Here is a 57,671-nt window from a genome sequence, read left to right on the forward strand (position 1 = left end):
ATTTACCTATTTTAAAGGAAATGCCGTTGCAGACGAGGCTGTTTGTTTTGCGATCAGTACCGATGGCTATACGTTCAGAGCGCTAAACAATAATCAGCCGATATTGGATTCTAAGATCATTAGTAGTACAGGTGGGGTCAGGGATCCTCATATTCTACGTGCGCAAGATGGAAAATCATTTTATATGGTATTAACGGACATGACTTCATCAAAAGGGTGGGATTCTAACCGAGGCATAGTTATGTTAAAGTCTACGGATTTGATCCATTGGGATCATCATGTTATTAACATGCAGGAACGTTATCAGGGGCAAAAAGACTTAAAAAGAGTCTGGGCACCGCAGACTATATTTGATCCGAGCGCAAGTAAATATATGATTTACTGGTCCATGAAATACGGAAATAAGCCTGATGTGATTTATTATGCGTATGCTAACCGCGATTTTACAGATTTGGAGGGCGAACCTAAGGTGTTGTTCTTGCCAAAAAATGGTCAATCCTGTATTGATGGGGATATTATTGTTAAAAATGGATTATTTCATTTGTTTTATAAAACGGAGGGCGAAGGAAAGGGTATAAAACAAGCCATTACAGATTCCTTGACCTCAGGGAAATGGGTTGAACAGCCAGGGTACAAACAGGCTACCTCAGAAGATGTGGAAGGGTCGGGTATTTTTAAGCGCAATCAATCTGATACTTATGTCCTCATGTATGATGTTTATAAAAAAGGGAAATATCAGTTTTGCGAATCGCATGATCTAGATCATTTTAAAGCGATAGATCAACAGATTGATATGGATTTTCATCCGCGACATGGCACTGTTTTGCCTATTTCAAAAAATGAATTAAACAGAGTAGTGCAACGTTGGGGCAAACCGGCAGATATTGTTTTAAATACGGCGAAGAATCCTGTATTGGAAGGTTTTTACGCAGATCCGGATGTATTGTATTCCAATAAGACAAAGAAATATTATATCTATCCAACGAGTGATGGTTTTGACGGCTGGGGCGGATATTACTTCAAAACTTTTTCCTCTACGGACCTAAAAGAATGGAAAGATGAGGGTGTAATATTAGATTTAAAAAAAGATGTTCCTTGGGGTACGCACCATGCTTGGGCACCGACAATCATAGAAAAGAAAGTTAAAGGCGGGTATAAGTATTATTTTTATTTTACAGCAGCCCAGAAAATCGGTGTTGCCGTAGCAGATTCGCCGACAGGACCATTTAAAGATTCAGGTAAACCGTTAATAGACTTTAAACCGAATGGTGTGAAAGGTGGCCAAGAAATCGACCCTGCGGTTTTTACTGATCCCAAAACAGGTAAAAGCTATCTGTATTGGGGGAATGGACATCTTGCTGTGGCCGAGCTTAATAAGGATATGATCACGATTAAGGAAAATTCGATTAAACTAATAACACCGGATCGCACCTTTCGCGAAGGTACTTACGTTTTCTTCCGAAAGGGAACTTATTACTTTCTATGGTCTGAAAACGATACCCGTAGTGAAAATTATCGGGTTCGATACGGTACTTCAACATCTCCTTTGGGACCAATTCAAGTTCCTGATGATAACCTCATTTTGCAGAAAGATGCAGCGCTTGGAATTTTTGGTACTGGGCACAATTCCATACTACAGGTACCGGGAAAAGATGAGTGGCATATTATTTACCATCGATTTAATTACCCTAAGGGAATTACAATGGGGGATGCAGCCGGTTATCACCGGGAGGTTTGCATGGATGAATTGCACTTCGGCCCAGATGGAACGATCCTACCTGTGATTCCTAGTCATTAATACAATGTACTAACCAAAAAGGTTATTGGTGAATTTCACTTTGATGCCCAATTGGAAGTTATTGATGGTTTTAAAAATTTCTTTAATGGTTGCTTTTTCAATATTTGTCAAACTGTCCATAGGTACATAATTGTTTGGACTTAGTTTAGCTATCCGAATTTGATTCGCTTGGTTTTTCAGGCGAATAGACATCAGATAGTAGTAAGATTGATGTAATTCCTCATATTGTTCCTGCGTAAAAACACCTAAATCAAGCAGTTGTTTGAGCCTACCACCGGTGTTCTCTTCATAAATACGGTTTTTCAGGGCATAAACACGAACTAAGTCTACGATAGGTGTCATTGCTTTTTTTATATTGAAGACTTCCGATGAACCGATGGTTTGTGTTTTGATTGCTTTAAAAAATGTTAACGGCGGCTCATATTGTAAGGCATTTTTGGCGATAAATGCAAAAAAGCGATCATTAGGACGCTGTAACTCAATATTGAGAAATTCTTTAAGTTGATCAATTATACCCTGGTCGCCATATAGCCGCCGGCAATCAAAGAACGTTGAAAACTTAATGGCATTTTCAGGAATACTTTCTTCAATCCATTTTTTGTAGTTGTTTTTCCAATGGGAAAGGGAGTGTGTCCACTCAGGATTGCTGGCCATGTACCCGCCTGTGCAGTAGCTAAAACCTATTGTATTCAAATGATCGGATACTTGAGTGGCGAAACGCAGAAAATAATCACGTACCAATTCACGATGTTCGTTGGCTTTATCTTCATAGATAATTGCGTTGTCTTGGTCCGTCATCAATGTTTGCTCTTTTCGACCTTCACTGCCCGTGACCATAAAGACAAATTTTGCCGGTGGTTCACCAATTTCCCCAATTACTTTTTCGATTACTTTGAGCGCAATACTATCTGCTACCGTCGTGATCACCTGATTGGCAATTTCGGCGTTTACACCTCTACCAAGCAATTGGTGGATGATTTCCGGAACATTGTTCCACTTCTCGCGCAATTCATCCAGCGTCTCTGCTAGTTTTACCGATTGAATGAATACAAGTGGCGATTGCCCTTGTTCGCTCAACAAGCGATTCCGGCTTAGAAAGCCGACATAGTTTCCTTCTTTTTCCACGAGCAGGTACCTTGATTTTGTACGGAACATTTTTAATACAGCCTCATAAAGATAAGACTGATCAGAAATACTAACAATAGGATTGTCCATGACTTCCGCAATCGGATGGTCGACCGGTATTTGTTGAGCAACTACATTATCCCGTAAAGTCATATCGGTTACATAACCAATAATGTTATTGTCATCTTTGATAAATAAGCAGCTTACCTTTTGGTTTGCCATTGTCTTTGCAACCTCATAGATGGGCGTTTCAGGGGCAGAGGCAACAATATCTTTGTAGGTGATATGTTCAATTTTTCTTGAGTATAATTGATCTGCTGCAAAATAGCTTTCTTCGAAAGACGCTGGGGATTTGACAAAATGAGAAAATTCTTCATCCAGCATTCTCCTGCCAAAAGAATTGGTAAAAAAATGGAAAAACTCTTCATTTGCGTTACAAAGCTCAATAAAGTTTTTTCGAGGTAATCGATAAATGATGGTGCCTTTCTTAGCAATTACAGATTTTAATGCTTTTGTTCGATTCAAAAGGACGGATATTCCGCCAAAACAATAGGGTTTATGGTGAATTTCCGTCAATCTTTTGTTGTCTAAGTCGTCCAAGAAAAACGTTTCGTATTCACCTTCGACGATTAAGTCGACTCCATCCATGTCTGTAATGTTCTGGCGATAGACAAGCGTGTCTTTGGAGAAGCGGTATTCATTGAATATATCTACAATACTGAGCTGTAGGGAATCGGGCAGTGCCTGAAATGGAGGGGTAGATTTCAGTATGGAAAGAATAACCTCGGGATTTTTCATGAGGACAGCATTAGAAGATGTTAGCAAACTCTGTTTGTTGATTTAGGATATCTTGATGGGTCAGGTCTTTTCGTTGAATCATTTCAAAATAGCATTTTGCCGTAATCTCAGCATCCTTTTCTGCATTGTGCATATATTCTGGCGGTGCCGAGAACAGGGATTCATGTAATAGCGAAAGCGGAAGATGTACCATATTTGGATTTCTGACATACCTTTTGCTATACAACAGTGTGCAAAAATAATTTAAGTCACCAAATGGGAGAGCTAGGTTCGATCGGTAGAATTCTGCTGATAATACCTGTAGGTCAAATGAAAGAAAATGCCCGACAATTTGTGGCTTATATTTTTTAATGTCATGACTTAGCTTGCGCAAAACTTCTTTTTTCTTCTCCCCATATTTCATTAAAAAAGGCGGCGTCAACCCATGTATTTGCTCTGATGCCGGACTGATCGGAATTAGTGGCTCATAGATATATTTGTTTGTACGTTTTATCTCATTTTGGTTTTCGTCAAAAATGATCCAAGCCAATTGTAATACATGTGGCCAATTGTCGCTTTCTGTGTACCTTTTACTCCATTTTTTCGGCAGGCCAGATGTTTCTGTATCTAAGAATAGCAAGTATTTTTTCAATGGATTTATAGTTGAATATGCTCTAAAATACTAAAATATTCTAGTTAATAATAGGTAAATCTGTATTTGTAAAAGGATAGCCTTTGTAAAAAACGAGATACGTATTTCAATGTCTGGAATTTTATATGTAAAATTGACATTTATTAGTAAGTTAAAAATGACCAATTATGTACAGAAGGCTACTATGCATGGTATTTTGTGTCTGTTCTCTCCTCGGTGAGCTTCAAGCAGGAAATAAAAAAGGTACTGTTTTTTATACCTTGGAACGTATCGTAAATCGAGAGCGATTTCAATATGCAATTGATCTGCTACAGGAAGAACTGTCCAAATCTATTGCCATCAACGCTGCAGGTATTGAGGTGAGTACGCTGGTACAAAAGAAGTCTTTACCAGATTCAATTAAAGCTAAGTTGATCGAGAAGGAACATTTTGTTTTATATCGAAAGACCGAAAAGGGGCCCCTCTCATTAATAGGCGCTGATGAGTCAGGGGTGTTATATGGTTGTATGGCATTGCTTGCACATAAACAATGGTTGAACGGTGAACCATTCTTTTTCGCCGATGGTCCAAAAATGGTTATGCGTGGCACAAGCATCGGCCTCCAGAAAACGACTTACTTGCCAGGGCATGACATTTACGAATATCCTTATACACCCGAATCTTTTCCCTGGTTTTATGATAAAAAATTATGGTTGAAATATTTAGATATGATGGTCGAAAATAGGTATAACGCCTTGTATTTATGGAATGGACACCCTTTTTCTTCTTTAGTAAAATTAAAGGATTATCCTTATGCGCTTGAAGTGGATGAGACAACATTTCAAAAAAACGAGGAGATGTACACATTTTTAACAAAAGAAGCCAACAAGAGAGGAATTTGGATTATCCAGATGTTTTACAACATTATCCTGCCTAAGCCTTTTGCCGATCGTCATGGTTTAAAGACCCAGGAGCGCAATCGGATTATTACACCTTTAATTTCAGATTATACACGTAAAAGCATCGCTGCTTTTGTAGCCAGATATCCAAATGTAGGACTCTTGATTACCTTGGGTGAAGCAATGGAAGGGGTGGGACAAGATGATATCAACTGGTTTACGAAGACGATTATACCCGGAGTACAGGACGGATTACATGCATCAAGTACTAAGGGTGAGCCCCCTATCATTCTAAGGGCGCATGATACCGACGCTCCGGCGGTGATGCAAGCTGCACTACCGATTTATAAAAATCTGTATACCATGGCTAAATATAATGGCGAGGCACTGACGACCTATACTCCTCGTGGTAAATGGGCCGAATTGCATCGCTCGCTGAGTAATATCGGAACTGTTCATATCCAAAATGTACATATATTGGCCAATCTAGAGCCTTTCCGTTATGGTTCTCCTGATTTTATCCAAAAATCGGTCAAGGCGATGCACGAAGTCCATCATTCGAATGGCATTCATATTTACCCACAGGCTTCGTATTGGGATTGGCCATATGCAGCTGATAAGGTCTATAATAGGCTGCTTCAAGTGGACCGGGACTGGATGTGGTACAAAGCGTGGGCGCGGTACGCATGGAATGAAAATCGAGATTTGTCACAGGAGCAATCTTATTGGTCGGAAGAGCTTGTACAATATTATGGTATTTCTGGGCAGGATGCCCAAAAATTGCTGTTGGCCATTGAAGAAATTGGTGAGATATCACCTAAAATCCTACGACGATTTGGTATTACAGACGGCAACAGACAGACCTCTTCTTTGGGCATGTTGATGACGCAATTGATTAATCCTTATCGTTATGGCTTATTTACCCTACTTTATGAATCCGAGGCTCCAGAAGGAGAGATGATTATTGATTATGTAGAGAAGGATTACCACCATGAAGGCCACATCGGAGAAACACCTGCCCAGGTAGCAAGAGAAATTGTGCAGCATGGAGAACGTGCAGCAACGCTGATTAAAGGATTGGGAAAGCCAACTAAAAATGTGGCTGAATTTAATCGGTGGGTCAATGATATTCGGATCCACCAATTGTTAGCGAATCATTATAGTTATAAAGTCAAGGCAGCCATTCAACTGCTGCGGTACAAATATAAACCGGATCTAAGCGCTCTTCGGGAGGCTTTACCAAATTTGGAAAAAAGTGTGGAGGAATACCGTAAGCTCACGGACCTTACTACTGCATCTTATTTATATGCAAACAGCATGCAGACCAAACAACGTAAAATACCGATGCGTGGTGCAGATGCGACATTCATTCACTGGAAAGAGATGCTTCCTGTCTTTGAAACTGAATTGAGCAACTTTAAACATGCGATAGATTCCTTATCAACGATGAACGGTAACCCTAAGCATTCAAAAGTGGGACTAATGTCCCAACAGATCACCTTTTTTGATCGTCAGCAGTTGATCCCTTTAAAAAAAGGAGCAAAGTTGTATGCGGACCAGGAACTTGTGGTTACACATTTAGCCCAGGAATTAGAGGGGCTGATGGCAGTACAGATAGACGCAGGCAAACAAAAGTTAACTGGTACACAGCTCCGGTTTAAAACCCAGAAGCCTGTAAAAATATTAGTTGGCTATTTCAATAGCACAGATAAGGTGTTTGCTCCTAAGCCCGTCTTGGAAATTGATGCGAGTGCCAACGATTTTGGGCAGGCAGAGGCGAAAGTTCGTAATGCGATTCGCATTCAATACATGCCTATGTTGGATATTCACACGTATTCCTTCCCCGCAGGGCAACATGAACTAAAGCTTCCTAAAGGGGAGGCTCTAATTTTAGGTGTTGTGGACGACAGGCAACTCGTATATCCCTATAATGCTGATGTGGATAATCAAGGAGATGATCTTGATGACCTATTTGGCTATTTTAAGGGCACAAAATTGTAAATGAGCATAGATGCTCAGGATAGTACAGGATAAATAACTTAAATGAAGTGGGTATTTTACGGCAAACTCAATCAAAATCTAAGATCCACTTTTTGATAATAACCAGGGAAAATGAAAATTAATATCGTTGCGCTTGCTTTTCTATTGTACTCGCTACATGTAAATGCGCAAGAAAAGTTAGCGGAAAAACTTCAAATTTACGTTCAGAAATTCAATGCCAATGATAACGAGGCTGTTATCAATAATATTCCCAATAAGGCTGCTTATGAATGGATGCAGACAAATATTCCCTTATTGGACTGTCCCGATAAGGAGATTGAGCAAACGTATTATTTCCGATGGTGGTCTTATCGAAAGCATATCAAGTCGAGCCCAGAGGGTACCTTGGTGACAGAATTTATTGAACCAGTAAAGCATGCCGGAAAATACAATTCGATCAGCTGCGCACTCGGCCACCATTTATATGAGGGACGATGGTTGAAGAACAATGCATTTTTAAAAGAATATATTGATTTTTGGCTTTATCATGCCGATAAGGGACAATCCAAGCCTAGATTCCATCAGTTTAGTTCATGGCTACCCGATGCTTTATTAGCTTATTATAAAGTCAATCCCGACACGCAATATTTAAAAGATCGACTATCGGACCTGGATCTAGACTTTGAAAAGTGGGAGAAAGAAAGGAAAAGCAAAAATGGTCTCTTTTGGCAATATGATGTTCAAGATGGCATGGAGGAATCTGTCTCCGGTGGCCGTAAAGTGCATAATATGCGGCCATCGATCAATAGTTATATGTATGGAAACGCTGTAGCGATAGCAGCAATTGCCAAATTGGTGTCTAATCCAGGATTGGAGAAAAAGTACAGCACCTATGCACAATCGCTGCGTCAATTGGTATTGGATTCACTTTGGGACAAAGAGGATCAGTTTTTTAAAACAAAACTGGAAAAAGGACCACTACATCCCACACGTGAAGCAATCGGTTTTATCCCTTGGTACTTTCATTTACCACCGGACAAAAAGGCTTATGGAAAAGCCTGGCTCCAGTTGCCTGATACGGCAGGATTTAATGCTCCTTGGGGAACAACGACAGCAGAGCGACGAGAACCGACCTTTAGAACGCGTGGCACCGGGCATAGTTGTGAATGGGATGGCGCCATTTGGCCTTTTACAAGTTCGCAGACGATTCGGGGAATGGCTAATTACTTAAGTGACTATAAAAAGAATAAGGGAATAGATGCTCAAGATTTCTACGAACAAGTCCACAAATATGCTAAATCGCATGTGATGAATGGTAAGCCTTATATAGGTGAATACCAAGATGAAAAGACGGGAGAATGGTTGAAAGGCGACAATCCGAGAAGTAAATTTTATAACCACTCTACATTTGCGGATATCATTATCCAGGATTTAATCGGAATAAAACCGCAAACTAATTCTGTACTCGAGATAAAACCATTGATTTCGAAAGATAAGTGGGACTATTTCGCGCTAACTCAATTGACGTATCACAATAGGAACATCGCTGTTTATTGGGATGCTACCGGTGAAAGATACCACAAAGGAAAGGGACTGACCATCTATGTGGATGGGATGATGTCCTTGCAACAAAAGGATTTAAAAAATTGTAAGATTAACTTAAAATAATATGATCAAAAAGCACTATCATCGCGGAATAATAACTGTTTTGCTTTGTTTATCCATGTTGGGTTTGCAGGCACAAACTTGGCTAAATGTTATGGATTTTGGTGCACGGAAAGACAGTACCGGAAGTAATACATTGGTTATCAAAAAAGCTATTGCAGCTGCTGCAAATAAAGGCGGCGGTACGGTCTATTTCCCGGCTGGAAAATACGTGACTGGACCAATTCATCTGAAAAGTAATATTACGATTCATATCGATGCTGGTGCTGAGTTGCATTTTAGCGATAATTTTGATGATTATTTACCCATGGTAGAATCCCGTTGGGAAGGAACTGCTGTAACCAATTTTTCGCCATTATTCTATGGCAATAACCTCGAAAATATTAGTATTCAAGGCCGTGGTACGATCGACGGACACGGTAAAAAGTGGTGGGGCTATTCGGAGGTCGAAGTTAAAAAACAGACTGAAGACAGTAAATGGCAAAAGGAGTTTAAACGCCTCAATAAGGATGTTTTGGCTCCGGATCTTCCGGGATGGATCGAAAGAGGATTTTTACGCCCGCCTTTTATACAGTTCTTAAATTGTAAAAATGTACAGATCAAAGATATTAAAATTCAAAATTCGCCATTTTGGACAATTAACCCACAATATTGTGATAATGTCACCGTGGATGGTGTGACGATCGATAACCCGCCCTCGCCTAATACCGATGGCATTAACCCAGAATCATGTTCCAATGTTCGTATCGCCAATTGCCACATTAGTGTGGGGGATGATTGTATTACCATAAAATCTGGCAAGGATCGTTCAGGAAGAAAGATCAATATTCCGGCAGAGAATTATACGATTACAAACTGTACAATGCTTCGGGGACATGGTGGTGTAGTTATTGGAAGCGAGATGTCGGGTGGCGTGAAAAATATTGTGATTTCCAACTGTATTTTCGATGGAACAGATCGCGGTATACGTTTAAAGACGGCAAGGGGTAGAGGGGGGATCGTGGAAAATATTCAAGTATCCAATATTGTCATGCGGGATATTAGAGATCAAGCAATCGTCATGGATATGGAATATGCCAAAAGTGAACCGGGGCCTATTAGTGAACGCACGCCTAAGTTCAGAAATATCTATATTAACAATTTATCTGGGACAACAAACCGTATTGGCTATATGCGCGGCTTGGAAGAGATGCCCATAGAGAATGTGGTGTTTTCGGATATTAATATGCAGGGAAGTACCGGTTTTTCAGCGCTTAATGTTACTGGGTTGACATTGAATAACGTAAACGTAGCAATCAAACAAGGTCCATTATTGTCTGTCAATAACGGGAAAGAACTGAATATATTAAATGTAAAAAACACGACACCGGTGGTAGATAAATCGCTCATCGAGCTGGAAAACTGTAAATCAGTCGATGTGCAGAGCTGTTTTCCTACAATAGGCACAGCGTTATTTTTAGACTTGGTTGGCTCCGCGAATGAGTCTATTTATGTTCATGGCAATAATCTGGCTAGCGTAAAGCAAATTCTCCGCGGTACCTACAAAAGTGGTCAGTTCTCATCAAATATAAACCCTTTGGAAATAAAATAATGCGTTTATACCTGTATCTCATAGTGTCGGTTTTATCGATATGCCCCCTGGGTTCCGTTTTGGCACAAGCACGTGTGTGGTTTGATCGTCCTGCCCAACAGTGGGAGGAGGCCTTACCTATTGGTAATGGACGGCTAGGAGCCATGGTTTATGGGGGAGTTGGGAATGAAGAGTTACAGTTTAATGAAGAGACATTATGGACAGATGGACCACGGAATTACAATAAAAAAGGCGCATCAAAGTATCTTCAAAACATTAGAGACCTACTTGATCGCGGCCATCAGAAAGAAGCAGAATCTTTGGCAATGCAGGAGTTTATGGGGCTTAAAAGTGAATCGGAGGACCCTGTTGTTTGGTTGGAAAAGATCGGAAGCATCCGTAAGCAGAGACATGGCCCTTTTGAATTCGCTTTTGACGATAGCAAATGGCCGCGTATAGCGGTTCCACACTATGAAGGTTGGGAGAGTAAGGGGCTGGAAGGATTGGACGGGGCGGTTTGGTTTCGTTATGAGTTTAACCTTTCAAAAAATGAGCTCGCAGCGCACTGGTCGTTGGATTTAAATAAAATCCGAACCATCGATTATACCTACGTCAATGGTAAGCTCGTCGGTCAGTCAACGGGCGATGATACCAGAAGATTGTATCAAATTCCTGCAGGTTTATTGCGGGAAGGGAGAAATAGTATTGCGATTCAGGTTATCAATCTAGAAGGAAAGGGTGGTGTAGCTGGGTATAAAGACCCCAAACAATCAATAGGGCTAAAAAGTAACAGCGGGAAATGTGTCTCGCTAAATGGACAGTGGAAATACGATATTCAAGATCAAAATAGTCCTAAAATAGGCAGTTATCAAGCATCTTATCAGCCTTTCGGTTCGTTACATTTACAGTTCGATCACCACGTCGCGGAAAACTATAGTCGGATACTCGATTTGGATAAGGGCGAAGTCCGTGTCAATTACGGCTCAAATGGGGTGCATTATAGGAGAACCTATTTTGCGAGCAATCCCAACAACTTTATTGGCCTGTGGTTGCAAGCCGATAAAAAAAACAAAATATCCTTCCGTCTCGCTTTGAAGACCAAACATCAGCAGGCTAAAGTTCTTCAGCTCGATGACTCGTCAATTCGTCTTGAGGTAGGGGTGAAAAATGGCGCGATGCGCGGGACGGCGCTCGTACACATCAAATTGAAAAGGGGAAAGGTGTCTTTTGAAGGAGATGAACTCGTTGTGAAACAGGCGGATGAAGCTCAAATTCTGCTGACTGCGGCAACTAATTTTAAAACTTATCAACAGTTGAATGAGCAGTATGCTACTATGGCATTGGAGCGGTTCAAGAATTTATGTCAGCTAAACTTTGATCAATTGTATCAAAGCCATCAAAAAGATTATCAACGGTTGTATCATCGTTTTGCAATCGATCTTGGTGCTGGAAACCAGCTTGATACAATCCCGATAGATAGAAGATTAAAACGCGCTGTAGAGCATGCTGATCCTGGGCTAGTAGCGCTTTATGTACAATTTGCCCGTTATTTACAGATTGCTGCGTCAAGGGAAGGAAGCCAACCTATGAATCTTCAAGGGATATGGAATCCGGCTTTGGAACCTTCCTGGGGGAGTAAATATACAACCAATATTAATCTAGAAATGAACTATTGGCCGACGGAAGCTCTCAATCTTTCAGCACTACAACAACCCTTATTTGGAAAGATTAGGGATCTTAGTATAGCAGGTCGGGAAACTGCCAAGGAATATTACGCGGCACGCGGATGGGTATTGCATCATAACACGGATATTTGGTGTGGAACTGCACCCATAAACAACTCCAATCATGGTATATGGCCCACAGGCGGTGCCTGGTTGGTACGTCACCTTTGGGAACATTATCAATTTACACAAGACCTAAATTTTTTAAAGGAATATTATCCAATTATCAAGGATGCAACCTTATTTTTTAAAGATTTTCTAGTTATAGACATCACAACAGGATGGTGGGTTAGCTCTCCCTCAAACTCTCCGGAAAATGGAGGTTTAGTCAAAGGGCCTACCATGGATCATCAGATTATTCGTTCGTTGTTTGATATTTTCAGTAAAAGTTCTAAGTTATTGGATAGAGATATTCCCTTGCGGGATTCAATTATGAAGATGCGTGATGGGATAGCACCTAATCAAATTGGTCAATATGGGCAACTCCAGGAGTGGTTGACAGATTTGGACGATCCAGAGAACAAACATCGACATGTATCCCATTTGTGGGGGTTATTTCCAGGAGATGAAATCAATATGACGCATGCACCACAATTGGTTGAAGCGGCAAAACGTTCGTTGGTACTACGTGGAGATGAAGGAACAGGCTGGAGCCTGGCCTGGAAAATTAATTTTTGGGCTAGATTAAAAGACGCCCCGCATGCTTATCACATGGTAAAAATGCTATTGCGGCCGGCTGGTAGCGGTGGTGGTTCTTACCCCAATTTATTTGATGCCCATCCACCATTTCAGATCGACGGAAATTTCGGCGGAGCATCTGGAATTATCGAGATGTTGCTTCAAAGTCATATCAATGGGATTGAATTATTACCAGCATTGCCAGCAGAAATGAGCAGGGGTAAAGTAAATGGACTTAGAGCGCGTGAAGCTTTTCAGGTTGATATGGAATGGAAAGACAATCAATTATTGGAGGTGACAGTTGCATCGCTTTCTGGAAAAGAACTCCATTTGCGTTATGCCGGTCGTGAAGTAAAGATGAAAACAGAGAAAGGCAAATCTTATGTCTTCGATCAAGAATTGAAGTTAAAGAAATAATGATGACCAGATGGATGCTGTTGAGTAGGCTGTTTTGCTGTGCCTGTATGTTATTGTACGGAGTGTTTTCCTATGGTCAAAAAATTCGTAAAACGATTGCACTGGATACAGGGTGGCTGACGATAATGGACCAAAAAGATTCTGCGAGGTACAGCGGATTTCACCGTTTGTCTTTTAATACAGACAAAGATTGGAGGAAAGTAAATGTTCCTCATAACTGGGATAGTTACGAAGGATACCGCAGATTGCTGCATGGCAATTTACACGGTTACTCGTGGTATCGAAAAACTTTCTGCCTAAAACAGCAAAGGGATAAAAATAGGTTCTATTTATTTTTTGAGGGAGTAGGATCCTATGCAACAGTTTGGTTAAACGGCATACGGGTAGGATATCATGCAGGGGGAAGAACCACATTTACATTGGATGTGACTGATGCAATCAAATTAGATGGGAGTCCCAACCTTTTAGCTGTTCGAGCCGACCACCCGGCACATATCATGGACCTTCCCTGGGTAGACGGGGGCTGTTCGACAGAAAGAGGATTTTCCGAAGGATCGCAGCCGATGGGAATCTTTAGGCCGGTGAGTCTATTGATTAAAAATGAAGTGTCTATTACGCCTTTTGGCGAGCATTATTGGAACGACGAAACAGTTGATCATAAAAAGGCTGTTGTGCATCAGATCGTCGAGGTAAGTAATAAAAGCCGAGAAAGTAAAGACGTGGAGGTTGTGACGGAAGTGTTGGATCAGAAAGGGAAAGTAGTTCTTCGATCCACCTCAGAAGATCAGATAAAAGGAAACATTACGAAGCAAGTTCGCTTGAAAGATCTTGTATTGACAAATCCGCAATTATGGTCTTCGGAGTCACCCTATTTGTATCGTATGAAAATGCAGCTCAAAATTGGGCGAAGGATTATCGACGAAATAGAAACACCTTATGGAATTCGTACTGTACGATGGTCAAAAGGTTTGATGCCTTCAGGTGATCCACGTCTATTAATCAATGGAGACCCCATATTTATTAACGGTATCGCTGAATATGAGCATAAATTAGGTCAATCGCATGCTTTTGATAAGGAGGAGATTGATGCTCGAATCAGGCAAATTAGGACACTCGGATTTAACTCCTTCCGTGATGCCCACCAGCCGCATAACCTGCATTATCAACAAGCATGGGATCGACATGGTATTTTATTATGGACACAGCTTGCAGCACATATCTGGTTTGATACACCCGCCTTTCGGGAGAATTTCAAAAAATTGTTAACAGAATGGGTGCGCGAACGTCGAAATAGTCCATCGGTAATTTTGTGGGGCCTTGAAAATGAAAGTACACTGCCGGAAGATTTTGCACGTGAGTGTACGGCACTAATTCGGAAATTAGATCCTACGGCATCCATACAACGGTTAGTGACGACATGTAATGGCGGTAGTGGAACGGATTGGGATGTTCCACAAAATTGGACCGGTACGTATGGGGGAGATCAAAAGACCTATGGCGACGATCTAAAAAAGCAACAGCTTGTGGGGGAGTATGGTGCTTGGCGAAGCTTGGGCTTACATGCCGAACCACCTTATCTTCCCAACGAAAATAACTACAACGAGGAGCGCTTTGCTGATATTTTACAAACTAAAGTACGTTTGGCGGATGCTGTTAAAAACAGTGCTGTTGGACATTATCTATGGCTTTGGAACTCACATGATAATCCGGGCCGTATTCAGGGGGGAGAAGGAAATCGGGATATCGACCGGATTGGTCCAGTTAACTATAAAGGCTTATTGACGCCTTGGGGTGAACCGACAGATGCTTATTACATGTACCTGTCCCATTTTGGCAGTAAAGCAAATCCAATGGTTTATATCGCGATGCATTCCTGGCCAAATCGTTGGTTAGCACCAGGTATTAAAAACAATATCCGTATTTTTTCTAATTGTGATGAAGTGGAATTGTTTAATGATCTTGGTTCGGTTTCTCTAGGGAAGAAACAACATCCCGGATTTGGCCGGCATTTTGAATTTAACGGTGTTGATGTGAGATATAATGTCTTGTATGCCGAGGGAAGAATAGGGGGAAAAGTTGTTAGTCGTGATACCATTATCCTACAGAACCTTCCCGAAAGTCCACATTTTGGTGATTTGTATAACACCCCATCGGAGATTCTAAAACCAGATCCGGGATATCACTATCTGTACCGTGTTAACTGTGGCGGCGATAATTATACAGATGAATATGGAGGATACTGGAAAGCCGACCAACCTTATCGGTCCAAATTGGGCTGGGGCAGCAAGTCTTGGGCAGATCATTTTGAGGGGATGAACACTAATTTTGCTAGTCAACGGATAATTTTCGACCCAATTAAAGGAACGAAAGACTGGCCGCTTTTTCAGACCTTCCGCTATGGACTGGATAAGTTGGGCTATCAATTTGACTTACCTAATGGAGATTATTTGGTCGAACTCTATTTTGCCGAACCCTGGTACGGGAGGTTTTCATCCGGAAAAGGAGATCGTATTTTTGACATTGCTATTAATGGTCAGATTGTAGAACATAAGTTTGATATTTATAAAGATGCAGGGTTCCAGCGCGCAGTCAGAAAAAAGTATTCTATCAAGGTAGTTGACGGAAAGATTTTTATCGATTTCCCACGCGTTTATGCTGGACAAGCAGTGATACAAGCTATTGCCATTGCCACAAAGGAGCATGTTCATCTAATTTCAGAATCTAGCGATCAAAATCATTATAATCTAGACGTAGCGCGTCAAAATATAAAACTCCATAGTTGGCTGGATATCGGCAGTATATTGAAAAAGGAAGGGAATAAGGTAACATCGTTTTTCTCATTGCCACCATCCTTGTATGGTTCAGAGTATTTCGAGCTTGATAGCAATCGAGCCTATCGTCTATGTTTTAAAGAACCAACCAACGTTTTCTATCTAGGGAATAGGAAGCCTGAAGGTTTTGAAGATACCAAAGACAGCGTTCAATTGAATACGGGAAAATATTTTGCAGTATTCCGTAAGGTATTGAAGGCTGGGGAGGAGATTTTTCTAAAAACGCAGCGTTGCGGTGAGGTTGTGGTCTTTCAGCAGCAAAGCGGTCTTATGCCAGTTTATGACTTGAAAGAGGTTAAAAATTATAAGGCCTATCAAACCGGATGGCGGGAAGGTGTCTCCGAAATCGAGTTTGTTGGACAAAAGCGTTTGGCATTTAACAGCAAAGATGGTTATATCGGTTGGCAATTTCAGGTTGGTGCGGCCGACGTGTATTCATTATCGATGAAGTATCATAATCCATTTAAGGAGGTACGTCATGGTTATTATGAAATTTTAGACAAAGATAAGCATATATTGGTGCCCAAAACCGCAATACAATTGGAACCTACGCGCTCAGGCAAATGGAATTATATCAATACTGATACAAAGACGATGATTAATGCAGGAACCTATTTTGTAAAATTGTATTCTATTGATTCAGAAGGTGTTATTTTCGATGGTTTAGAGGTTAAATAATATGTAAGTCAGGATAGTACATGACGGTTGTCCGTAAAATTTTCAGTTATATTGAACACTTAAAACTTTTTATGTCATTTTGACAATTAATAATAATAGTTTTGAGCTTAAATAAAGTGAAGGGACACTTTATTACGATTTAATAAATAACCAAAAAGGGATAAACCATTTCATGCCTATGAAACGTTTTGCATTATTCACGTTTTTATTTTTAAGTGTATCTATGACATTTAGTCAAACAGAAGACGCTTATTGGAAAACCATTACAGATCGATCCGAAAAAATTGTTGCGAAATTGGCGCTACAGGATCAAGCCAAACAAAAAAAATCTGTTTACATTATTCGTGACCAGTATTATCTTTTAAATGCTTGTTATACACTTCGTGATTTAAAAATCAAGGAGAATACCGATAAGAGTCTAAAAGAGCAGATCACGCAGGAAACGCTACAGGAAACCACCAATTTAAATCAAGCTTTCGTAAAACGGCTAAAAGAAGTTTTAACAGATCAAGAAGTTGAAGCAGTTAAAAACGGTATGACGTATAATGTCTATCCGAATACCGTGAAAGCCTATCAGGATATGATCCCTCGCCTTACAAAAGACGAAGTGCATATGATCGACAGCTTGCTTTATGATGCGCGGGATTTTGCGATGCAGGCTGAATCTTCGGAAAAAAAGCACGCTTGGTTCGGCAAATATAAAGGTAGAATCAATAACTATTTGGCTTCCCACGGCTATAATTTAAAAGAAGAAGGCGACAAGTGGGCCGAAAGACTCAAAAAAACAAACCAATAAACACAATAGACCCAAATTATGAATCACTTTGTATTCCCCAAGAAATCCTCTATTCGGTTAGCAAAGTTGTTAGCCATTGGAATAATGGTGGGCGGGGCCTTCCCCTCCTTCTCCTATGGAGCCAACTCAAGTGAACTCAATCTACTTTTTTTTAAAAATATAACAGGAAAGGTAGTTGACCAAAATGGAAAGCCCTTGGAAGGCGTTACTATATCCATTAAAGGAACAAATACCGCAACTTCTACAGATAAAGACGGTACATTTCGATTAAATCTGCCAGTCGGAAATGAGATTTTGATCATCAATCACGTTGGTTATAAACGGCTGGAGTTTCCAGCTGGAAACCAAAATGTGTTAACCATACGGATGGAAGCTGCTAATCAAGAGTTGGATGAGGTTGTTGCTGTAGGATATACCACACAGAAAAAAGCCCATTTAACCGGTGCGGTAGTGGATATTAAAGCGGAAGAAATCGAAGAGCTGCCTACCACCAATATCGGAGCGGCCTTAGCTGGCCGTTTATTAGGGGTAGGAGTCAGTGGAGGAATTAGTAGACCCGGATCTAAAGCAAGTTTAACCGTAAGACAACCGATTAATTATGGAAAGGACGTGGGCTCGTCAGATCCTCTGTATGTTATCGATGGAGTGATTCAGGTAAATGGACAGAATCAACCTGATGTGACCTTGTTTAACAATCTAGATCCTTCTGAAATTGAGAGCCTATCTATTTTAAAGGATGGAGCGGCAGCTGTTTATGGTGTTAAAGGAGCCAATGGCGTAGTGTTGGTCACTACTAAACGGGGAAAAGTAGGGACACCAAAAATCAGTTATAATGGTTCTTACGCCATCAACGATGAAGCTTATCGCACAAAAATGATGAATGCATACCAATATGGGATGTATTTTAATATCATGAATGGCCCAAATGGAGCGAATGTGAAGTCTACAGATGCTAGCTATGTAAACCGGATTTTTTCTCAGGATGAAATGGATTATTTTAAAGATCATTCCTATAATTGGCTAGACGATGCCTGGAAATCGAGTTACCTTACTCGACATTCTTTGAATGTCTCTGGGGGTACTGAGGTCGCGACGTATTTTGCTAATATCGCTTACAATAAACAGGATGGAAATTTAGGAACATTAAATTATGACCGCTGGAATTTCCGGGCTGGAAGTGATATTAAAGTGGCTAGTAACTTTAAAGTAGGACTACAGGTTTCTGGTAATACTGGAGATCTTCAGAAAACTTTTAATAAAATCGGAGGTGAAAACGACGAGAATGATTATAAAAATCTGTTAATGGCATCACCTTATATTCCTGCCTATGTGGATGGTTTACCAGTACGATTACCCGGAAATTCGGGCGATTTGTCCGCTTATCATTATTTTGAACTTCAACGATTGGGTAATTTGGCGACAAGTAACAATAGACAGTTTACAGTGAATCTAAACGGTGAATATCAAGCTCCTTGGTTAAAGGGCTTGACATTAAGGATGTCTTATAATAAAAACCTGATGAATGGTCGGGGCACGCAGGTGGGAACCAAATACCAGACATACGAGTTTACCCGAATGGGCGAAAATCAGCATATTTATGACGGAGCCATTAATCCAAAAGCACTGACTTTTAGCAATGGAAATCGGGTTTATTTCTCAAATTCAAGTGGTGATAATTATCAATTGAATTTTACGGCTTTTTACGATAAGCAGTGGAAAAAGCATAATTTCTCTGGATTATTTTCTGTTGAAAAAGCTGAGGCAAAGAGCTCACAGGAAGATGTATGGAAAGAAGATCCAATTGATCAAACCAATGGTCAGTTCAGTACTGCTTTTGGAGCTGTTGATGGCCGAACCGCGGCCTATGAATCTGGGACATTGAGTTATCTTGGTAGAATAAACTATCGGTATGGTGAAAAGTATTTGGCCGAGATCCTATTTCGATCTGATGCTTCAACAAAATTTGCACCGGAAAATTATTGGGGTAAGTTTTATAATATTTCAGCAGGTTGGGTAATCAGTGAAGAGGATTTCTTCAAAGTCAAGGGAGTTGATTATTTAAAATTACGTTTTTCACATGGTAAAATGGGACGTGATGATTTTACTCCTTGGGCATGGCGTCAGCGTTATACATTCCAAGTTGGCAAGGGGGCAGTTTTTGGTGGAAATGGTAATTCTACTACTGGGATGCGTATGGAAAAAACAGCCAACCGCGCAGCAACTTGGAGTGATGAATATAAAAACAATCTCGGTTTGGATGCGCGCTTTTTAAATAATCGTTTATCGGCAACTATTGAGGGATATTATACCAAAGGATCTAATATTCTTATTGAACGTACAGGAAATATCGCAATTACAGTTGGGGGGTCTGTCGCTGGTGAAAATTTTGGAAAGGTGAATACTTATGGTATGGAGCTTGGTCTTGGTTGGCAAGACAAGATCAACGATTTTAGTTATGGTGTGAGTTCACGCTTTTCATGGGGCGATAATAAAGTCGTTCAGATGAACTTTAACGATACTGATATATTATATCCTTGGAATGCCAAACCTGGAGCATCGTCGGATAACGGCATGTGGGGATATGACTATATCGGTATGTTCAAATCTCAACAAGATATAGATAATTATGTTAGCCAGTATAATATTACAGAAGTGTTTGGTACAAAAGCTCAAGATCTAAAACCAGGCATGTTATACTATAAAGATGTTCGTGGTGCAATGCAAGCGGATGGTAGTTTTGCTGCGCCGGATGGGATTATCAATACCAATGATCAAGTACAATTAGCGAAACGGAAAGATAATCATTATGGATTTGGGATGACTTTTAGAGTGGGTTATAAAGGTATCACAGCTGAAGCAGTCATCGCAGGTTCTTTTGGTGGATATGCCGAAATTAATGATCGGAATAAATTAAACAATGATATTTCTAGAACTTATACCAACTTGCCTGTCATTTGGGGCGATATCTACGATCCGGTGCTAAACCCGACGGGTACAATGCCTAATCCCAATTGGTCCGATATCTATAATGTCAGCTCAAGTTTTTGGACTGTTTCGGCATTTCGGATGCGCATGACAAGCTTTAACGTAGGGTATAAATTACCTGAAAAATTTATCAAGTATCTAAAAATTTCAAATGCGCGGGCTTTTGTAAGTGCAATGAATCCGATGAGTTTATATAATCCGTATGGTTACAAAGATGGTAACGGCGGTGCTTGGGACTCTTATCCGAACTTGAGAACCTATTCTTTCGGGGTTAATTTAACCTTGTAATATTCAAAAGGTGAAGGTGATTAATGTATGTCCAAAGTGAACTAAGGTCTAAAAAACTTTATTGTGATATATAAATAAAAGATGAAAAAATATCGGTTGAAAAACTAATCTTGTAGGTGCTAGAATAATGAAATAGGATACCTTAAAGACTCCGATTTAACAGATAAAATTATTAGAGAAATACACGAATAAATAATTATTCTGATGAAAAAAATAAAAATTTTAAATATAGTACTACTGGGTCTGTTGTTGACAGGACAGTCGTGTAAAGATGATTTTTTGGAAGAAAAGCGAGATTTGACGGCGGTCAATGAAGAAGTATTCAAGGATCCGGTATTAGCGCAATCTTACGTGGATTACGTCTATGGTATGTTCTTGCCAGCAACGAATGCACAGTCCTTTATTGTCACACAAAATGCATCAGAAAATGGAACCTATAATACCATTTTTACACAAACTACAGATGAATTAGCTGGTGAGACAGATTATAATAAGGAATGGGCAGCAATATCCTATGTTAATAATCATGCTAACAAATATTTTGGGCAGCGGATGAGCACCAGTATTGCCAATAACGTTTGGACCAGACTTAGAGAAATTAACCTTTTTTTGAGTGAAATAGATAAGTATGGTATTGCGGAGGAAACGAGAAATAAATTGAAAGGACAAATGTACTTTTGGCGTGCGTTCCAATATTTTGATTTAGTTCGTCTGTATGGAGGTGTGCCATTGATTCTTGAACCACAAAATCCAACAATGGGAGAAAATGAAGCAAACTCTGTTTCCCGTAGCAAAACCTCAGAATGTATAGAACAAATCGTAAAAGATCTAGATCTGGCAAAAAGTTTATTGCCTGGGAAGTGGGATGACGCTAATTGGGGTAGAATTACAAGTGGTGCAGCCGCGGCCCTAAAAGGTCGCGTATTGTTGACCTATGCTAGTCCACAGTTTAACCCAAACGATTCGCGCGAAAGATGGCTAGCGGCCTATAATGCAAACTTAGAGGCTAGACAGCTGCTTGAACAAAATGGTTATGGTCTTTTTGAAACAGGTGGTACAGCAAATGGAAAGGCATGGGGAGATATTTGGATGAAAGAAGTAGGTAATCCTGAAGCAGTATTAGTGTATGGCTTTAATAACGTGACTTATGGCTCTAACCTCGCTAAAAATAATGGTTGGGAACAGGCTATTCGTCCAAAAGATATTTTTGGTGGAGGCTCAATTTCACCAACAAAACAGATTTTAGATGCATTTCCAATGTTGGACGGCAAAAATATAGGCGACCCTACTTCGGCGTACACGTATAGCCCTAACAAATTTTATAAAAATAGAGATCCACGCTTTGCGAAAACATTTGTTTATAATGGTGCTTTGTTTCCTTATAACGGCGCTACCAGTTATCGACAATGGACTTACTATTGGAAAAAAACCGCCTCAGCAAGTTATACGACAACCGAAACAAAAGGAGCAAATAGCAGTGGGATTTATTTAAAAAAGGGATCTAATCCGAACGCGACAAATACCTACGGCGTCGCATCAGGTTTTCAGCAGAGCGGAACAGATTTTATTGAATTACGTTTTGCAGAGGTTGTTCTAAACCTGGCGGAATCAGCAATTGGAGCAGATAAACTTCAGGAGGGCTTGGAAGGTATCATGAAAATTCGTGCGCGAGCGGGTATTGAAAATAAAGATGGTGCTTATGGATTGAGTGAGTCATTGGGTAATAGAGATAAGCTATTTGGTTCTATAATCAACGAAAGAAAAATTGAATTCGCATACGAAGGAAAACGATTTTTTGATTTAAGACGTTGGAAATTATTTGAGGAGAACTCAACAACAGCACAACGTATAGGGGTAAAACCATTGAATGGTACAAGAAGGACTGGCCTACTTATTACGCTTAAGAATAATGGCCAAGAATATATTGGTAGCGATGATCCTCTATTGAAAAGAGGTGCTACCGCACCTATCATTGAAAGAGAACCATCTACATTCCCAGAGGGAATTTCCGATCAGGAGCAATATTTAGATTATCTGTATGATAACTATTTTGTAGTAACCGAGCGAGATGATCTGGACCGTACCAATGCAACACCAAAATGGACGTTTAAATGGTATCCACAATATTACTTCTTTGGACTGAATCAGACCATATTGAGTACCTCTCCTTATTTACAACAGACTACAGGGTGGGATAGCATGAATGGAGCGGGAACTTTTGATCCTTTAAAATAGTTTTTTTGTAGAAAATATTAAGGCAATGTATGTGAATTGTGACATACATTGCTTTTAATAAATGTATAATTGACATATATTTGAAATAGAAATTATAAATCCTACTAACTAGATAAACATGTTACATAAAATAACGCTGACAGCATTGTTGAGTCTTTTTACATCAATAGCTTTTTGTCAGTATCCAAAAATCCCGGAAGACGTTAAGAAAAATACAGATGAGCTGATGCGTAAAGCCACCCAACAATCGGATGAAGCTTGGCAAAAAGCCCTACCTGTCATAGAAGAATACGCAAAACAAGGTAAGCCTTATATTCCTTGGGCTGGCCGGCCTGACGATTTACCTCAAGCGACTATACCTGCATTTCCTGAAGCAGAAGGAGGGGGCAAATTTACTTTTGGTGGTCGTGGCGGTAAAGTGTATGTGGTCACAAGTTTGGAGGACAATGGGCCGGGGTCATTGCGTGAAGCCTGTGAAAAGGGAGGTCCACGTATTATCGTATTTAATGTTTCGGGTATCATACGCCTTAAAACACCATTAATTATTCGTGCGCCTTATGTGACGATTGCCGGACAATCTGCACCAGGTGATGGTGTCTGCGTGGCTGGTGAATCCGTTTGGATCAATACACATGATGTTTTGATCCGGCATATGCGTTTTAGAAGGGGCGAAACCTATGTCGGTCGTAGAGATGATGCCATCGGAGGTAATCCCGTCGGAAATATTATGATCGATCACGTTTCGGCAAGCTGGGGCCTGGATGAAAATATGTCTATGTACCGTCATATGTATAATGATAGTACCGGTAAAGCGGAAGAGAAGCGTGGTACAGTCAATATTACGATTCAGAATTCTATTTTCTCTGAAGCCCTGGATACCTGGAACCACGCCTTCGGTAGTACCTTAGGCGGGGAAAACTGTACATTCATGCGCAATCTATGGGCAAATAATGCCGCGCGTAATCCGTCGATCGGTTGGAACGGCCTATTTAACTTTTACAACAACGTTGTTTACAACTGGGTGCATCGCTCAATAGACGGTGGTGATTACCAAGCGACATACAATATTGTCAACAATTATTTTAAACCAGGGCCAGCAACGCCATTGGACCAGCCCGTAAGTTACCGCATCTTGAAACCCGAATCCGGCAGAAGTAAATTGTCATACGTGGTATTTGGCCGTGCACATGTCAAAGGCAATATCGTGGAAGGGAACGCTAAAGTCACTTCAAACAACTGGGATGGCGGTGTCCAATTAGAAAATAAAAAGGGTAATGCAATGACTTTCGATGAAGCGCAACCTTACTTTGCCGCGATGAGCGTAAAAGAGCAATTTCCACATGCTCACTTTCCGGTGATGACAGCACAAGAAACCTACGGTTTTGTTCTTGATCATGCCGGAGCGACTTTACCTAAACGAGATCCTGTGGATACACGGGTTATTGCAGATGTGAAAAATGGTAAGCCAGTCAAACTTTTGAGCAATGTGAAATTACCTGAAAAAGATTTTGAACACAGAAGATTGCCAAAAGATTCGTATAAGATCGGCATTATTACTGACATATCCCAAGTAGGTGGGTATCCAGTTTATCAGGGTAAACCATACAAAGATACGGACAACGATGGTATTCCTGATGATGTCGAAAAACAAATGGGACTAAACCCGAATGACCCGAGCGATTCGGCAAAAATTACAGCATCAGGTTACGCGAACATTGAACTCTATCTGAATAAGTTGGCTGCTAAATAATTGCTGCTGGAATGCCCCTGTTTAGGCGACAGATACAGCATCAAATAGGCTGGGGTATTTGATATAACCGATAAAAATAAACTGAGCTTGCGGGCTTATGTTAATCATATACATATGAAACCATTATTTAGTCGAAATACCATGTTACTATTGGGTTTAATAAGCCCAATAACTGCATTAGCACAATATCCAGTTATTCCAGATTCTTTGAAGAAATTGGCTGCTGAACGGGAAAATATGGAAAACATACGTTTAGAAAAGGTGTGGGCGAAGGCACAGGAAGTTATAAAGAAAGAGGGCAAGCCTTATATTCCTTGGGCTGCCAAACCTAGTGACTTGCCGCAGGCAAAAATAAAAGCCTTCCCTGGGGCTGAAGGTGCTGGTGCATTTACTGCTGGCGGCCGAGGGGGAAAGGTCTTTGTGGTCAGTAGTTTAGCTGATAGTGGTCCTGGGACCCTAAGAGAAGCCTGTGAGGCTGGCGGCGCACGTATCGTTGTTTTCAATGTTGCAGGTATAATTCGACTTGAGAGACCGATTGTCGTCAAAGCCCCTTATATCACGATTGCTGGACAGACGGCTCCTGGAGATGGTGTGTGTGTTGCCGGAGAGTCTTTTTTGATTGATACACATGATGTCATTTTACGCTTTTTACGTTTACGCCGCGGTGAAACTGACGTAACGCGTCGTGACGATGCTGTGGGTGGGAATGTGGTCGGCAATATTATGATTGATCACGTATCAGCAAGCTGGGGTTTGGATGAAAATATGTCGATCTATCGGCATGTATACGACCGCGAAGGCAAAAATCTCAAATTGCCTACAGTAAATATTACGATCCAGAATTCCATCTTTTCTGAAGCATTGGATGCGTACAACCATGCTTTTGGAAGTACAATAGGTGGCCTGAACAGTACCTTTATGCGTAATCTTTGGGCTTCAAATATCAGCCGCAATCCCTCTATCGGAATGTATGGCGACTTTGGATTTGTCAACAATGTTATTTGGAACTGGTGGAACAGAAGCGCTGATGGCGGTGACAATAAATCGTTGTTCAATTTTATCAATAATTACTACAAACCCGGGCCAATTACGCCCAAAGATAAGCCCATTGCTTACCGTATCTTAAAGCCAGAGTCTGGAAGAGATAAAGCATTTAAAGACAAGTATGGAAAGGTGTATGCCCATGGGAATGTTGTAGAAGGTTTTCCAAAGGTCACTGAAAATAACTGGGCTGGCGGAATTCAGATCGAGGATCTACCGAATGTAGGTAACCGTGAAAAAGAAATCCGCGTGGATAAAGCTTTTCCAATGGCACCCGTTACCACACTATCCGCACAGGATGCCTACAGCTATGTACTTAAAAATGTCGGCGCATTTCTACCAAAGCAGGACGCGGTTGATCAACGGATCATCAGGCAAGTGTCTGAGAATAGCGTCTATTATGATACAACGAAAGCGCAACATGGCTTTGTATCGCCTTATGTTAAGCGACGCCTCCCAGAAGATTCTTACAAACAGGGAATTATATCGGATATCGCTCAGGTCGGTGGTTATCCAACTTATGTGGGGGAGCCGTATCAAGATTCAGACAATGACGGTATTCCGGATAATGTGGAGAAGAGCATGGGGTTAAACCCCAATGATCCGGGTGATTCTAGAAAAATTGCTAAAAATGGCTATGCCAATATTGAGAATTATTTAAATGGGGTTGTTGCATTAGATGCTGTCGTGCCCAAAAAATAAAAAATAACCATGAGAAAAAGAATGCTGTTCTTTTCTTGTCTCGGACTATATGCCTTTATTTCTTCTGCACTTGCACAACAAATGAAGGCATATCCTCCTTTGGTATGGGATGAGACAAAGGTTGTTTACCATGCGGATTCGCTTGGAAACCAAATTCCTGATTTTTCCTATGCAGGATACAAAGGGGGCAATGAGGCTATCCCTACAGGACAGATTGCTGTCGTTGTTCCTATAAAATCAGGTGATGCAACGCAACGTCTACAGGCTGCCATCAACTACGTTTCAACATTGCCAATGGGCAAAGATGGATTACGAGGAGTGATACTTTTAGAAGCCGGGACTTATACGGTTTCGGGATCCCTTACATTGCATACCTCAGGTGTTGTTCTTCGGGGTAGTGGTTTTACAAAAAGTGGGACCATGATCATCGGCGAAGGCACGACTAGAGAGACACTCATCCGTGTGCTTGGAAAAGATGATATGATCGTTGGTAAAAAGGCCAACGTAACGAGTACCTACGTCCCTGTTAATTCACGGGTTTTGGAGATTGATCATAGTGATTCCTATAAAGCTGGTGATAAAATTAGGATTACAAGACCTTCTACCCAGGATTGGATTAATCAGCTTGGTACCGATCATTTCGGCGGAGGGATTACTTCCTTAGGTTGGAAGCCTGGACAACGTGATGTTCGCTGGGACAGAACCATTGTTGCTGTGAAAGGCAATCGTATCGAGATCGATGCCCCAATCACAACGGCATTGGATCAACGTTATGGCCAAGCGACCTTAGAACAATATACTTGGAAAGGAAGAATCGAAAATGTCGGTATAGAAAATATTGCACTTAAATCTGCATTCGATGCGAATAACCCGAAAGACGAAGACCATCGCTGGATGGCCATTACCATTGAAAATGCAGAAAATGTATGGGTTCGTCGCATGCAGTTCCGGCATTTTGCAGGATCAGCCGTTTACGCTTTGGCAAGTACCCAAAAATTAACGGTTGAAGATTGTATTTCCCTAGATCCGGTTTCAGAAATCGGGGGCCAGAGAAGATATACTTTCTTTACAAAAGGACAACAGACCTTATTTCAACGGCTTTATTCTGAGCAGGGCTATCATGACTTCGCAGTGGGCTACCTCGCAGCAGGGCCAAATGCTTTCGTCCAATGCCAGGCAGTGGAGCCTTTCAGTTTTAGTGGTGGGGTAGACAGCTGGGCGTCCGGAATTCTTTTTGATAATGCAGACATTGATGCGCAGGCGCTGAGCTATAAAAACCGGGGTCAAGATGGCCAAGGAGCAGGTTGGTCAGCAGCAAATTCTGTATTCTGGCAGTCGACAGCTGGACTTGTAGAGTGCTATCAACCGCCAACAGCACAGAACTGGGCTTTTGGAATTTGGTCCCAGTTTCAGGGAGACGGGTATTGGGAGCAGTCTAACGAATACATTAAACCCAAAAGTTTATATTACGCCCAGTTGCGCGAAAGGATTGGCCAGATTGCTGATGAGCGGGCGATACTGTTGCCAGTGCCAACCGAAGCGTCCAGTAGCCCTCCCGTCAGTGTTGCCGTCGAGTTGACACGTCAGTCTGAAAACCCAATGCCTAAGCTGGTTGATTTTATTGCTGAAGCGAACAAACGTTATACCTTAAATACCACGGCAACTAGGGTAAAAACCATCGATCAAATTGGCTATCAAGAGCTCGTTCCCGCAAAAAGACAGGCGGATATGTGTGTGGTGAACGGTTGGTTGGTACGTGGCGATAAGGTACTCTTTGGAGCAAAATCGGATGTGCCCTGGTGGAATGGTAGCGCTCGACCTCATGGTGCTGAGAAAGCGAAACCACATATCACACGCTATGTACCCGGAGAGGTCGGGACTGGGCTGACAGATGATCTTGATGCGATGACAGATTCGTTGCGTAATGACAATATCCTTGCCATCGATCACAATTACGGGCTTTGGTACGATCGGAGACGTGATGATCACGAACGTATTCGTCGGATCAATGGGGAGGTTTGGCCTCCGTTTTATGAGCTCCCTTTTGCACGTAGTGGTCAGGGATTAGCCTATGATGGCCTGTCTAAGTATGATTTGACAAAGTACAATAAATTTTACTGGGGACGCTTGAAACAATACGCAGATTTAGCTGATCAAAAAGGTTTGGCCCTGATCCATCAAAATTATTTTCAGCACAATATTATTGAAGCTGGAGCGCATTATGCAGACTTCCCATGGCGTACGGCTAATAATATAAACAATGTTGGTTTTCCAGAGCCGGTACCTTATGCTGGTAATAAGCGCATTTTCATGGCAGAGCAGTTTTACGATATTGATAACCCTATTCGCCGGGAATTACATCGCGCTTACATCCGTCAATGTTTAGATAACTTTAAAGACAATTCGGGAGTCATTCAGATGATCGGTGCCGAATATACCGGACCGCTGCATTTCGTTCAGTTTTGGATCGACGTGATCAAAGAATGGAAGGCTGAGACCGGAAAGAACCCCATTATTGGTTTGAGTGCAACGAAAGATGTACAAGATGCCATTTTAGCGGATGAAGAACGTGCCAAAGAAATTCAGGTCATTGATATCCGCTACTGGTACTACCAGGCCGACGGAAAAAGCTATGCCCCCCAAGGTGGGCAGAATCTGGCACCGCGTCAGCATGCACGATTATTGAAGCCCAAGAAAACATCGATGGAAGCCGTTTATAAAGCGGTATCCGAATACCGTACAAAATATCCGGATAAAGCGGTGGTATACTATGCTGACAATTATCCAACGATGGCCTGGGCGTCTTTTATGGCGGGCGGTTCCATGGCCAGCTTACCTAAAATCGGGAACAACGATTTCTACCGCGCCGCATCGACCATGAAAGCCACAGAGGTCAATGGTACTTGGTTATTAAAAGGCGCTAATGGTATTATCGTTTACAAAGATAAATCCAAGGAAGAAGACATCGATTTATCCGATTATAAAGGACGTTTTGAAATGACACATATCAATCCAAAGAATGGAGCAATCATCAAGACGGAGAAGATCAATTTAGGAAAGCATATTCATTTGAACAATTATACAGAAGGACCAGAAATTATTTGGTTAAATAAGAAATAACCCATGTCTATTCGTAAGAAACTTATATTATTTACAGTTGCAGGAGCACTTTTTTCGTGTACGGCCAATAAGGAGCCGAAACACGTCGCATTATTGAAGATATCGGAAAATGGCCGATACATGATGACCGAAGATGGACAGCCTTTCTTTTGGTTGGGTGATACAGGCTGGTTATTGTTTAATAAACTAAACCGGACCGAAGCTGATCAATACTTGGAAGATCGTAAACAAAAAGGTTTCAATGTCATTCAGGCCATGGTCTTGCATACCGTTCCTTCTGTAAATGTTTATGGAGATTCTTCGGTCGTCAATAAAGATATTTCTCGACCACTTGTGACTAAAGGGAATAATCCGGATAACGCAACGGAGTATGATTATTGGGATCACATCGATTATATCATTGACAAGGCTGCTGAAAAAGGACTCTATGTGGCTTTAGTACCTGTTTGGGGATCACCGGTGAAAGATGGGAAAGTGTCAGTGGACCAGGCGGGAAAGTATGCAGCATTCCTTGCCGAGCGTTGGAAAGATCGTCCGAATATCATTTGGTTAAATGGGGGTGATATCAAAGGATCCGACAAGATGGAAGTGTGGGATAAGATCGGTCAGACAATCAAATCGATCGATAAAAATCATCTGATGACCTATCATCCAAGAGGTCGGGCGGCTTCTTCGGACTGGTTCCACGATAGACCTTGGCTGGATTTCAATATGGTGCAATCTGGACACCGCACCTACGCGCAGGACACTTCTGCGAATGAACAGAAACATTATGGCGAAGATAACTGGAAGTTTATGGCAGCAGACTGGGATATGAAGCCTGTTAAGCCAACGATCGACGGAGAACCTTCTTATGAAGGCATTCCACAGGGCTTACACGACATTACCCAGCCACGGTGGACAGATGCAGACGTAAGGCGATACGGTTACTGGTCTGTATTTGCTGGGGCATTTGGTTATACCTATGGACAAAACTCAGTCATGCAGATGCATGGAAAGCAAGATTCCACTTCGGCCTATGGTTCGGATGAGCTGTGGAGTTCGGCAATCAATGCACCCGGTGCCGCTCAGATGAAATATTTGAAGAAGCTTCTGCTCTCTAGAGACCATTACTTTGATCGTGTTCCAGATCAATCGCTGATAGCCGATAATGGCGAAAAATACAATCGTTTACTGGCGACAAGAACTGCTGATTATGCATTTATCTACAATTACAACGGTAGGGAAATGAAAATTAATATGGGAAAAATCAAAGGGGATAAAGTAAAAGCGTCCTGGTTTGACCCACGGAATGGGTCGACCAAGGTGATCGGAGAGTTTGAAAATAACGGTGTACAAATTTTTGTGCCTGAGGGCGGACAAAAGGACGGAAACGATTGGGTATTGATCTTAGATAGCATTTAATGAGGAATTTGGTCAAATTGTTTATTTTATTTAGTGTGGCATCGCTCTTGGCTTCCTGTCAGCGGGATGTTTACCTATTTACCTCATTCCACGAACCTGCCAATGAAGGTTTGCGCTATTTGTATAGCAAAGACGGATACCATTGGAATGCGATTAATGGGGTGTATTTAAAGCCTGAATTGGGAAAACAGAAAATCATGCGTGATCCGTCGATGATCCGGGATAAACAAGGTATTTATCATCTGGTATGGACCATTGGCTGGCAGGGAAATGAAGGGATCGGTTATGCCAGTTCAAAAGATTTGATCCATTGGGAAAACCAACAGATTATCCCTGTTATGCAACAAGAGGCAACAACCGTCAATGTCTGGGCGCCAGAACTATTTTATGATGATGTGGAAGATCGGTTTATTGTTATTTGGGCCTCCACCATCCCTTATCGCTTTGCGAAGGGTGTGGAAGAGGAAAAAAATAATCACCGGATGTACTATACGACAACAAAGGATTTTAAATCTTTTACGGCAACCAAATTATTTAGCGATCCGGGGTTTAGCATCATTGATGCGGTCATTGTCAAGAAGGCGGAAAAAGATTATGTATTGGTACTGAAAGATAATACGCGGCCCAACCGAAATCTAAAGGTGGCTTTTGCGAAAAATCCCTTGGGACCATTTCAACAGGTTTCTGAGCCTTTCTCGCCGTATTTAAGCGAGGGACCATCCGTACTTAAAGTAAAAAATCAGTGGTTGATCTATTTTGATTCCTATGGAAGTAAGAGTTATGAGGCTTTGTCCACCAAAGATTTTAAGGTTTTCGAAAAGATCAACGACAAAATTTCTGTGCCAAAAGGGCATAAGCATGGAACGATTTTCAAAGCATCCAGCAGAGATTTAAAAAATTTGCTTCGGGAGGAAGCCAAAAAGAAATAATATGACGATCAAATCAGTATTAGTAAGTCTATCGTTGGCTGCTGTCGTGCAACAGGTGGTAGCACAGCAAGATACGGTGAGGTATATAGGAAAGACATTATCCAATGTGGATTATCACCATGGACAGTTGACGCCTGCTGTGGGTACGCACAATATCCAGGTGTTTCGAGCAAACAGAGAATTCCCTGAATTGGCTGGCGGACATAATTTTACCTATAACCACCAACCTTTTTTAGCCTATTGGAACGATACTTATTATTTACAGTTCTTGAGCAATCCCGTGGGCGAGCATATTGCAGAAGGAAAGACCTTGTTGCTGACATCAAAAGATGGCCGCAATTGGTCCAAGCCAACGGATCTATTCCCGACGTATCTGGTTCCGGAAGGTTTTACCAAGCCGGGACGAACTGATAAGGCTGGGAAAAATTTATATGCAATCATGCATCAGCGTATGGGCTTTTATCATGCAAAGAATGATAAATTGCTGACGCTTGCTTACTACGGTGTAGCCCTGGATGCCAAGGACGATCCAAATGATGGGAATGGTCTTGGACGTGTCGTCCGGGAAATCCACAAAGATGGTAGCTTTGGGCCAATCTATTTTATTCACTTCAATGCCTCTTTCGATGAGAAGGGTGCCAAATATCCTTTTTATAAAAAGAGCAAGGATAAGGCCTTTGTACAAGCTTGTGACGAGCTGCTGGGCACACCGCTTATGATGCAACAATGGGTAGAGGAGTCCGACCGAAACGATCCATTAATTCCTTTACAGCGTCCAGTAAAAGCGTTTTCCTTTTATCATCTCAATGATGGAAGGGTCGTCGGCTTATGGAAGCATGCATTGACATCGATGAGCAAGGACAACGGAAAGACCTGGCAATACTCACCGTTGCGTGCCCCCGGATTTGTGAACAGCAATGCGAAGATCTGGGGACAAAAAACATCCGACGGGCGCTACGCAACAGTGTATAATCCATCGGAATTCAGATGGCCCCTGGCCGTATCAACCAGCAATGATGGCTTGAACTATACCGATTTGTTATTGGTCAACGGTGAGATCACCACCATGCGTTATGGCGGTAACTATAAGTCTTATGGACCGCAATATGTTCGCGGTATCGTCGAAGGAAATGGCATGGTTCCCGATCGTAACATGTGGTTGACGTACAGTATGAACAAGGAAGATATTTGGACTGCAGTTGTACCTGTTCCGATCAAGTCTACTGTAGATGAAGCCGTGAACGACGATTTTGCAAAAAATGCAGGACAAGCCTATAACAACTGGAATATTTATAGTCCATTGTGGGCAAGTGCCAAGGTTGAAGGAAAAGCTTTGGTCTTGCGTGATAAAGATCCTTTTGACTATGCGAAGGCAGATCGTGTGATTCAATCGGCACAAAAAGGCACCATTGAATTTACCGTAACGCCACAACAAAATGATCACGGCTCTTTACAGATTGAGTTGGTGAATGATAGTGGCTTAGCAGCTGCGAGAATTATTATGGATAAAGATGGCATTATAAAAAATAAAGCCGGGTACCGAAATGCTTCGTTGACGAAATATGAGGCGGGAAAAACGTATCACTTTGCATTGACTTTCAATGTGAGCACCCGCTCTTATCAAGTTGCCATTAACGGAGAGGATAAAGGGACAAAGTTATTTTTCCAACCGGTAAGTAATGTGAGCAAAGTGTCGTTCCGTACGGGCGATGTCAGAAGGTTTCCCAATGCGGATACGGAAACAGATCAGGACTTTGATGTCGAAAATGCGGGAGCTTCGGTAAAAGAAGCCACTTATCAGATTACTTCGTTGAAAGCTCAAAAGCTGAAATAAATGAGATGGTTTATTGTACATATAGCTTTATTGGTAGCCGGTTTTTCGGCAAAGGCGAATGTCATATTGCCGAATATTTTTGCGAATCACATGGTTTTGCAGCGCAACCAACCGGTCGCCATTTTTGGTTCAGCGAGCCCTGGCGAGCAGGTAAGCGTAGCTTTTCAAAACCAGTTGAAGACGACAGAAGCCGATCAAAATGGTCGTTGGAAAGTTGAACTAAAAGCCATGCCGGCAAATGCGGTTGGACAGACGTTGACCATCAGGGGAAACAATACGATCGAGCTTAAAGATGTTTTGGTCGGTGAGGTATGGTTGTGCTCGGGCCAATCGAATATGGAATACCAAATGCGTAAAATTGAGAAAGTTAAAGCTCCGTTGAGAGGTACCTATTTCCCTAAAAACGAAGTTTCCGAAGCAAACAATCCCAATATTCGAATTTTTTTAGTACGCCGAAAATTTCTGGCCAAGTCGGATGGCCAATATGAGGGCTGGGCTGTAGCCCGGGATTCGGCACTGCGTCAATTTTCTGCACCGGCCTATTTCTTCGGGAAAACGCTACAGCAAGAATTGGGTGTTCCTGTAGGCATTATTTCATCAGCTGTGAGCGGCAGCAGAATCGAGCCCTGGTTCTCCGAAGAATATTGGACAAGTTCACCTTATCTGAAAGATAAAAAGAAAGAAGGCGATCCTGGTAAATTCTTTCATACAATGATTGAACCTTTGGCGCCTTATACCTTAAAGGGATTTATTTGGTACCAGGGGGAATCCAATACCTTTCTAAAAGAGAATATTAGTTACAGTTATAAAATGAAGGCACTGATCGAAAATTGGCGGACCATTTGGGGAAATTCCAAATTACCGTTTTATTTTACAGAGATTGCACCATTCTATTATTCCCTGGACGAAAAAGGTCATGTCCGAATGCCGAGAACAGTGTTGCCGGAATTTCGGGAAGCCCAGGATCTGGTTCTCCAACTACCGCATACAGCCCGTATCATTACGACAGATCTGGTCGATGATCCACACGATCTCCATCCAAACTATAAGTGGGAAATCGGCCGGCGCCATGCCCTCCAAGCTTTAAAATATGTCTATCATAAAAATATTGTAGCCGATGGTCCTGAACTAGAGGCCGTAAAATATCAAGGCAAACAAGCGAGGGTAAAATTGAAACATGCTACCGGATTAAAGTCCGTAGACGGCAAGCCCTTAACATCATTTGAAGTTGCGGGTGAGGATGGCATCTTTTATCCAGCACAGGCTGCTATCACCGGACAGACAGTCGTACTTGAAAGTGACCAGGTACAACAGATCCGTCAGATCCGGTTCGGATGGGACGAAGCTGCCCAGCCCAACCTGGTGAATACCGCTGACCTGCCGGCCGCACCTTTTAGAACAAATAATCCATTACAACATATTAAATTGAAATAGTCTTTAGCGATCATGAACTTGAAAACAAAAATAGCGTTATCCTTACTTTTTTTTGAGGCTATGGGATTGCATGTATCTGCCCAAAAAACAGCGAGCCAATACCTCTCTGGAACAGGAAAGGATGATGGTGTGTTATGGGATTTTTATGTGACCGAAGGCTTGAAAGCTGGGAAATGGACTAAAATACCAGTTCCCTCCAACTGGGAACAACAGGGTTTTGGGAAATATAATTACGGCTTCAATAAAGAGGCTGACAAAGGCAAAGAGGTCGGTCACTATAAATATAGATTTAATGTATCCGATGCCTGGAAAGATAAGCAGGTGCGTATCGTTTTTGAAGGTTCGATGACCGATACCGAAGTCAAGATTAATGGTAAGCTGGCCGGCGCTATCCATCAAGGATCATATTATGTTTTCAAATACGATATTACGAAGCTATTGAAATTTGGCGAAGAAAATCTATTGGAGGTCCATGTTGCTAAGCATTCGGCAAACAAGTCGGTGAATGCGGCGGAACGGGAAGGTGACTTCTGGATTTTCGGCGGCATTTTTAGACCGGTCTATTTGGAGGCCCTGCCCCAGCATCATATTGAACGTGTTTCATTGGACGCAAAGGCCGATGGTACATTCCGGGCAAAAATAGTGACAGCGGGAGAAGCGGACGAAATTACGGTTCAACTGCTTGATGCAAAAGGAAAGAAATTTGGAAAACAGCTGAAAGCAAAGCTGTCAGACAAAAACAATTGGCTCGAGGGGCAATTTTCAGCTCCGCAATTATGGTCTGCAGAATTTCCGAACTTATATACAGCGCAATTTACCTTGTCGAAAAATGGTAAGGTACAGCACCAGCTGGAGCAAAAATTTGGTTTTCGGACTATAGAAGTCAAAGAACGTGATGGTGTTTATGTCAATGGCGTAAAGGTCCGATTCAAAGGGGTCAATCGGCATGCGTTCGTTCCGGAATCCGGACGGACGACGAGTAAAGAAGTTAGCATTGCCGATGTGAAGCTCATGAAGGAAATGAATATGAACGCTGTCCGGATGGCCCATTATCCACCAGACAATCATTTTCTGGCTGTCTGTGATTCATTGGGTTTATATGTCATGAACGAGATAGCGGGTTGGCACGGACACTACGATAAGGAAGTAGGCACTAAATTATTGCGGGAGATGATGGTCGTATCCGAAAATAATCCTTCCGTTGTTTTCTGGGCAAATGGGAATGAAGGTGGACATAATCCAGATTTTGACCCCATCTTCGCAGAAGAGGATATTCAAAAACGTGCTGTGATTTATCCCTGGGCCGTACATGATGGTTTTGAAACAACCCATTACCGGGAATATAACTATGGTATTGGTACCTATGATCATGGGCATAATATCATTATGCCGACGGAGTTTTTGCATGGCATGTACGACGGCGGGCATGGTGCCGGATTGGAGGATTATTGGAAAGCGATGCTTGCCAATCCCCTCGCTGCGGGTGGATTCTTGTGGGATTTTCGTGATCAGGGCATCGTCAGGACGGATAAAGGTGGTATCATAGATACTGACGGAAATCGTGGTCCAGATGGTATAATTGGTCCACATGGCGAAAAGGAAGGAAGCTTCTTTACCATTAAAGAAGTATGGAGCCCTATTTTCTTTGAAAAACGTGAAATTACAAAAGGATTTGATGGGAAATTCCATATTGAAAATAGATATTCTTTTACGAATGTTAATCAGTGTACATTTTCGTACGAACTCAAGAAGTTGGACGATTATGATGAGGTGAAGGAAACAAAAAGAGGAACGATTGTCGCACCCAATATCCAGCCTGGTGATAAAGGGATCTTAAAAGTTGACTTTCCTACAGATTGGAAAGACTTTGATGTCTTATATATTACCGTAAAAGATGTGCATCAACAGGAGCTCTTCACCTGGAGCTTTCCAATTACATTGCCGAATCAGGTGGCAAATAGTCTCCTGAAACCAAATGGAACAGAGGAGATTGCCGTACAGGAGACCGCTAATGCGTATGAGGTAAAAGCGAATGGCATTCGCTATCAGATCAATAAGACCAGCGGGTTGCTGGAGCAGGTTCAAAATGCCAAAGGAATTATTCCTTTCAAAAATGGGCCGGTTTTGCAGGAAGCGGCGACAAATTATAAAAATTTTAAATTGAGCCGTGAGGATGGAAAGGTGATTATTGCGTCTACTTTCGATAAAAAAGATAGTTACAATACCTTGCGTTGGGAAATTTCTCCTTCGGGACAGTTGAAAATGCATGTTCAATATTTCCCTGAGAGTTATTTTACGCGCTTTGTAGGGGTGAATTTCGATTTTCCAGAAGATCAGATCAGCGGTGTTGAATATCGGGGAATGGGACCTTATCGGGTTTGGAAAAACCGGATGAAAGGGAATCAGTTTGGCGTGTGGAAGAAGAAGTACAATAACACGGCAACGGGCGAAGCGCCATTCGAATATCCCGAATTTAAAGGGTACCATGCCAATATGTATTGGACAAAATTTATCGGAAAAGATCAAAGTTTCCGCGTGTTTACCGATCGGGAGGATGTGTTTTTGCGTTTATATACGCCAAAAGAACAGCAAGATACCGAATGGAAAAACATGGAACCCACTTTTCCGAAAGGCGATATTTCTTTTATGAATGGTATTTCAGCCATCGGCACGAAAACACAAAAGCCAGAAACGACCGGGCCTATGGGCATGAAGCATGTGTACTATGATTTTGAGAAGGAACCCACTCGGGCGCTGCATATGGTCCTCTATTTTGATTTTGAAAACTAATGAAAGCAGGAACAGTCATATCTATTGTATTGGTCTTCTTGTCGATCTTATGTCATCAGGCTACGGCACAGATCACTGTTGCTGACCTGCGGACTGAATTACGTTCGAATCCGATCGGTATAGATGTCGCCGTGCCAAGACTGAGCTGGCAATTGCAGGGCAGCGGGCGGTCTATCCGACAAGAAGCCTATCAGGTTTTGGTTGCTTCTTCACAAGAAAAACTGGATCAGAATATCGGCGATTTCTGGGATTCCGGGAAACAATTTTCGAATAATTCCATACAGGTTGTGTATGCTGGCAGAGCTTTAAAGAGCCGGATGGAAGTTTTCTGGAAAGTAAAAGTGTACACGAATAAAGGCGAGAGTAGCTGGTCTGAACCAGCTGGCTGGACCATGGGACTGCTGCATTACAAGGATTGGACAGGTCGTTGGATTGGTTTTGATCAATATTTTTCATCGGACAATGAACAGACCGGACAATTGGCTGCCCGTTATTTCAGAAAGGAATTTACGACAACCAAGCAGATAAAACAGGCCACAGCCTATGTGATGGGCCTCGGACTTTATGAGTTATATATCGACGGCAAGAAGATAGGAGATCAAGTGTTGGCTCCTGTGCCCACGGATTATACCAAAAACATCAAATACAATGTCTTGGATGTAACGAAGTCCTTGTCGCCCGGTAAGCATGCGCTAGGTGTGACTTTAGGAAATGGCCGCTTTTATGCCATGCGTCAAGCCAAACCCTATAAAATAAAAACCTTTGGATTCCCCAAATTACAGATGCAGCTTATGCTGACCTATACGGATGGCTCTACAGAGGTCATTAAGACCGATGATTCGTGGAAAGGAACGACCGAAGGACCAATAACGGCAAATAACGAATATGACGGTGAGGATTATGATGCCAGAAAAGAGCTAACGGGCTGGGCAAATCCGGATTTTGACGATAAAACATGGTTAAAGGCTGCTTTTGTGCAAGAGCCCGGTGGCAATTATGAAGCGCAGTCGGAGGGTATGAAGGTTATGCAAGATATCGCACCGGTTTCGATCGTCAAAAAATCCGAAGGAAAATACATCCTTGATTTCGGTCAGAATTTCTCGGGTTGGGTAAAGATGACGGTGTCCGGTACGCGTGGAACCGCGGTGACACTCCGTTTTGCAGAATCTTTGACGAAAGAAGGCGAATTATTTACGACCAATCTACGTGACGCGAAAGCAACGGATCATTATATATTAAAAGGTGGCGGAAAGGAAACCTGGGAACCGCGATTTACCTATCATGGATTTCGTTATGTCGAAGTCAGCGGCTATCCGGGTGTAGTTTTAAAAAGTAATTTTGTTGGCCGCTTTGTCTACGACGATATATCCAATGCGGGAACCTTTGTGTCTTCCAACACTCTCATCAATCAGATCCATCAAAATGCATGGTGGGGTATCGCTTCCAATTACAAAGGTATACCCGTTGATTGTCCACAACGCAATGAGCGTCAGCCCTGGTTGGGTGACCGTCCAATCAGTGCGTACGGTGAGAGTTTCCTCTTTGATAATGCCAATTTTTATCATAAATGGCTCGAAGATATTCGGCTGTCTCAGAAAGAGGATGGTGCATTGCCGGATGTTGCACCAGCCTTCTGGCGCTACTATAGTGATAATATTAGCTGGCCAGGAACATACCTATTTATCGCCGATATGCTCTATCAGCAGACTGGCGACCTGTGCATTTTGGAAAAGCATTATCCAGCGATGAAAAAATGGATGGATTATATGCAAGCTCGTTATACAGGCTCAGCGGGTATCATTACCAAGGATAGTTATGGGGATTGGTGTTTCCCACCGATAAGCATTGAAGCCGGAAGAGGAAAGATTGCGGATAAAAAATATCCAAGTACATTGATCTCAACAGCTTATTACTATCATTTGCTGCAGACCGTCGCCCGTTTTAGTGCCCTTATAGGTAACGAGCGAGATCAAACTGACTTTTTGGACCGCGCAGCAAAGATGAAAGTAGCATTTAATGCCGCTTTCTATCACGATGCAGGATATTATGGTAGCAATTCATTGACTGATAATATATTGGCGCTATCTTTTGGCTTAGTCGAAGATAGGAACAAAGAAAAGCTCAGCAACCGGATTGTGGAGATTGTGGAAAAAGAAAATCAGGGGCATCTGAGTACAGGGCTTATCGGAACACAATGGATTATGCGTACACTGACCAAAATCGGTCGTGCGGATCTTGCCTATGGAATTGCGACAAAGAAGACCTATCCTTCCTGGGGTTATATGGTCGAAAATGGGGCCACAACAATTTGGGAGCTCTGGAATGGCAATACAGCCCATCCCAAGATGAATTCACAAAATCATGTGATGATGTTGGGTGACCTCTTGGTATGGCTCTATGAGGATCTGGCGGGCATCAAATCGAAAGAGCATGCTTTTCAGACCATCCTGATGAAACCACAGATCGCTGCAGGTCTCGATCATGTGAATGCAAGCTACAAAAGTGTTTATGGAACCATTCAATCCAATTGGAGCAAAAGCAAATCGGCTTTTGAATGGAAGATTTCTATTCCGGCCAATACTAAAGCAGAGATCTATCTGCCAACAACCGAACTCTCTACAATCTCGGAAAGCAATCAAAAATTAAATAACAATAAAGATATTCAGATCCTACGACAGGAAAAATCGGGCACTTGGCTCACTATCGGATCCGGAGATTACCAGTTCAGCATTAAATTATAACAACATGAAAAAGGTCTTATCAATTTTTATACTAAGTCTGCTGATGATGAGCCTGTATGCGCAGGACAATTCAACGGAACAGAAAAAGTCACAGGAGTGGACGGCAGAGCTTAAACTTGTCAATCCGGCAAAAGAAGAAAAGATCAAAAGCTTGATCTTGAGTCATCTGATAGCCGTGAAAGAGTGGCACAATAGCCATCCGATTAGTACAGTTCCAGCAGGAATAAATCCGTATACGGGCGAAAAATTAAGTGATATGGACCGTTCCATTATTGCAGATTCAGCGCAGCCCGATTCTATACACAACAACTTGATGGCTGGTTTGCGTCAAGAGCTTGAAGAGCAACAGGTTGCTTTTATCTTGGACAAATACACGATCGGAAAAGTTGATTTCACCTTAAAAGGATATAAGGCAATTGTCCCAGATCTGACAGCAGTTGAGGAACAGACCGTCCGTAAAAATTTAGAAGAAGCCCGCGAAAAAGCAATAGATTATAAAGGGATTAAGCAAGTTTCTGCCATTTTTGAAATTTACAAAAATAAATGTGAGGCTTACTTAAATGCCAACGGCCGCAACTGGCGTCAATTATTCAAAGATTATGTGGCAAAGGTAAAAGCCGAAAAAGAAAAGCAACAGAAATAGACTTGAGTTTACCAAATCAATTCCAATAAAAAACAAACATCGTATGCCTTGGTAGGGGAAAAACCAGTTAAGATGCATACGTATAAAATATCGATAAACAGATGAAGATAAAGATCAAATTGGCAACAGCCCTATTGTTTTTATGCTCCTTGAGTTCTTACGGACAAAATCCGACATTAAAAGAATGGCAAAAAGGGGTCATAAAAGATGAGTTTATTTATGATACGGCATCTTTCCCTTCCTGTCATTCCGCTACCATGGCAGAGACCGATCAAGGTCTGGTTTATGCCTTTTTTGGTGGAACGAAAGAACGTCATCCCGATGTGGAGATCTATGTGAGTAGATTTGAAAACGGCAACTGGTTAGCGCCAGTGTCGGCAGCGGATGGTGTACAACCGGATGGCAAGCGCTTGCCGACCTGGAACCCAGTTTTATATCAAATACCTAACGGAGATCTCTTGTTATTCTATAAAATTGGGCCTAAACCATCGGAATGGTGGGGCATGCTCAAACGCTCCAAAGATGGCGGTAAGACCTGGTCTGCTGCCGAAAAGTTGCCTGAGGGCTTTATTGGACCGGTGAAAAATAAGCCTGTTCTGTTGCAAAATGGCACCTTGCTGAGCCCTTCCAGTACGGAAGGAAATGGCTGGAACATACATTTTGAGGCCAGCTCAGATTTTGGTAAGACCTGGCGTAAAATAGGCCCGATTGCCCGTGGTGCAGATAACCTGGATGCCATACAACCGAGCATACTAGACCACGGAAATGGTCAGTTGCAAATATTGGCGCGTACGCGTAACCGTGCGGTCGTGACATCCTGGTCAAAGGACTGGGGTGAGCATTGGACCCCATTGGAGAAGACCGATCTTCCGAACAATAATTCAGGTACAGATGCCGTAACGTTAAAAGACGGACGGCATGTATTGGTTTACAATCACGTACTTCCAGAAGGTAATCTAGCCAAGGGGGCGCGCACCCCATTGAATGTTGCTTTTTCCAAAGATGGCAAGCACTGGCAGGCCGCACTTATACTTGAGGATTCGCCAATCAGCCAGTATTCTTATCCCGCAGTGATTCAAACCAAAGATGGGCTATTACATTTTGGCTATACCTGGCGTAGAAAGAAAATGAAACATGTCGTCGTAGATCCGAAGAAAGTGAAGCTAATCCCGATTGAGAATGGCGTATGGCCAACAAAAAAAGGATATAAAAAACCAGATCCCAATGCATATGTCAAAGAAGAAGACTAAGCTCGTTTGTGCAGTATATCTGTTTTTTGTTTCGCTTGTTGTCAAGGGACAGGACAGCTTATTGAATTACGAACATAAATTTAAGCAACCCCTGGAAAAAGTTCTTGTCATGATGCAAGAACGGTATCAGGTCAAGATCAAATATGATCCACGTAACGTCAAAGACATTATGGTGGACTATGCACCTTGGAAGTTTAGGGCAGATCTTGTGGGCACAGAAATCAATTTGCTGTATCCTTTGGGTTTTAAACTGCAGGAGGAAGCCAAGCCCGATACCTATAAATTAAAATCATACGAATACAACCGCTGGAAACCACGGGAAGGTTGGGATTTTCTAAACTTACTGTCCAAAAAATATACAGATCAGGCTAGTTGGGAAAAGAGAAAAGATCAATTGCGTGCTGCGGTAAGACAAGCGATGTACTGGGATAAGCTGAAAAGTATACCGGATCAACCGATCCGCTTGGGCAAGGCCCGCCGCTATGCGGACTACCAAGTTCAGAACTTTGCATTAGAAATTATACCGGGTGTCTATGTCAATGGCAGTATCTATTCGCCGCTCAAACAGAAGAAAAATATCCCTGTGGTGCTCTCTCCTGATGGGCATTGGCCACAGCAACGGTACCGTTCGGATGCGCAGAAGAGATTGATCACCTTAGCCCGACTGGGCTGTATGGCGATAAGCTATGATCTATTTGCCTGGGGAGAGTCTTTATTGCAGTTCGCTGGTTCAGATCATCGCAGCAGCGAAGCTATGTTGATGCAGACCTGGGGTGCAGCGCGCATCCTAGATTATGCCATGAGCTTGCCACAGATCGATCAAAGCAGGATAGGCATCAGTGGCGGATCGGGAGGGGGGAGCCACAGTATTTTAATGGCAGCCTTAGACGATCGCTTTACGTTGGTCGCTCCCGTCGTGGCGATGTCTTCCTATTTCTTTGGTGGCTGCCCCTGTGAAAGTGGACTACCCGTGCATTTTGTCTGTGGCGGGACCAATAATGTCGAACTGGCTGCGATGGCTGCGCCCAAACCACAACTGATCATTTCCGATGGACAAGATTGGACGAAGGAGACTGCTATCAACGATTTTCCATACCTGCAACAAATCTACGGTTATTATGGCCAGCAAGATCAAGTGCAGCACGCACATTTCCCCGATGAAGGTCATGATTTTGGCTATAACAAGCGGCAGGCACTCTACACATTCTTGCTGGATCATTTTCATTTAGATCAGGCTAACGCTGCCGATATCATCGCGGAGACCGGAATTCAGATCGAGCCAGAGGAGTTATTATACAGTTTTGGAAAGAAGGGGGAAAACTTACCAAAGAACGCGATTCGTGGGATGGAACAATTGAAAGCATTGTTAAAATCATATCAGATTGAACTATGATGAACCGAAAAAAATTTATACGCGATACCTTGGCCTTAATTGCTATAGCGGCCCTGCCTCCTGCTGTCTTTGCTGCACCTAAGCGGCGTTATAATGTCGCCGTAATTGATCTGATGATCTTAAAGCGGCAAAAGCTAAGTGCATTTGACCTGGCAAAAGAAATAGGAGCGGACGGGTTGGAGGTAGATATGGGCGGATTGGGCAACCGGATTACTTTTGACAGTAAGTTGGGTGATCCTGCGCAATGCAAGGCCTTTCTTGACAAAGCAAAGGAAACCGGAATAACGATCTGTTCGTTGGCCATGACCGGCTTTTATGCACAGTCTTTTGCTACGCGGCCGACTTATCGGCAGATGGTAGGGGATTGTTTGGACACTTGTCAGAAAATGGGGGTTAAAGTGGCTTTTTTGCCTTTAGGCGTGACGTGCGACTTGGCTAAATATCCTGAACTGCGACCTGCTATCGTGGAGCGTCTTCGAATAGTAGGTGAGATGGCAAAAAAGGCTGGTGTGGTGATCGGGATTGAGACCACATTGGATGCAAAGGCTGAGGTTGATCTTTTAAAGGAAATTGGGTCCAAACATATCCAGATCTATTTTAATTTTTCCAATCCGTTGAAAGAAGGGCGTGATCTGATTCAGGAGCTGACTATTTTAGGAAAGAAGCGGATCTGTCAGATTCACTGTACGGATGAAGATGGTGTATGGCTCGAAAATAACAAACGACTGAATATGCCTTTGGTAAAACGGACCTTGGACCGTATGGGCTGGCGCGGTTGGCTCGTGATCGAGCGATCCCGTGACGCTAATCTATCACCACGTGCTGTCAAAGAAAATTTTGGTGCAAATACACGTTACGTAAAACAGGTGTTTCAATGAAATTAAACTGGATAATATCGCTTGTGGTAGTCATACTAGGAATGCAGGGATGTCGAAGTATTCCGGTTGAAAAGCTGGATAAGACCCTGTTGCGTGCTGATCAGGTAGGAGCGGGACAGATGCCTAGAGCACCCAAGAAGGTGCAATCCCCTTTTACGACATGGGATGTCCAACGGCCAACATTTCCCATACGACACGATACCGTATGGCCTACTGAAAGTATTCAGGGTAAGCTCGATCAGCTTGCTGCGCAGGGAGGTGGGACGTTAGTACTGAAAGGACATCACCATACAGGACGGATTGCGCTAAAGTCCCATATTAATCTGAAACTGGACAAGGGGTCGGTATTGGAATTTAAGAATGAAATAGAAGATTTTCTACCTGTAGTGTTTACACGGAACGAAGGGGTAGAATTATATAGCTTGGGGGCCTGTATTTATGCTAATGGGGCAGAAAATATTGCCATCACGGGATCAGGTAGAATTATTGGGCCCGGTGAAGGCAGCGTCCGGAATAAAACCATGACGCATGACGTGATTGAAAATATTGTCGACAGTAAGCGGCCTGTCGAACAGCGGATCTACGATGGAAAGACCGTAGATTTCATCTTTCCACCTGCCCTCATTGCGCCTATTAACTGCAAAAAAGTCTGGATTGAAGGTGTATCGCTGGCGCGTACGGCTTTTTGGAATATCGTGCCCACCTATTGTGAGGATGTCGTGATCCGTGGGGTACGTATACAGTCAATGGGTATACCACGTGGGGATGGGATCGATATTGAATCGTCTAGGCGTGTGCTTGTAGAGTACTGTACCTTAAATACTGGAGACGACTGTATTGCTGTAAAAGCGGGTCGTGGGTATGATGGACTGCGGGTGAATCGACCTTCGGAAGATATTGTAGTTCGCTATTGTTTTTCGGAAAAAGGTCATGGTGGATTTACGATCGGTAGCGAAACTGCGGGCATGGCCAAAAATGTATACGTACATGATTGTGTGTTCGGTAAAACCAACGTCGGTATCCGTTTTAAGACCAGAAGACCACGGGGTGGAGGTGGATCTTCCATTCGCTTTGAACGTATTCGAATGCAAGAGGTCGAGTCCGCATTACGCTGGGATATGTTGGGACAGGCCCAACATGTGGGAAATCAGGCCAGCCGTGATTTCGAAGTACAGAAGAACCCCCTGACACCACATTTCTCAGATATCAAAATAAAGGATGTCTATATCGATGCGGCTAAGGATTGTATTAAAATAGAAGGTATACCTGAATCTGTCTTAGAAAATGTACGCATTGAGCGCGTATTTGGACGAGGGGATCGGTATTTGTCGATTAAAGACGCTAAAAATATCAGGATTAAAAACAGTGTTTTTGTGTGTAAGGATACCAGTATCTCAACAACCAATGTTTCGGAGTTGATACAGGATCATGTTCGTGTTATGACTGAAGCACCTTAATAGTTGAAAATGGATACAGCTAGGGAGAAAAGAAAAATAATGAAGAATATCGGAAAACAAGGATTCGTTTTAGGAAGTATTTTCCTGTTATTGCTTGCTATGCCCATGGCTGGTATGGCCAAGCTATCAGTAACGCGTATTTTGATAGAAGGACGCGAAAACCCATTGGGCATAAATACCTTAAAACCTTCCTTTAGCTGGCAATTGCACAGCGATAAATATGCTGTGCAACAGCAGGCTTATCGTATCGAGGTCAGTAAAAGTGCTCGTTTTGCGAAACCGGATCTGCTTTGGGATTCCCAATGGGTCACCACGGAGCAATCCCTAAATTTGTTATACCAAGGAAACCCTTTAGCTACAGGTACAAGTTATTACATCAGGATACACGTTCGTGATAATAAAAAGGAGACAGCCACAAGCACGGTACAACGATTTCATACGGGATTGTTGAACGCGAAGGATTGGGGGAATGCCCGATGGATTGCTAAAGATATATTACCGGATTCGTTAATCAATCCTCTACCGCTAAGTTCCAGCAAGCTCCGCCTGGATAAAAGTTATGACCTTCCGGTTTTCCGGAAATCGGTTCAGCTGAAAAAGAAGATCAGTTCGTCAATCGCTTATGTGGCAGGCCTGGGACATTACGAGTTGCTATTGAACGGCAAGCGGGTAGATGATGCGGTATTACAGCCGGGCTGGACGAAATATGATAAAGAAGCCTATTATGTAGTTTACGATCTTACACAAGCCTGGCAACAGGGAAAGAATACGATTGCTGCCCTATTAGGAAACGGGTTTTATTATATTCCACCAATTAAAGGCCGATTTCAAAAACATAAAGTTGCTTTTGGCCTGCCAAAGCTCAAACTTAAGATCGTCAATACCTACACGGACGGGACGCAAGAAATCATCGTTAGTGATGCCGGCTGGAAAACACACCGGTCGCCGATTACTTTTTCCAGCATGTATGGGGGCGAGGATTACGATGCACGAATTTTGCCTGATGATTGGTCAGCTCCTGCTTACGATGACCGGAACTGGCAGCAAGCGCTCATTACGGATGGACCAAATCTACGGGCACAGGATATCGATCCGGTAAAAATTATGCAGCGCTTCGCACCTGTTGGATTGCAACAAGCTGATGGCGGGAAACGGATCACCTATGATTTTGGACAGAATGCATCGGGCATTGTCACTTTGAAAATGACTGGACAAGTTGGTGATACCGTGCGGGTGTATCCGGCGGAATTGCTGACTGCGGATGGGCGCCCTAGTCAAAAGCATTCAGGAAGCCCCTATTATTATCAATATATTTTTGCAAAAGATGGGACTGTGTTCTGGCAGCCACGTTTTACGTATTATGGATTTCGTTATGCCGAAGTTCAGTTACATCCTGCCGGTAGTAAAGCGGTTCGGATGGATGCAATACAGTTAGCCCATATCCGGAATAGTACAGCGCAGGTGGGAAGCTTTCAAAGCTCCGACACACTATTTAATCAGATCCATGAATTGATCAATTGGGCTATCAAGAGTAATATGGTCAGTGTCTTTACCGATTGTCCGCACCGCGAAAAATTGGGCTGGCTGGAGCAGCTACATTTAATGGGGCCGTCGGTACAATTTAACTTTGATGCTGAACGCCTGTTTGCCAAGGCGCTACGGGATATGCGGCAATCTCAGACAAAGGATGGTCTAGTTCCTGAAATAGCGCCCGAATATGTGCAGTTTGACTGGGGGGGCGATATGTTCAGGGATTCGCCCGAGTGGGGAAGCAGCTCAATTATCTTAGCCTGGTACGCCTATTGTTGGTATGGAAACAACGCTTTTCTTACCGATAATTATGCCATGATGACCCATTATATCGATTATTTGGGCACAAAGGCGAAGGACCATATTTTGACACAGGGCTTGGGTGACTGGTATGATTTGGGACCTGAGCGTCCGGGTGTTTCCCAGCTGACTACCCCGGGAATCACGGCTACAGCAATCTATTACTATGACCTCAAATTGATGAAAGAAATTGCTATACTGCTTGGAAAAAAAGAAGATGCCAAAAAGTTTGAGACGTTACAGCAGGCTGTATTCAATACGTTCAACCAGCAATTTTATCGATCTCAGGAGCATAGCTATGGCTCCGGTAGTCAGACGGCGTTGGCCATGCCGCTCTACGTTGGGTTAGTACCCCCGGAGGCCGAACAGGCGGTCTTTGACAGATTAACAAAGACGGTCTGTCAAAACGATACGGCGTTGACAGCCGGAGATATCGGTCATCGTTACCTTTTACAGGTGTTGCAGGCCAACAACCGTGATGATCTGATCTATGCCATGCATCACCGTGATGACAGGCCCGGGTATGGTTATCAGCTGCGGAAAGGTGCCACGGCACTGACCGAGTCCTGGGCGGGGCTCCCGAATGTCTCCAATAATCATTTTATGCTCGGACACCTGATGGAGTGGTTTCATACCGGGCTGGGTGGGATACAGCAAGTTGCTGGCTCTACCGCATTTAAACATTTTCGGATCGAGCCCAAAATGCTGGACCTGCTGAACGATTGCGAAATTAGTTTTAGAAGCCCTTATGGGAAGATCTATTTTAACCGGGAACAAGCGGAAGTGTACAAGTTGGAGATCCCTGTTAATAGCCAATGTACCTTGGTCTTGCCCAAAGGAAGCTATCTGGTCAATGGAAAACAGCTGGATCCCGATCTCGTGCTGTCCACCAAGGAGCAGGTGGAGCTGAAATTGGGGTCCGGAAAATATACCATCACAAAGTAAAAACAAGCAAGCTCCCTGTCGTTAAAAGTAGCATGGACGATGGTCTTGCTGTCACATGGAGACTTGAAAGCAACAATGAAAGAATAACGATTACAGATGAGACGACTGAAAAGAATACTACTATTGCTGTCTTTTGCATTGCCAGGCTGGACATCTTGGGCACAAACCCAACGAATTTCCACTGCGGAAATGACAAAAATTTATGAAGAAGTAAAAACACCTTACAAGTATGGGCTCGTGTTGGTTCCGCAGCATACAGGTGAGCTGATGGACTGTCCGACGCTATACAAAGCCGGAAAATATTGGTATATGACCTATATTGTGTTTGATGGAAGTGGTTATGAGACCTGGCTGGCGAAGAGCTCGGATCTCCTGAACTGGGAGACCCTGGGGAAACAGCTCTCTGTGGCACCCGATGGCAGCTGGGATGCCAAGCAACGGGCAGGCTACAATGCCTTAGTAGATACAAAATGGGGCGGAAAATATAAACTCAATACCTATGGTGGGAAATATTGGATGTCTTATTTCGGTGGTTCTACTGCAGGTTATGAGCCCGAACCTTTGTCGATTGGGATGGCTTATACCAATCAAAAGCCCATCAAACCCGTCCAGTGGCAGCAGCTGCCCAATCCTGTTTTGAGTAGTACTGATCCCGATGTTTCTTGGTGGGAAAACCGCCATAAGTTATTTAAAAGCTACGTCATTGAGGATCCTGATAAAAATACAGGACATCGTTTTGTGATGTATTACAATGCTGTAGGCGATTCTTTGGCGAACAACAAGGCGACTCGCTGGTATGAACGCATTGGTATGGCCGTATCTGACGATATGAAAACCTGGAAGCGTTTTCAGAAAGATCCAGTGGTTCATCATCCTGTGGGTATCACGGGCGACCCCATTATCCAACGTATGCATGACACCTGGGTAATGTTCTATTTCGGTGCATTTTGGAAGGATCGCAAGGGCGCATTTAACCGCTTTGCAGCCTCCAAGGATCTGATTCATTGGACAGATTGGGAAGGTCCCAGCCTGATCGAATCAAGTGAAAGTTTTGATCAGCAATATGCGCATAAGTCTTTTGTGCTGAAAACGGAGGGTACCGTATATCATTTTTATTGTGCCGTGGATAGCAAAGGTAACCGTGGCATAGCCCTGGCAACTTCGAAAGATCTGGGGCGGAGTAAAATACATTTTTAAGTAGTGGGCTATTCCAACCGAGTTTTTGAACCGAAGGCAGTATGCATGCCTCAATATTGATTAATGAATAAAGAAACAGGCACAAAGGGATCATTGACGGCAATGAAAGCAGTGCTTATAAATCACCATTTAAACATGAAGTTACATTATTTTATTTCCATGCTCTTTTTACTGCAGCTTCAACTTGTATCTGGACAGGGACGTGCTAAAATCCGCTTTAATGACAGCTGGCATTTTACATTGCAGGATCAGTTGGGCTATCGCTTGCAGGATATCAATCCGCAGACCTGGGAATCGGTCGAAATCCCTCATGACTGGAGTATTAAAGCTGATTTTGCTGCTGCTTATCCTGCAGGAAATGCAGGTGGAGCATTGCCCGGCGGAATTGGCTGGTACAGTAAGGAATTTAAATTGCCGGCAGCAGATCAGGGTAAAAGCATACAACTCTACTTTGGTGGAATATATCGCTACGCGGAAATTTGGATCAATGGGGTTTATTTGGGAAAAAAGCCCAATGGTTACCTTTCCTTTACACTGGATCTTACGCCGCACCTTAAGTTTGGAAATCAGTCCAATCGGATTGCTGTCCGTGTGGACAATAGCAAACAGCCAAACTCCAGGTGGTATTCAGGTTCCGGAATCTACCGCGATGTTTATCTAATCAAGACGGGTGCAGTACAGCTCGATGAACAAGAGACTTTTATCACTACGCCCGAGACACATGGTGAATTGGGGGAGTTGAAAGTACTTTCTAAATTGAATAAGTCGGCGCGATCTAATGGAGTTGCAGGGAAGAAATATCAAGTTACGGTATGGGACCCCAAAGGCAATTTACTATTGAAAAAAACAGGGGTCGAGAAAGATGGACGTATTGATGCATCCCTTCAAGTGGAAAAACCACAGTTGTGGGATCCAGAATCGCCAAATTTATATCGTGTGCAACTCGCTCTTTTAAATAAAAATAATACAGTCGAAGATCAAATCGAAAAGAGAATAGGATTCCGGACATTTCGGTTTGATGCAAAAACAGGTTTTTACTTAAACGGCGAGGCTTTGAAGATTTATGGAGTCTGCATGCATCATGATTTAGGCATTTTAGGGGCGGCTTTCAATAAGTCCGCTGCAAAAAGGCAGCTTGTGATGATGAAAGAAATGGGTGCAAATGCCATTCGTACTGCGCACAATCCTCCGGCCGAAGAACTACTCGATCTCTGCGACGAAATGGGGATTCTGGTCTATAACGAAGCGTTTGACATGTGGAAAAAGCGAAAAAATAAGTTCGACTACCACATTGACTTTCCTACGGAGCACTTAAAGGATATTGAGTCATTTGTACGCAGAGATCGCAATCATGCTTCGGTTATCCTGTGGAGCATCGGAAATGAAATCCGGGAACAATTTGATTCCACGGGTATCGCCTTGACACAAGAAATGGTCAAATTGGTCAAATCCCTGGATCCGACGCGTCCCGTTACTGCTGCCCTGACAGAAAATAATTATGCGAAAAACTTTATCGCACAGGCAGAGGCTTTAGATGTGCTGGGCTTCAATTACAAACATGAAGATTATGATAAATTACCTGTAGAATTTAAAAATATACCCCTGTTGGCATCAGAAACTGTTTCTGCCTTACAGACCAGAGCCGTATATGACAAATTGCAAGATACGATTCAGCTGTGGCCTGCTTCATCGAAGGACAAATATGTCGTCAATGGTAATCCCGATTTTACGGTATCGGCTTATGATAATGTTGCTGCCTATTGGGGAACAAGCCATGAACAAGCCTGGTTGGCGGTCAAGAAACGCCCTTTCCTGGCCGGAACTTTTGTCTGGACCGGCTTCGATTATCTAGGCGAACCAGTGCCTTATCCTTATCCCGCAAGGAGCTCTTACTATGGCATTGTCGATCTTGCCGGTATTCCCAAAGACGTGTACTATATGTATCAGTCTGAATGGACAGACAAGGATGTCCTACATCTTTTACCGCATTGGAATTGGAAAACCGGCGATAGTGTGGATGTGTGGGCCTATTATAACAAGGCCGATGCGGTGGAACTGTTTCTCAATGGCAAAAGTCTGGGGACCTCAGCAAAGACAGCAGACTGCTTGCATGCGGTCTGGAAGGTGCCTTTTGAAAAAGGCGAACTGAAGGTGGTTAAAAAGCGGGCCGGTAAAATTGTTCAGGAAGCGAGTGTCCGTACAGCCACAGGAGCACATGCAGTAAAAGTTTCTGTGGAACATGAAAAGTATGCCACTGGAGAATCCCGGGATCTTTATTTTGTGACCGCAGCATTGGTAGACCAAGCAGGACAGTCCGTGTTGCACAATGATCAGGAAATTGAGTTTATTGTAAAGGGAAATGCGAAAGTGCTCGGAACCGATAACGGATTTCAGGCCGATCAAAGGGGCTTACATCAGCCCAAAAGAAAAACATTTAAGGGAAAAGCATTGGGAATGATTCAAAAAATGGGCGACACCCCCTGTACTGTAATCATCCGATCGGCTTTAGGTGACCAACAAATATCGATCTAAGTCCAGCTATTCATTCATGATAAAGGGACAGCTGGATCTAAACAAATAGAAAAATAACCACATTACGCAATAAATCTAAAAACTCAATATGAATACAAACAAGATTAATCTCGGGAAAATGACATTGGGGGCAGCTGCTTCCGGTTCAAAGTATCCGATGTTAATGCTCTTTTGCAGCAGTTTTATACTGGGAACCCCGCTGTTCTCCACTGCTGCGTCAAATGCCGCTATGCTTCATAAAGTCACGGTCAATCAGGTAAAAGAAATAAAAGGTAAAGTTACGGATGAGCAGGGAAATCCAATTGTGGGCGCTACCGTGGCGCTTGTTAATTCGACGCAGACCACTTCGTCCAATGCTTCGGGAGAATTTATCCTGAGGCTGTCAGGTGAAAGTGGCTCCATCAAAATTACTTCAGTGGGTTACGCTGAAAATGTGCTGACCATAAAAGCTGGAAATAGTGTCAATGTGGTGCTTAAGAAAAATGATCAGGCATTGGACGAAGTCGTGGTCATCGGTTACGGTACGGCCAAACGTCGGGACCTGACAGGAGCGGTAGCTTCGGTCAAATCAGAAGAGATTATGATGACGCCTACGGCCAATGTCATGGACGCGCTTCAGGGAAAAGTCTCCGGTCTGGATATCAGCAAATCATCCGGACGTGCAGGTGCCAATGTCACTGCGAGCCTACGGGGTAACAGATCCATCAATGGTGATAATAATCCGCTCTATATTATTGACGGTATTCCAGGTGATTTTACCAGTTTAAATCCAAGCGATATCGAATCCATAGACATCCTCAAAGATGCCTCATCTACGGCAATCTATGGCTCTGCAGGTTCAAATGGTGTAATTATCATTACGACAAAACAGGGAAAAGCCGGTAAAGCAATCGTGAATTTTGATTCCTATTTTGGATATAATGGATTTCCCAAATACCCCCATGGATTGGTGGGAGATGATTATATGAAACTGAAAAGGGAAGCGTACCGGGGTGAGCATGGTAACTATCCGGAATTTGCCAATAATATTTTTAAGAATCCCGCACAGCTGGAGGCTTTTGAAAATGGTAAATGGGTAGACTGGATGGACTTGGTCTTAAAAGACGGAATCCAGCAGAACTATAGCTTTTCAGTGAATGGCGGGAATGAAAAAACAAAAGCTTTTTTATCCCTCAACTATAACGATGAAGAAGGGCTGATAAAAAATGATAATAGTAAAAAATACGCTGTAAGGGCAAATATAGATCATAAACTCTCTGACCTGTTTAAAGTAGGTACGAATCTACAGTACACGTATAAGGATAATAATCAGGCCGCACAGAATGTATTCGGCAACAGCCTGACCTTTTTGCCCCTCGGAGACGCGTTTGATGCTGATGGCAATATCAATCATATCCCCGTGGATGGGGTCACCAATCCCTTGTCCGATCAGATCAAGGATCAGTATAAAAACAATATCCTGAGCAATTATTTTGCGGGGAATGCCTATCTCGATTTTACGCCGGTCAAAGGACTTTCCTTTCGTTCAATTTTTGGTGCGACGATTGGCTCCCAACGCACAGGAAGATATTTTGGGATGCAGTCAATTGCCAATCCAGAGGCGGGCTTCAAATTACCTGCCGCCGTCATTATCAATGACAGAAATTATAACTACCGTTGGGAAAATATCCTGAACTACGAATTTAACCTACAGGAAGATCATCATTTTGCAGTGACGGGAGTAACATCCTGGTCGAAAAACCAAGCGGAGCAAGCCTATGCCGGCGGGTCGGGATTTGACCTGGATTCCTATTCTTTCCACAACCTGAGTGCGGCCACAACTTCCGTAATCCGTTCTTCTTATATTGGGTCACAGTCGATGTCTTATGTGGGCCGTGTAAACTATAATTATCAAGGACGATACCTGTTGTCCTTGTCAAGCCGTTGGGACGGTGTTTCCCGACTCTCGGCAGGCAACAAATGGGATGTGTTTCCAGCAGGAGCTTTTGCTTGGCGCCTGAGTGACGAGCAGTTCTTTGCACCATTGAAAAACAAAATATCGGAGTTAAAGCTGCGTGCCGGTTATGGTATCACCGGCAATTCCGGTGGTGTGGGTGCCTACGGTACCCAAGCAGGGGGCTATAATGCACCTAAGCCGGTAGGCTTTGGTGAAAGTACGCTTGGTCCGGCTTTTATTCTGAATCAACAACTGGCTAATAAAGACCTGGGTTGGGAAAAATCCTATACAACCAATATTGGTCTCGATGCGCAATTCTTGAACCAAAGAGTCAATCTGACCATTGATTGGTACAATACGGAAACAAAAGATCTGCTCTTTCTACGGGATATGCCAGCTTCGTTAGGCGGCTCTTGGGGTGCCCCCTTCAAGATGTGGCAGAATATTGGTGCGACGAACAACAAAGGATTTGAACTGGCCTTAAATACAAAAAATATTCAGGGGGAAGGGTTTACCTGGAATTCAACATTGACTTTTGCGGCGAATAAAGAACGTGTGACCTCACTCCCGGGAGGAAAAGACCTGATTTCAAATAGCCTTTTTCTAAATCAGCCGATCAAAACATTCTTTGATTATCAATACCTCGGCATTTGGCAGGAAAGTGAAGCAGAGCAGGCAGCTTTATTCAATGCCAGGCCCGGTGATATCAAGTTAGCCACCGATGGTACGGTCAATGAAGATGGTACACATGCCTATGGTGCCAACGATAAACGCATTCTCGGATCAGCGGTCCCGAGATGGACCGGTGGATTTCAGAATAATTTTAAATACCATAACTGGGACCTTTCGGTATTTCTAACCGCAAGATGGGGGCAAATGCTGTCCAGCAACTTGATCACACGATATGATCCGACAACAGGCGTGGGAAATAGTCCCGATGATATAGATTACTGGACACCGGAAAATCCTGGCGCTTATTTGCCAAGACCAGGATTGCATTCCTCGACCAGTGGCTATATCGGGTTCGATGCGTTGAAATATGTGGATGGATCCTATTTCAAGATTCGCAATATCACCCTGGGATATAGCTTGCCAAAGACATTGATCAAGCGCCTTTCCATGGAACGTTTCCGTTTTTATGCAACCGCTAACAATCCGTTCATCTTTACAAAAAGTAAGCTGTTAAAGTACCAGGATCCCGAATCCAATGGGTCGGATAATTTTCCGTTGACTAAACAGTTTGTGGTCGGGTTAAATGTTACTTTTTAATGCCAATATGTTATGAAAATCAACTACTTCAATATACTTTTATGTGCGGGCTTACTGTTGAATTCCTGCTCCCTTGATGAATATAATCCCTCCGGGGTCACCGTGGATAAAGTGGCGGAAAACAAGGCCGGTTTCGACAAACTGATCAATAGCTGTTACTTTGATCTGCCACGTTACTTCTACGGCCGGAACTTCTTGCTCGTTACCGAGGGGGGGACTGATTTATGGACGGCTGATCTCAATTCGAATAACAACCAAAATTATTTAAAATATGCTTCCGGTGGCTCCATGTCCATCGACATGGCCAAAGACTACTGGAATGGTGCTTATGATGCCATCAATTACTGTAATATCGTCATCGGCAGGGTGGATCAGGTCAAAGATTTCTCCAGTGAACAGGAAAAACTAGAGAAAGTTTCCGAAGCTTACTTTTTAAGAGGATTGTATTATTTCCATCTGGTGGAACAATTTGGCCCTTGTCCGCTTAACCTCACGGAAACAGCTTCAGCCAATACGGCCGCCATACGTACACCTGTGCTGGAAATTTATGAAAAATGCATCCTGCCTGACCTGCGGTATGCCGCAGAACACTTGCCCGTAGGGCCAACAGAAGCTGGACGGCCAAGCCAAAAGGCCGCATTGGGACTATTGGCCAAGGCCTGTTTGCAGACAAAAGAATATAATACCAACCAATATTTGGAAGAAGCGTTGCTGGCGGCAAAGAAATTGATTGATAACCAGGCGGGCTACAATGTACGCCTGTACGCCTCCTTTATAGACAATTTTAATGCGGCAAATAACAAGAAAAACGCCGAAGCACTTTACCAGATTCCTTACTCGCAGGAGTATGGATCTACCAATGTATACGATCACAACAATGATTTTAAGCGTTTTTACTGTACACCGACGACCTTTGGCGCCATACAGCTTGCCGGCTTTCAGACCGAAGTAGGGCGTTGGTCCGGCGGAACATTTATGCCGAGCAAATACCTGCTTGATGTATTCAAAAATAGCGATAACACCTTAGATCCCCGTTATGGTGTTTCATTCCAGACACAGTGGACCTCCAATGCCAATTACAGCTGGAGCAGAGATGCTGTTGTGCAGTTTGACCGTGATGAAAATGCTGTCGCCGTCGGGGCTAACCTTCCCAAAGGAAGTCTAGCGATTAAAATAGCCCGTAGTGGGGAAACCGGCTATGCTGAAGAGAAAAAGACCCAATTTCAACAGCATTATATCTGGCTTGACCTCGAAGATGTCTATGGATCGGATAATAAAGTCAAAATGAAATTTACACGGACAAACCAGCAGCCGGGACAGGTGGACAATCCATTCATCGGTTTTTATCCATCTCTGGTGAAATTCAATTCCGGATCGTTAATCAGTCCGAAGGCAAACAATTTTACCAGCGACGCCTATGCTACTGTCATGCGTCTGGGAGAGGTATACCTGATTGCTGCTGAAGCTTCCTTTCATTTGAACGGCGCCAATGCCACAGCCGTCAATTACATCAATGTAT

Annotated in this window: 30 protein-coding genes (2 of these 30 cut by a window edge); 28 read left to right on the forward strand and 2 right to left on the reverse strand. The window is 42.8% G+C overall.

The window, feature by feature from the left end; all coding sequences use genetic code 11:
* Positions 1-1,798: the 3' portion of a family 43 glycosylhydrolase gene (locus HMAT_RS15775; RefSeq protein ID WP_104383799.1), read on the forward strand. Its footprint begins 122 nt before the window's first position; the window shows 1,798 of its 1,920 coding nt (coding positions 123-1,920); its start codon lies beyond the left edge, outside the window; its stop codon occupies positions 1,796-1,798.
* 9 nt (positions 1,799-1,807) lie between these two features.
* Here the strand turns inward: HMAT_RS15775 and HMAT_RS15780 are convergent, their stop codons facing one another.
* Together HMAT_RS15780 and HMAT_RS15785 are read right to left on the reverse strand one after the other, a co-directional pair.
* Positions 1,808-3,721, reverse strand: a complete 1,914-nt coding sequence (locus HMAT_RS15780; protein WP_104383800.1) for a DUF294 nucleotidyltransferase-like domain-containing protein — start codon at positions 3,719-3,721, stop codon at positions 1,808-1,810.
* A gap of 10 nt (positions 3,722-3,731) precedes the next feature.
* Entirely contained in the window at positions 3,732-4,352 is a 621-nt protein-coding gene (locus HMAT_RS15785) for a 3'-5' exonuclease (protein WP_158655899.1), read from the reverse strand.
* Between the two features lie 167 nt (positions 4,353-4,519).
* On the opposite strand from HMAT_RS15785, the gene HMAT_RS15790 reads away from it, so the two are divergent.
* From HMAT_RS15790 to HMAT_RS15920, 27 genes are all read left to right on the forward strand, one after another.
* On the forward strand, positions 4,520-7,231 hold the full coding sequence (locus tag HMAT_RS15790; RefSeq protein WP_158655900.1) for a hypothetical protein: 2,712 nt from the start codon (positions 4,520-4,522) through the stop codon (positions 7,229-7,231).
* Positions 7,232-7,342: 111 nt separating this feature from the next.
* Positions 7,343-8,878, forward strand: coding sequence for a glycosyl hydrolase family 65 protein (locus HMAT_RS15795; protein WP_104383803.1), 1,536 nt, complete (start codon positions 7,343-7,345; stop codon positions 8,876-8,878).
* Position 8,879: 1 nt separating this feature from the next.
* Positions 8,880-10,466 carry a glycoside hydrolase family 28 protein gene (locus HMAT_RS15800; protein WP_104383804.1) on the forward strand — a complete coding sequence of 529 codons (1,587 nt, stop codon included), beginning with the start codon at positions 8,880-8,882 and terminating at the stop codon, positions 10,464-10,466.
* On the forward strand, positions 10,466-13,264 hold the full coding sequence (locus HMAT_RS15805) for a glycoside hydrolase N-terminal domain-containing protein (protein WP_104383805.1): 2,799 nt from the start codon (positions 10,466-10,468) through the stop codon (positions 13,262-13,264). Before HMAT_RS15800 ends, HMAT_RS15805 begins: the two co-directional genes overlap by 1 nt.
* Positions 13,264-16,773, forward strand: a complete 3,510-nt coding sequence (locus HMAT_RS15810; protein ID WP_233789370.1) for a malectin domain-containing carbohydrate-binding protein — start codon at positions 13,264-13,266, stop codon at positions 16,771-16,773. The genes HMAT_RS15805 and HMAT_RS15810 overlap by 1 nt, the downstream gene beginning before the upstream one ends.
* 223 nt (positions 16,774-16,996) lie before the next feature.
* Positions 16,997-17,569 (forward strand): DUF3826 domain-containing protein, encoded by a 573-nt coding sequence (locus HMAT_RS15815; RefSeq protein WP_158655901.1) that lies wholly within the window; start codon positions 16,997-16,999, stop codon positions 17,567-17,569.
* Positions 17,570-17,587: 18 nt separating this feature from the next.
* Positions 17,588-20,842, forward strand: a complete 3,255-nt coding sequence (locus HMAT_RS15820) for a SusC/RagA family TonB-linked outer membrane protein (RefSeq protein ID WP_104383807.1) — start codon at positions 17,588-17,590, stop codon at positions 20,840-20,842.
* A gap of 204 nt (positions 20,843-21,046) precedes the next feature.
* A complete protein-coding gene (locus HMAT_RS15825) occupies positions 21,047-23,077 on the forward strand; it encodes a RagB/SusD family nutrient uptake outer membrane protein (protein WP_104383808.1) in 2,031 nt (676 codons plus the stop codon).
* Positions 23,078-23,195: 118 nt separating this feature from the next.
* A complete protein-coding gene (locus tag HMAT_RS15830) occupies positions 23,196-24,827 on the forward strand; it encodes a polysaccharide lyase (RefSeq protein ID WP_104383809.1) in 1,632 nt (543 codons plus the stop codon).
* 114 nt (positions 24,828-24,941) lie between these two features.
* Positions 24,942-26,570 (forward strand): polysaccharide lyase, encoded by a 1,629-nt coding sequence (locus HMAT_RS15835; protein ID WP_104383810.1) that lies wholly within the window; start codon positions 24,942-24,944, stop codon positions 26,568-26,570.
* Positions 26,571-26,579: 9 nt separating this feature from the next.
* Positions 26,580-29,690 (forward strand): DUF6298 domain-containing protein, encoded by a 3,111-nt coding sequence (locus tag HMAT_RS15840; RefSeq protein WP_199768681.1) that lies wholly within the window; start codon positions 26,580-26,582, stop codon positions 29,688-29,690.
* A gap of 3 nt (positions 29,691-29,693) precedes the next feature.
* Positions 29,694-31,094: a glycoside hydrolase family 140 protein gene (locus tag HMAT_RS15845; protein WP_104383811.1), complete on the forward strand. Its 1,401-nt coding sequence runs from the start codon at positions 29,694-29,696 to the stop codon at positions 31,092-31,094.
* A complete protein-coding gene (locus HMAT_RS15850; protein WP_104383812.1) occupies positions 31,094-32,023 on the forward strand; it encodes a glycoside hydrolase family 43 protein in 930 nt (309 codons plus the stop codon). The genes HMAT_RS15845 and HMAT_RS15850 overlap by 1 nt, the downstream gene beginning before the upstream one ends.
* 1 nt (position 32,024) lies before the next feature.
* On the forward strand, positions 32,025-33,857 hold the full coding sequence (locus tag HMAT_RS15855; RefSeq protein WP_104383813.1) for an exo-alpha-sialidase: 1,833 nt from the start codon (positions 32,025-32,027) through the stop codon (positions 33,855-33,857).
* Entirely contained in the window at positions 33,858-35,291 is a 1,434-nt protein-coding gene (locus HMAT_RS15860; RefSeq protein ID WP_233789372.1) for a sialate O-acetylesterase, read from the forward strand.
* 12 nt (positions 35,292-35,303) lie between these two features.
* Positions 35,304-38,081 carry a glycoside hydrolase family 2 protein gene (locus HMAT_RS15865; protein ID WP_104383814.1) on the forward strand — a complete coding sequence of 926 codons (2,778 nt, stop codon included), beginning with the start codon at positions 35,304-35,306 and terminating at the stop codon, positions 38,079-38,081.
* Complete coding sequence (locus tag HMAT_RS15870; protein ID WP_104383815.1) at positions 38,081-40,822, forward strand: alpha-L-rhamnosidase; 2,742 nt, start codon at positions 38,081-38,083, stop codon at positions 40,820-40,822. The genes HMAT_RS15865 and HMAT_RS15870 overlap by 1 nt, the downstream gene beginning before the upstream one ends.
* Positions 40,823-40,826: 4 nt before the next feature.
* A complete protein-coding gene (locus HMAT_RS15875) occupies positions 40,827-41,465 on the forward strand; it encodes a DUF3826 domain-containing protein (protein WP_104383816.1) in 639 nt (212 codons plus the stop codon).
* A gap of 101 nt (positions 41,466-41,566) precedes the next feature.
* Positions 41,567-42,715: an exo-alpha-sialidase gene (locus tag HMAT_RS15880; RefSeq protein WP_104383817.1), complete on the forward strand. Its 1,149-nt coding sequence runs from the start codon at positions 41,567-41,569 to the stop codon at positions 42,713-42,715.
* Positions 42,696-44,108: an acetylxylan esterase gene (locus tag HMAT_RS15885; RefSeq protein ID WP_158655902.1), complete on the forward strand. Its 1,413-nt coding sequence runs from the start codon at positions 42,696-42,698 to the stop codon at positions 44,106-44,108. The genes HMAT_RS15880 and HMAT_RS15885 overlap by 20 nt, the downstream gene beginning before the upstream one ends.
* Positions 44,105-44,986 carry a sugar phosphate isomerase/epimerase gene (locus HMAT_RS15890; RefSeq protein ID WP_104383818.1) on the forward strand — a complete coding sequence of 294 codons (882 nt, stop codon included), beginning with the start codon at positions 44,105-44,107 and terminating at the stop codon, positions 44,984-44,986. The genes HMAT_RS15885 and HMAT_RS15890 overlap by 4 nt, the downstream gene beginning before the upstream one ends.
* Positions 44,983-46,443, forward strand: a complete 1,461-nt coding sequence (locus HMAT_RS15895) for a glycoside hydrolase family 28 protein (RefSeq protein ID WP_104383819.1) — start codon at positions 44,983-44,985, stop codon at positions 46,441-46,443. The genes HMAT_RS15890 and HMAT_RS15895 overlap by 4 nt, the downstream gene beginning before the upstream one ends.
* 9 nt (positions 46,444-46,452) lie before the next feature.
* Complete coding sequence (locus tag HMAT_RS15900; protein WP_104383820.1) at positions 46,453-49,218, forward strand: family 78 glycoside hydrolase catalytic domain; 2,766 nt, start codon at positions 46,453-46,455, stop codon at positions 49,216-49,218.
* A gap of 96 nt (positions 49,219-49,314) precedes the next feature.
* Positions 49,315-50,415 (forward strand): glycosylase, encoded by a 1,101-nt coding sequence (locus HMAT_RS15905; protein ID WP_104383821.1) that lies wholly within the window; start codon positions 49,315-49,317, stop codon positions 50,413-50,415.
* 63 nt (positions 50,416-50,478) lie between these two features.
* Positions 50,479-52,947, forward strand: coding sequence for a glycoside hydrolase family 2 TIM barrel-domain containing protein (locus HMAT_RS15910; RefSeq protein ID WP_104383822.1), 2,469 nt, complete (start codon positions 50,479-50,481; stop codon positions 52,945-52,947).
* 88 nt (positions 52,948-53,035) lie between these two features.
* Positions 53,036-56,152: a TonB-dependent receptor gene (locus HMAT_RS15915; RefSeq protein ID WP_233789374.1), complete on the forward strand. Its 3,117-nt coding sequence runs from the start codon at positions 53,036-53,038 to the stop codon at positions 56,150-56,152.
* A 12-nt stretch (positions 56,153-56,164) separates the two neighbouring features.
* Positions 56,165-57,671 carry the 5' portion of a RagB/SusD family nutrient uptake outer membrane protein gene (locus tag HMAT_RS15920; RefSeq protein ID WP_104383823.1) on the forward strand. It continues 272 nt past the right edge of the window, so only the first 1,507 of its 1,779 coding nucleotides appear in the window; its start codon is at positions 56,165-56,167; its stop codon lies off the right edge, out of view.

Source organism: Sphingobacterium sp. HMA12 (assembly GCF_002933815.1).
Lineage (GTDB): Bacteria > Bacteroidota > Bacteroidia > Sphingobacteriales > Sphingobacteriaceae > Sphingobacterium.

Excerpts from the sequence above, each read along its gene's own strand:
- HMAT_RS15820 (WP_104383807.1), top strand. The coding sequence starts at position 17,588 with ATGAATCACTTTGTATTCCCCAAGAAATCCTCTATTCGGTTAGCAAAG.
- HMAT_RS15915 (WP_233789374.1), top strand. The coding sequence starts at position 53,036 with ATGAATACAAACAAGATTAATCTCGGGAAAATGACATTGGGGGCAGCT.
- HMAT_RS15790 (WP_158655900.1), top strand. The coding sequence starts at position 4,520 with ATGTACAGAAGGCTACTATGCATGGTATTTTGTGTCTGTTCTCTCCTC.
- HMAT_RS15805 (WP_104383805.1), top strand. The coding sequence starts at position 10,466 with ATGCGTTTATACCTGTATCTCATAGTGTCGGTTTTATCGATATGCCCC.
- HMAT_RS15780 (WP_104383800.1), bottom strand. The coding sequence starts at position 3,721 with ATGAAAAATCCCGAGGTTATTCTTTCCATACTGAAATCTACCCCTCCA.
- HMAT_RS15800 (WP_104383804.1), top strand. The coding sequence starts at position 8,880 with ATGATCAAAAAGCACTATCATCGCGGAATAATAACTGTTTTGCTTTGT.
- HMAT_RS15870 (WP_104383815.1), top strand. The coding sequence starts at position 38,081 with ATGAAAGCAGGAACAGTCATATCTATTGTATTGGTCTTCTTGTCGATC.
- HMAT_RS15835 (WP_104383810.1), top strand. The coding sequence starts at position 24,942 with ATGAAACCATTATTTAGTCGAAATACCATGTTACTATTGGGTTTAATA.
- HMAT_RS15815 (WP_158655901.1), top strand. The coding sequence starts at position 16,997 with ATGACATTTAGTCAAACAGAAGACGCTTATTGGAAAACCATTACAGAT.
- HMAT_RS15865 (WP_104383814.1), top strand. The coding sequence starts at position 35,304 with ATGAACTTGAAAACAAAAATAGCGTTATCCTTACTTTTTTTTGAGGCT.
- HMAT_RS15825 (WP_104383808.1), top strand. The coding sequence starts at position 21,047 with ATGAAAAAAATAAAAATTTTAAATATAGTACTACTGGGTCTGTTGTTG.
- HMAT_RS15890 (WP_104383818.1), top strand. The coding sequence starts at position 44,105 with ATGATGAACCGAAAAAAATTTATACGCGATACCTTGGCCTTAATTGCT.
- HMAT_RS15880 (WP_104383817.1), top strand. The coding sequence starts at position 41,567 with ATGAAGATAAAGATCAAATTGGCAACAGCCCTATTGTTTTTATGCTCC.
- HMAT_RS15850 (WP_104383812.1), top strand. The coding sequence starts at position 31,094 with ATGAGGAATTTGGTCAAATTGTTTATTTTATTTAGTGTGGCATCGCTC.
- HMAT_RS15900 (WP_104383820.1), top strand. The coding sequence starts at position 46,453 with ATGGATACAGCTAGGGAGAAAAGAAAAATAATGAAGAATATCGGAAAA.
- HMAT_RS15810 (WP_233789370.1), top strand. The coding sequence starts at position 13,264 with ATGATGACCAGATGGATGCTGTTGAGTAGGCTGTTTTGCTGTGCCTGT.
- HMAT_RS15860 (WP_233789372.1), top strand. The coding sequence starts at position 33,858 with ATGAGATGGTTTATTGTACATATAGCTTTATTGGTAGCCGGTTTTTCG.
- HMAT_RS15910 (WP_104383822.1), top strand. The coding sequence starts at position 50,479 with ATGAATAAAGAAACAGGCACAAAGGGATCATTGACGGCAATGAAAGCA.
- HMAT_RS15895 (WP_104383819.1), top strand. The coding sequence starts at position 44,983 with ATGAAATTAAACTGGATAATATCGCTTGTGGTAGTCATACTAGGAATG.
- HMAT_RS15830 (WP_104383809.1), top strand. The coding sequence starts at position 23,196 with ATGTTACATAAAATAACGCTGACAGCATTGTTGAGTCTTTTTACATCA.
- HMAT_RS15840 (WP_199768681.1), top strand. The coding sequence starts at position 26,580 with ATGAGAAAAAGAATGCTGTTCTTTTCTTGTCTCGGACTATATGCCTTT.
- HMAT_RS15875 (WP_104383816.1), top strand. The coding sequence starts at position 40,827 with ATGAAAAAGGTCTTATCAATTTTTATACTAAGTCTGCTGATGATGAGC.
- HMAT_RS15845 (WP_104383811.1), top strand. The coding sequence starts at position 29,694 with ATGTCTATTCGTAAGAAACTTATATTATTTACAGTTGCAGGAGCACTT.
- HMAT_RS15855 (WP_104383813.1), top strand. The coding sequence starts at position 32,025 with ATGACGATCAAATCAGTATTAGTAAGTCTATCGTTGGCTGCTGTCGTG.
- HMAT_RS15885 (WP_158655902.1), top strand. The coding sequence starts at position 42,696 with ATGTCAAAGAAGAAGACTAAGCTCGTTTGTGCAGTATATCTGTTTTTT.
- HMAT_RS15905 (WP_104383821.1), top strand. The coding sequence starts at position 49,315 with ATGAGACGACTGAAAAGAATACTACTATTGCTGTCTTTTGCATTGCCA.
- HMAT_RS15795 (WP_104383803.1), top strand. The coding sequence starts at position 7,343 with ATGAAAATTAATATCGTTGCGCTTGCTTTTCTATTGTACTCGCTACAT.